This window comes from Pseudomonas sp. IT-P100, assembly GCF_949767185.1.
GTDB lineage: Bacteria > Pseudomonadota > Gammaproteobacteria > Pseudomonadales > Pseudomonadaceae > Aquipseudomonas > Aquipseudomonas fluorescens_B.
In genome coordinates this window covers 340,435-386,772 of the sequence record NZ_CATKQK010000033.1, presented here as the reverse complement: position 1 = coordinate 386,772, position 46,338 = coordinate 340,435, and the positions used below count along the sequence as shown (strand labels likewise).

The 46,338-nt window shown below is 59.0% G+C and carries 41 protein-coding genes and 2 pseudogenes (1 of these 43 only partly in view); 29 read left to right on the top strand and 14 right to left on the bottom strand.

Going from position 1 to position 46,338, the window contains the following annotated elements:
* Positions 1 to 352: 352 nt before the first annotated feature.
* Positions 353 to 561: pseudogene (locus ACM6IQ_RS22175) on the top strand (PLD nuclease N-terminal domain-containing protein).
* A gap of 111 nt (positions 562 to 672) precedes the next feature.
* Here the strand turns inward: ACM6IQ_RS22175 and ACM6IQ_RS22170 are convergent.
* On the bottom strand, positions 673 to 1,104 hold the full coding sequence (locus ACM6IQ_RS22170; RefSeq protein ID WP_414879859.1) for a nuclear transport factor 2 family protein: 432 nt from the start codon (positions 1,102 to 1,104) through the stop codon (positions 673 to 675).
* A 160-nt stretch (positions 1,105 to 1,264) separates the two neighbouring features.
* Between ACM6IQ_RS22170 and ACM6IQ_RS22165 the strand changes: the two genes are divergently transcribed.
* The 3 genes and pseudogenes from ACM6IQ_RS22165 to ACM6IQ_RS22155 all read left to right on the top strand — a co-directional run bounded on the left by ACM6IQ_RS22165 (position 1,265) and on the right by ACM6IQ_RS22155 (position 3,920).
* Positions 1,265 to 2,020, top strand: coding sequence for a DUF72 domain-containing protein (locus ACM6IQ_RS22165; RefSeq protein ID WP_414879858.1), 756 nt, complete (start codon positions 1,265 to 1,267; stop codon positions 2,018 to 2,020).
* 286 nt (positions 2,021 to 2,306) lie between these two features.
* Positions 2,307 to 3,062 (top strand): annotated as a pseudogene (locus ACM6IQ_RS22160) (MCP four helix bundle domain-containing protein); the annotation flags it as partial.
* Complete coding sequence (locus tag ACM6IQ_RS22155; RefSeq protein ID WP_414879873.1) at positions 3,057 to 3,920, top strand: methyl-accepting chemotaxis protein; 864 nt, start codon at positions 3,057 to 3,059, stop codon at positions 3,918 to 3,920. The pseudogene ACM6IQ_RS22160 and the gene ACM6IQ_RS22155, both read left to right, overlap by 6 nt.
* A 161-nt stretch (positions 3,921 to 4,081) precedes the next feature.
* Here ACM6IQ_RS22155 and ilvD read toward each other — a convergent pair whose 3' ends face one another.
* On the bottom strand, positions 4,082 to 5,764 hold the full coding sequence (gene ilvD, locus ACM6IQ_RS22150) for a dihydroxy-acid dehydratase (RefSeq protein ID WP_017338119.1): 1,683 nt from the start codon (positions 5,762 to 5,764) through the stop codon (positions 4,082 to 4,084).
* Between the two features lie 382 nt (positions 5,765 to 6,146).
* On the opposite strand from ilvD, the gene mqo reads away from it, so the two are divergent.
* The 5 genes from mqo to dapF all read left to right on the top strand — a co-directional run bounded on the left by mqo (position 6,147) and on the right by dapF (position 12,224).
* Positions 6,147 to 7,793, top strand: a complete 1,647-nt coding sequence (mqo, locus tag ACM6IQ_RS22145; RefSeq protein WP_414879857.1) for a malate dehydrogenase (quinone) — start codon at positions 6,147 to 6,149, stop codon at positions 7,791 to 7,793.
* A gap of 246 nt (positions 7,794 to 8,039) precedes the next feature.
* Positions 8,040 to 9,185, top strand: a complete 1,146-nt coding sequence (locus ACM6IQ_RS22140; protein ID WP_017338121.1) for a hypothetical protein — start codon at positions 8,040 to 8,042, stop codon at positions 9,183 to 9,185.
* A 40-nt stretch (positions 9,186 to 9,225) separates the two neighbouring features.
* Entirely contained in the window at positions 9,226 to 10,344 is a 1,119-nt protein-coding gene (locus ACM6IQ_RS22135) for a glycosyltransferase 61 family protein (RefSeq protein ID WP_414879856.1), read from the top strand.
* 106 nt (positions 10,345 to 10,450) lie between these two features.
* Entirely contained in the window at positions 10,451 to 11,350 is a 900-nt protein-coding gene (locus ACM6IQ_RS22130) for a hypothetical protein (RefSeq protein ID WP_414879855.1), read from the top strand.
* A 58-nt stretch (positions 11,351 to 11,408) separates the two neighbouring features.
* Positions 11,409 to 12,224 (top strand): diaminopimelate epimerase, encoded by an 816-nt coding sequence (gene dapF, locus ACM6IQ_RS22125; RefSeq protein WP_414879854.1) that lies wholly within the window; start codon positions 11,409 to 11,411, stop codon positions 12,222 to 12,224.
* A gap of 68 nt (positions 12,225 to 12,292) precedes the next feature.
* On the opposite strand, the gene ACM6IQ_RS22120 is transcribed toward dapF, so the two are convergent.
* The 3 genes from ACM6IQ_RS22120 to ACM6IQ_RS22110 all read right to left on the bottom strand — a co-directional run bounded on the left by ACM6IQ_RS22120 (position 12,293) and on the right by ACM6IQ_RS22110 (position 13,443).
* Positions 12,293 to 12,913 carry a hypothetical protein gene (locus ACM6IQ_RS22120; RefSeq protein WP_414879853.1) on the bottom strand — a complete coding sequence of 207 codons (621 nt, stop codon included), beginning with the start codon at positions 12,911 to 12,913 and terminating at the stop codon, positions 12,293 to 12,295.
* A gap of 111 nt (positions 12,914 to 13,024) precedes the next feature.
* Positions 13,025 to 13,225 (bottom strand): hypothetical protein, encoded by a 201-nt coding sequence (locus ACM6IQ_RS22115; RefSeq protein ID WP_414879852.1) that lies wholly within the window; start codon positions 13,223 to 13,225, stop codon positions 13,025 to 13,027.
* A complete protein-coding gene (locus tag ACM6IQ_RS22110; protein WP_414879851.1) occupies positions 13,222 to 13,443 on the bottom strand; it encodes a hypothetical protein in 222 nt (73 codons plus the stop codon). The genes ACM6IQ_RS22115 and ACM6IQ_RS22110 overlap by 4 nt, the downstream gene beginning before the upstream one ends.
* Before the next feature lie 371 nt (positions 13,444 to 13,814).
* Between ACM6IQ_RS22110 and ACM6IQ_RS22105 the strand changes: the two genes are divergently transcribed.
* The 4 genes from ACM6IQ_RS22105 (at position 13,815) to ACM6IQ_RS22090 (ending at position 18,527) form a co-directional block, all read left to right on the top strand.
* Positions 13,815 to 14,819 (top strand): PdxA family dehydrogenase, encoded by a 1,005-nt coding sequence (locus ACM6IQ_RS22105; RefSeq protein WP_414879850.1) that lies wholly within the window; start codon positions 13,815 to 13,817, stop codon positions 14,817 to 14,819.
* A 66-nt stretch (positions 14,820 to 14,885) separates the two neighbouring features.
* Complete coding sequence (locus ACM6IQ_RS22100) at positions 14,886 to 15,764, top strand: alpha/beta fold hydrolase (RefSeq protein ID WP_017338129.1); 879 nt, start codon at positions 14,886 to 14,888, stop codon at positions 15,762 to 15,764.
* Positions 15,765 to 15,826: 62 nt separating this feature from the next.
* The gene (locus ACM6IQ_RS22095) at positions 15,827 to 17,110 is read left to right on the top strand and encodes an MFS transporter (RefSeq protein ID WP_414879849.1); all 1,284 of its coding nucleotides are present in this window, start codon (positions 15,827 to 15,829) and stop codon (positions 17,108 to 17,110) included.
* A 142-nt stretch (positions 17,111 to 17,252) separates the two neighbouring features.
* Entirely contained in the window at positions 17,253 to 18,527 is a 1,275-nt protein-coding gene (locus ACM6IQ_RS22090; RefSeq protein WP_414879848.1) for an MFS transporter, read from the top strand.
* Here ACM6IQ_RS22090 and ACM6IQ_RS22085 read toward each other — a convergent pair.
* On the bottom strand, positions 18,452 to 19,339 hold the full coding sequence (locus tag ACM6IQ_RS22085; RefSeq protein ID WP_414879847.1) for a LysR family transcriptional regulator: 888 nt from the start codon (positions 19,337 to 19,339) through the stop codon (positions 18,452 to 18,454). The two genes, ACM6IQ_RS22090 and ACM6IQ_RS22085, sit on opposite strands and share 76 nt — an antisense overlap.
* A gap of 260 nt (positions 19,340 to 19,599) precedes the next feature.
* Here ACM6IQ_RS22085 and ACM6IQ_RS22080 point away from each other — a divergent pair, with 260 nt between their 5' ends.
* From ACM6IQ_RS22080 to ACM6IQ_RS22065, 4 genes are read left to right on the top strand one after another with little or no spacing between them, the layout of a single operon-like run.
* Positions 19,600 to 19,914: a DUF485 domain-containing protein gene (locus ACM6IQ_RS22080; protein ID WP_017338133.1), complete on the top strand. Its 315-nt coding sequence runs from the start codon at positions 19,600 to 19,602 to the stop codon at positions 19,912 to 19,914.
* Positions 19,911 to 21,584: a cation/acetate symporter ActP gene (actP, locus tag ACM6IQ_RS22075; protein WP_414879846.1), complete on the top strand. Its 1,674-nt coding sequence runs from the start codon at positions 19,911 to 19,913 to the stop codon at positions 21,582 to 21,584. Before ACM6IQ_RS22080 ends, actP begins: the two co-directional genes overlap by 4 nt.
* Positions 21,585 to 21,641: 57 nt before the next feature.
* Positions 21,642 to 22,196, top strand: a complete 555-nt coding sequence (locus tag ACM6IQ_RS22070; RefSeq protein ID WP_414879845.1) for a cytochrome b — start codon at positions 21,642 to 21,644, stop codon at positions 22,194 to 22,196.
* A 3-nt stretch (positions 22,197 to 22,199) separates the two neighbouring features.
* Complete coding sequence (locus tag ACM6IQ_RS22065) at positions 22,200 to 23,192, top strand: NAD(P)H-dependent flavin oxidoreductase (RefSeq protein ID WP_414879844.1); 993 nt, start codon at positions 22,200 to 22,202, stop codon at positions 23,190 to 23,192.
* A gap of 228 nt (positions 23,193 to 23,420) precedes the next feature.
* On the opposite strand, the gene ACM6IQ_RS22060 is transcribed toward ACM6IQ_RS22065, so the two are convergent.
* Positions 23,421 to 24,308, bottom strand: coding sequence for a LysR family transcriptional regulator (locus ACM6IQ_RS22060; protein WP_031318761.1), 888 nt, complete (start codon positions 24,306 to 24,308; stop codon positions 23,421 to 23,423).
* Between the two features lie 112 nt (positions 24,309 to 24,420).
* Between ACM6IQ_RS22060 and ACM6IQ_RS22055 the strand changes: the two genes are divergently transcribed.
* The 5 genes from ACM6IQ_RS22055 to ACM6IQ_RS22035 all read left to right on the top strand — a co-directional run bounded on the left by ACM6IQ_RS22055 (position 24,421) and on the right by ACM6IQ_RS22035 (position 29,681).
* Positions 24,421 to 25,095 (top strand): MOSC domain-containing protein, encoded by a 675-nt coding sequence (locus ACM6IQ_RS22055; protein ID WP_414879843.1) that lies wholly within the window; start codon positions 24,421 to 24,423, stop codon positions 25,093 to 25,095.
* Between the two features lie 199 nt (positions 25,096 to 25,294).
* Entirely contained in the window at positions 25,295 to 26,812 is a 1,518-nt protein-coding gene (locus ACM6IQ_RS22050; protein WP_414879842.1) for a CoA-acylating methylmalonate-semialdehyde dehydrogenase, read from the top strand.
* Between the two features lie 120 nt (positions 26,813 to 26,932).
* The gene (locus ACM6IQ_RS22045; protein WP_017338140.1) at positions 26,933 to 27,322 is read left to right on the top strand and encodes a tautomerase family protein; all 390 of its coding nucleotides are present in this window, start codon (positions 26,933 to 26,935) and stop codon (positions 27,320 to 27,322) included.
* 67 nt (positions 27,323 to 27,389) lie between these two features.
* Positions 27,390 to 28,439, top strand: coding sequence for an NAD(P)H-dependent flavin oxidoreductase (locus ACM6IQ_RS22040; protein WP_017338141.1), 1,050 nt, complete (start codon positions 27,390 to 27,392; stop codon positions 28,437 to 28,439).
* A gap of 114 nt (positions 28,440 to 28,553) precedes the next feature.
* Positions 28,554 to 29,681 carry a diguanylate cyclase gene (locus ACM6IQ_RS22035; protein WP_414879841.1) on the top strand — a complete coding sequence of 376 codons (1,128 nt, stop codon included), beginning with the start codon at positions 28,554 to 28,556 and terminating at the stop codon, positions 29,679 to 29,681.
* Between the two features lie 12 nt (positions 29,682 to 29,693).
* Here the strand turns inward: ACM6IQ_RS22035 and ACM6IQ_RS22030 are convergent, their stop codons facing one another.
* On the bottom strand, positions 29,694 to 30,698 hold the full coding sequence (locus ACM6IQ_RS22030) for an AraC family transcriptional regulator (RefSeq protein WP_017338143.1): 1,005 nt from the start codon (positions 30,696 to 30,698) through the stop codon (positions 29,694 to 29,696).
* Positions 30,699 to 30,946: 248 nt separating this feature from the next.
* Here ACM6IQ_RS22030 and ACM6IQ_RS22025 point away from each other — a divergent pair, with 248 nt between their 5' ends.
* The 7 genes from ACM6IQ_RS22025 (at position 30,947) to ACM6IQ_RS21995 (ending at position 38,551) form a co-directional block, all read left to right on the top strand.
* Complete coding sequence (locus ACM6IQ_RS22025) at positions 30,947 to 31,693, top strand: EAL domain-containing protein (protein WP_414879840.1); 747 nt, start codon at positions 30,947 to 30,949, stop codon at positions 31,691 to 31,693.
* A gap of 112 nt (positions 31,694 to 31,805) precedes the next feature.
* Positions 31,806 to 33,872, top strand: a complete 2,067-nt coding sequence (gene treS, locus ACM6IQ_RS22020; RefSeq protein ID WP_414879839.1) for a maltose alpha-D-glucosyltransferase — start codon at positions 31,806 to 31,808, stop codon at positions 33,870 to 33,872.
* A 26-nt stretch (positions 33,873 to 33,898) separates the two neighbouring features.
* Positions 33,899 to 35,059 carry a colicin E5-related ribonuclease gene (locus ACM6IQ_RS22015; RefSeq protein WP_414879838.1) on the top strand — a complete coding sequence of 387 codons (1,161 nt, stop codon included), beginning with the start codon at positions 33,899 to 33,901 and terminating at the stop codon, positions 35,057 to 35,059.
* A gap of 2 nt (positions 35,060 to 35,061) precedes the next feature.
* On the top strand, positions 35,062 to 35,391 hold the full coding sequence (locus ACM6IQ_RS22010) for a colicin immunity protein (RefSeq protein ID WP_017338147.1): 330 nt from the start codon (positions 35,062 to 35,064) through the stop codon (positions 35,389 to 35,391).
* A 247-nt stretch (positions 35,392 to 35,638) separates the two neighbouring features.
* Positions 35,639 to 35,929: a hypothetical protein gene (locus tag ACM6IQ_RS22005; protein WP_144425250.1), complete on the top strand. Its 291-nt coding sequence runs from the start codon at positions 35,639 to 35,641 to the stop codon at positions 35,927 to 35,929.
* 380 nt (positions 35,930 to 36,309) lie between these two features.
* Entirely contained in the window at positions 36,310 to 36,591 is a 282-nt protein-coding gene (locus tag ACM6IQ_RS22000) for a hypothetical protein (protein WP_414879837.1), read from the top strand.
* Positions 36,592 to 37,360: 769 nt separating this feature from the next.
* Positions 37,361 to 38,551 carry a carboxylate-amine ligase gene (locus tag ACM6IQ_RS21995; protein ID WP_414879872.1) on the top strand — a complete coding sequence of 397 codons (1,191 nt, stop codon included), beginning with the start codon at positions 37,361 to 37,363 and terminating at the stop codon, positions 38,549 to 38,551.
* A 267-nt stretch (positions 38,552 to 38,818) separates the two neighbouring features.
* Here the strand turns inward: ACM6IQ_RS21995 and katG are convergent, their stop codons facing one another.
* The 6 genes from katG to ACM6IQ_RS21965 all read right to left on the bottom strand — a co-directional run.
* On the bottom strand, positions 38,819 to 41,074 hold the full coding sequence (katG, locus tag ACM6IQ_RS21990; RefSeq protein WP_414879836.1) for a catalase/peroxidase HPI: 2,256 nt from the start codon (positions 41,072 to 41,074) through the stop codon (positions 38,819 to 38,821).
* A 449-nt stretch (positions 41,075 to 41,523) separates the two neighbouring features.
* Positions 41,524 to 42,831 carry an OprD family porin gene (locus ACM6IQ_RS21985; RefSeq protein ID WP_017339298.1) on the bottom strand — a complete coding sequence of 436 codons (1,308 nt, stop codon included), beginning with the start codon at positions 42,829 to 42,831 and terminating at the stop codon, positions 41,524 to 41,526.
* 80 nt (positions 42,832 to 42,911) lie between these two features.
* Entirely contained in the window at positions 42,912 to 43,484 is a 573-nt protein-coding gene (locus ACM6IQ_RS21980) for a PPC domain-containing DNA-binding protein (RefSeq protein ID WP_017339297.1), read from the bottom strand.
* A gap of 124 nt (positions 43,485 to 43,608) precedes the next feature.
* The gene (locus ACM6IQ_RS21975) at positions 43,609 to 45,186 is read right to left on the bottom strand and encodes an aldehyde dehydrogenase (NADP(+)) (protein ID WP_414879835.1); all 1,578 of its coding nucleotides are present in this window, start codon (positions 45,184 to 45,186) and stop codon (positions 43,609 to 43,611) included.
* Between the two features lie 31 nt (positions 45,187 to 45,217).
* Positions 45,218 to 46,177, bottom strand: a complete 960-nt coding sequence (locus tag ACM6IQ_RS21970; protein WP_017339295.1) for an amidohydrolase family protein — start codon at positions 46,175 to 46,177, stop codon at positions 45,218 to 45,220.
* On the bottom strand, positions 46,170 to 46,338 hold the 3' portion of the coding sequence (locus ACM6IQ_RS21965) for an amidohydrolase family protein (RefSeq protein WP_414879834.1). 791 nt of this gene lie beyond the right edge of the window; 169 of the gene's 960 nt are visible here — the last part of the coding sequence; its start codon lies off the right edge, out of view; it ends in the stop codon at positions 46,170 to 46,172. The genes ACM6IQ_RS21970 and ACM6IQ_RS21965 overlap by 8 nt, the downstream gene beginning before the upstream one ends.

Here is a 46,338-nt window from a genome sequence, read left to right as displayed (position 1 = left end):
GTTGATCCTGCTGATCCCGAAGTCGATGCTCTCCACAGAAAAGGCGTGACTTATCCGGCTAATAGCCGGATGCGCACCATCATGCCGACGACTTTGAGTCGCCGGTAGGATGGGTAATCTATTGGGCTGTAGCACCTTCGAATATAAATATTCTGTGACGCCGCGCTTCTACTGTTCGTTTTACTCAGCTCATTTTTTCTCTGGTGTTCAGGAGTGTGCGGTATCTGGTGAGAGATACCAGTCAGCATAGGGTGTATTGGCGACCTGGCATCTATTGAAGTCAGGACCCCCATCATTTTCCCTTAGGTGATCTATGGATTACATCATGTCTGAAGCTACCAGCTAATTCGCGATTGCTGTCGCTGTGATTAACCTGCTCGTCGATCTTTGGGCGATTGTCAGCGTGTTTCGCAGCAACAAAACGGGAGGTACAAAGGCGGCTTGGGTGCTCGCTCTAATCATCTTCCCCATCCTGGGTTTGATTGTTTGGGGAGTGGCGGGGCCACTAGGATAAAGGAAGGCCCATCGTCCCCTGAGCCCAGTAAAGGCTCACAAGGCTGAAAGTTATCGGGCTCGATGGCCTTGGCTGACGATTGTCAGCGCTGACGCTGTCCCTGATTGAAATAAAAGGGGACAGGGCTCGAATACCCCATCCCCGTCATCACATAACAATCAGAACTTGAACGCCTGGCGTCCAACCAGCAGCCAGCGGCCTTTCTGTTTCTGCCAGATCTGGAAGTTTTCGATCTCGGTTGGAATCACTTCAGTGCCTTTCAATGCCTGTGCCGAGAAATGGTTGCGAACCAGGGCGACGTCACCGGACAGGGTGATGGTCTGGTTTTGCATCTCCAGGGTTTTGAAGGCGCTTCGCCCGGTTTCGATGTCGGCGATGTATTCCTGTTTGTTCTGGATCTTCCCGCTGGAATGCCCGTAGGTCAGGTTCTCGGCGGTCAGTGCGTTCAGTTCGGGAATGTTCTTTTTCAGCATGGCTTGGGTCAGGTGGTCGACGGCCTGCGCCACGTCTTTCTCAGCGGAGGACGGGGTTGCCGCGACGTAGCCACTGAACAGGCACAGAAAACCAATCAGCACTTTCATTTTTTTCATGGGTGTTTCCTTGTTGTTGTGGGTGATCGAGTGATGGACCTTAAACGGCATTCATCAGTCGTCGTACAACCTAGCATGCACTGATGAAAAAACGAACTTGCGGGCCGGGGTTTTCTCGAAGTTATGGAGATGTTCATGCGCGAAGTCGCCGGGGGCTTGGTTGAACGAGCTGAATCAGACTTACATCGGTTGCGCCGGGTGGAGCCTGCCTCGTGACTGCTGGCCATCGTTTGCTGTCGATGGCACGCACTTGCAGCGGTATGCGTCGCAACTGACGGCCGTTGAAATCAACAGCTCGTTTTATCGCCCGCATCGGCCGCAGACCTATCTACGCTGGGCGCAGTCGGTCCCGGCCGCCTTTCGCTTTTCGGTGAAGATGCCCAAGCTCATCACCCATGTGCAGCGCCTGCAGGGCTGTGAGCTGTTGCTGGACGAATTTCTGGCCCAGTGCACCGCGCTGGGTGAGTCTTTAGGTTGCATTCTGGTGCAGTTACCGCCATCGCTGGCTTACGAGGAGGGCGTCGCTTCGGCGTTTTTCGCGGCGTTGCGCCTGCGTTATGCCGGGCCGGTGGTGATTGAACCCCGGCATGAAAGCTGGCGGGACGCGGAAGAATTGTTGAACGAGCAGAAAGTCGGCCGGGTGGCTGCCGACCCATCGCCCCTTGCCGATGGCGAGAGGCCGGGTGGCTGGCCGGGCATTCAATACTGGCGCTGGCACGGTTCGCCGCGCATCTATCACAGTAATTACGACCCGAGCCGACTGGAGGCGCTGGCGCAGCAGGTGCGGAACGCGGAGCAGGCGGGCGCCGTCAGCTGGTGCATCTTTGATAACACCGCCAGTGGTTTTGCGCTGGGCAATGCGTTGACCCTGCAAGCGCTTCTGGGCTGCAAGGTTCAAGCGGTTTCCAACCTGTGAGTCACTCAAATCATGCAGGCAAACCCACATCCCCCGATACGAACTGGCGCTGCTGATCCTGCTGCTATTGATCGTCGTGGCGTTCGGCCTCTCTCCCCGCAGTCGAGTTGTTACGGGTTACTGCTGGTTTCCCTTCGCGGCAAAACGCAAAAGGCGCCGATGACGACCGCATGTCGTAAAAGCGCGAGCGCATCGAAATAGCCTTCAATTCCCCTCTGCCGCAGTCGATAGCCTGTTCAGAAGCCATTTGCGAATGGCTGTAGCCAACTGACAGGGGACTCACAGAGTGTCGATAAAACTACGTTTGATCCTGCTGATAGGCACCGGTCTGCTCACGGCTTTGATCATGAGCCTGGTCAGTTACCTGGGAAACTCGCAAATGGCGACCGCGGTGAACGACAACGAGGTCAGCATGGCCGCGCTGCGCAATCACCTCGAAGCGGACATGATGCACGACGCGTTACGCGCCGACGTGCTGTCGGCGATGCTGGTCGGCCTGGGCAAAAGCACCAGCACCCCTGCCGAAGTGCGCAGTTCCATCGAGGAGCACGCGTCGCACTTTCGTGAAGTGCTGGGTGAAAACCTCAAACTGCCGGTCAACGACACCATCAAGGCCGGCTTGAACAAGATCAAACCCAGCCTTGATACCTACATCAGCGCCGCCGAGCGCATTGTCGGGCTGGCCCTGCAAAATCCGGATGCGGCACAAAAAGAGCTGGGCAACTTCAACACCGCCTTCAGCCAGCTGGAAGACCAGATGGCGGCCCTCAGCGAGCTGATCGAAACCAACACCCAGCAAACCAGCGCAGGCACTCAGCAGGCCATCAGTGACGCCAACCTCACGCTCGGTATTGTGCTCGTCGCCAGTCTGTTGCTGTTGCTCGTCCAGGGACGCTGGGTGATTTTGAGCATCATGGGGCCGTTGCAAACCGCCAGCCGCATTGCCGAGAGCATCGCCCACGGCAACCTGAGCGAACCGATTGCCGAGCCCACCCGCAAGGACGAAGCCAGCGCACTGATCCGCAGCCTGGCGACCATGCAGCGCGATTTGCGCGGCATGATCGAAGTGGTGCGCAGCAACGCCCATGGCGTCAGTGGTATGAGCGCGCAGTTGAGCAATGGTTGCCACGAAGTCGCCGACAGCAGCCAGCAGCAAAGCGCCGCCGCCACTACCATGGCCGCCGCCGCGAGTGAAATGACTGCGAGCATCGAGGACATCACTCGCCACGCCGAGCGTGCGCTGAACATGGCCAACCAGGCCGAGGCACTGGCCAAGAATGGCGGTCGGGTGATCCATCAGGTGGTCAACGACATGGACGGGATTGCGCGATCAGCCCAGCAGTCCGCTCAGGTCATCCGCACGCTGGACAAGGAATCCGAGGGCATTTTCAGCATCATTCAGGTGATCAAGGGCATCGCCGATCAAACCAACCTGCTGGCGTTGAATGCCGCCATCGAGGCCGCGCGGGCCGGGGAGCAGGGGCGCGGGTTTGCCGTCGTGGCCGACGAAGTCCGCAGCCTGGCGGGGCGCACCAGCGCTTCCACCCAGGAAATCGCCACGATGGTTGCGCGCATCCAGCAAAGCACCCGCGAGGCGGTCACCAGCATGGAGGCGGGCGTGGCCCAGGTCGACAAAGGCATGGCCGTGACTGCCGACGTCGAACGGGCCATCCGCGAAATCCTCGAAGCCACGCTGAACACCACGCAACTGGTGAACGACATCTCCCGCACGATCGGCGAGCAGAGCCTGGCCAGCAATGAAATCGCGCATCAGGTGGAGGTAATTGCGGGCATGTCGGAAGGCAACAGCAAGGTCATTGGCCAGACGGCTTCGACCACGGATGATTTGTCGGCGCTGGCGGGTAAGCTTTCGCAGTCGGTGGATCGGTTTCGGTTGTGAAGCCCATCCAACATTGATGTCGCCTGACCGGGCGCCATCGCGAGCAGGCTCGCTCGCACATTTTTATCGTTGTAGTACACGGTATTGATGTGCACAGGAGATCCAATGTGGGAGCGAGCCTGCTCGCGATGGCGTCAGATCAGTCAAAGCTGAACTACGGCTTAAAGATACTTATCCGTCACAGCCCCCTCCGAAGCACTCGACACCGTCTTCGCATACTTCGCCAACACCCCGCGTTTGTACTTCGATTCCGGCCGCACCCAGCGCGTCTTGCGCTCGGCCATTTCAGCATCGGAAACGTCCACTGTGATCTGCCGGCTTTCGGCATCGATGGTGATTTTGTCGCCGTCTTCGATCAACGCAATCGGCCCGCCATCAAAGGCTTCCGGCGTGATGTGCCCCACCACGAATCCGTGCGAACCACCGGAGAAACGGCCGTCGGTGATCAGCGCAACGTCCTTGCCCAGGCCTTTGCCCATGACCGCCGACGTCGGCGAGAGCATTTCGCGCATGCCGGGGCCGCCCTTGGGGCCTTCGTAACGGATCACGATCACGTCACCGGCTTTCACTTCACCGTTCAAAATGCCGGCCAGCGCACCTTCCTCACCGTGATAGACCCGCGCCGTGCCTTCAAAACGCAGGCCTTCCTTACCGGTGATCTTGGCCACCGCGCCGGAGGGCGAAAGGTTGCCGCGCAGCACGACCAGGTGGGAATCCTTTTTGACCGGCTGGTCGAAGGGCAGAATCACATCCTGACCTTCAGGGTAATCCGCCACGTTTTCGAGGTTCTCCGCGAGGGTCTTGCCGGTCACGGTCATGGCATCGCCATGCAACATGCCCGCCGCGAGCATGCGCTTCATCAGTGGTTGAATACCGCCGATGGCGACCAGTTCGCTCATCATGTATTGGCCGCTGGGGCGCAGATCGGCCACCACCGGCGACACCTTGCCCAGCTCGACAAAATCATCCAGCGTCAGCTCGACATCCACCGCGTGCGCCATGGCCAGCAGATGCAGCACCGCATTGGTCGAGCCGGCGAGGGCGATCACCACCCGAATCGCATTTTCGAAGGCTTTGCGGGTCATGATGTCCCGGGGTTTGAGGTCCAGCTTCAGCAGCTCCATGACCTGCTGGCCAGCGCGGAAACTGTCCGAGGCCTTGTCGCTGCCGACGGCGTCCTGGGAGCTGGAACCGGGCAGGCTCATGCCCAATGCTTCAATGGCCGAAGCCATGGTGTTGGCCGTGTACATCCCGCCGCAGGAACCGGCGCCGGGTATCGCCACTTCCTCGATCTGCTTGACCTGGATTTCGTTGATGTCACCGCGCGCATTCTGGCCCACGGCTTCGAACACGGAAATGATGTCGGTGTGGCCGGCGCCCGGGCGGATCGTACCGCCATAGACGAAGATGGAAGGGCGGTTCAGTCGCGCCATGCCGATCAGGCAGCCCGGCATGTTCTTGTCGCAGCCGCCCACCGTCACCAGTCCGTCAAATCCTTCACAACCGGCCACCACTTCGATTGAATCGGCGATGACCTCCCGTGACACCAGCGAATATTTCATGCCCTCCGTGCCGTTGGCGATGCCGTCGGAAATGGTGATGGTGTTGAAAATCACGCCCTTGGCCCCGGCGGCATTCGCGCCTTTTTCAGCCTCGATCGCCAGTTTGTCGATGTGCATGTTGCACGGCGTCACCATCGCCCAGGTCGAGGCGATGCCGATCTGCGGCTTCTTGAAGTCCTCGTCCGTGAAACCCACGGCGCGCAACATCGAGCGGCCGGGCGCGCGCTCCACGCCGTCGACCACTTGAGAGGAATATTTGCGCAGGTTGTCTTTATCGCTCATGACTGCTCCTCACCGGCTCGCCGAGAAAATCACGATGAGTATAGTGGCCTCGGCGTCTATGCTCGGACTATCAGGTCGGGAACAGACGCGCGGGTTTGCGATGTCGTGATATTCTTCGCCCCAACTTGGTTTGACCTATTCAGTTTGCGCGTCCACAGACGCGCCAACAGAATCACTGTCGCTCAAGTAGCTGAAGCCAATAAAGATAAAAAGTCAGTTCAGAAGGGACATATAAACTGAGGTCGATGGAACACGTCGGCCTTGTGTGCCCACCCTCCAGTCTTCATGTGCGAGTACCCACGACATCCTGCCTGAATGCCGTAAAACAAGGGCTTGCGAGTGAAGATGGAAGGGCGGATGGCGTTTATCAAAGGTGCTACAGATGTTTAAGAAAATGAACACGGCCCTGCTGGGGCTGGCTTTGTCGATGGGGATCACGTCCGTTCACGCGGAAGAGGCAAAGAAAGTCGATGTATTGCTCATCGGCGGCGGCATCATGAGCGCGACCCTCGGTGTCTGGCTCAACGAGCTGGAACCTGGCACTTCGATGGAAATGATCGAGCGCCTCGACGGCGTCGCCCTGGAAAGCTCCAACGGCTGGAACAATGCCGGTACCGGTCACTCTGCCCTGGCCGAGTTGAACTACACACCGGAAGACGAGAAAGGCAACGTCTCGATCCCGAAAGCCGTTGAAATCAACGAAGCGTTCCAGATTTCCCGTCAGTTCTGGGCCTGGCAGGTTCAGCAAGGCGTGCTGAAGAACCCGCGTTCGTTCATCAACTCCACACCGCACATGAGCTTTGTGTGGGGCGATGACAACATCAAGTTCCTGAAAAAGCGCTACGAAGCCCTGCAAGCGAGCCCGCTGTTCGCCGGCATGCAGTATTCGGAAGACCCGGCGCAGATCGCCAAGTGGGTCCCGCTGATGATGGAAGGGCGCGACCCGAACCAGAAAATCGCGGCCACCTGGTCCCCGATCGGCACCGACGTGAACTTCGGCGAGATCACCCGCCAGTTCGTTGCGCACCTGCAAACGACCCCGAAATTCGACTTGAAACTGTCTAGCGAAGTGCAAGACATCACCAAGAACGAAGACGGCACCTGGCGCGTCAGCTACAAGAACCTGAAAGACGGCACTAAATCCGAAACCGACGCCAAGTTCGTGTTCATCGGCGCGGGCGGCGGTGCCCTGCACCTGCTGCAGAAGTCCGGCATTCCTGAAGCCAAGGAATACGCAGGCTTCCCGGTCGGCGGCTCGTTCCTCGTGACCGAGAACCCGACCATCGCCGAGCAACATCTGGCCAAGGCGTACGGCAAGGCCTCCGTTGGCGCTCCGCCAATGTCGGTTCCGCACCTGGACACCCGTGTCCTGGACGGCAAGCGCGTCATCCTGTTTGGCCCATTCGCGACCTTCAGCACCAAGTTCCTCAAGGAAGGCTCGTACCTGGACCTGCTGACCACGACCACCACGCACAACGTGTGGCCAATGACCAAGGTCGGCATCAAGGAATATCCGCTGGTCGAGTACCTCGCCGGCCAACTGATGCTGTCGGATGAAGACCGCCTCAACGCCCTGAAAGAATACTTCCCGAACGCCAAGGCCGAAGACTGGCGCCTGTGGCAAGCCGGCCAGCGCGTGCAAATCATCAAGCGTGATGAAGCGGCCGGTGGCGTGCTGAAACTGGGCACCGAAATCGTGGCTTCCGCTGACGGCTCCATCGCCGGTCTGCTGGGCGCTTCGCCGGGTGCCTCGACTGCTGCGCCGATCATGCTGACCGTGCTGCAGAAAGTGTTCAAGGACAAGGTGGCTTCGCCTGCCTGGCAGGAAAAGCTGCACCAGATCGTGCCGAGCTACGGCACTCAGCTGAATGGCAGCCCTGAAAAAGTGGCTGAAGAGTGGGCCTACACCGCCAAGGTGTTGCAGCTGACTCCACCGCCTGCAATCGGTCAGGTGGCGGCTCCGGCTGCTGCTCCGGCCGAGGCGCCAAAGGCACCGAAAGCCAACGCTGCGAGCGATATGGCTCTGTAACCAGAGGCGTAATCGAAAAGCCCACTGAACCGATGACGGTCAGTGGGCTTTTTTGTGAACGGGAGTTTCAAACGGAAAGACCGGCATGTCGCTTGCAAACCCTCTACCTTGATCTTTACTAGTACTGAATCTGCGAGCGTTGCCTTACAAAATATGCCTTCAATATCAAGGTTTAAACACGCCTCTTGAAGTTCAGTCATGATCTTTTTCTGATCTGCACAGAAAACCCACAAGGATGACGAAGCAATGAAAGAGAACGTGGCGGCCGTTATCCGAAAACTCATCTCGCCTTCAATGCGGTATGAGATACGGAACGCTGCAAACTGGTGGCAAGACATCCTTGGACGGGCGTGTGTCTGGCGCTGGGAGGTTGCCAGGTTCAGGCTGCAGAAGGACAGCCCTTACGAGATTCTCTATATCGGAAGGAAACAGCAGCGGGAGATGGCCAAGCTGCTCATCGGCGGGAAAAATATCCCTGTGACTGACGGCGAGCCGGTAGCCGCTGCGTCGAATCATGTGGTGGTGGTCAGTGAAGTGCGGACCCCGGGGGCTTTGTCTGTTCCCTTGTACCTGAGTGCTGTCGTTCCGTTGGGGCGATCGATCGAAGACATCACCGCAAAGTACGACAGTGAATTGCGCCGAAACATCCGCAAGAACCGACCGCTCTATCACATGAGGCCGGCGCTGCTGGATGAAGAAATTGCACAGGCCGACAGGGACATGCTGCGGCCTTATGCCCTGGCGAGGCAAGGCATCCACGCTGCGCAATTTCCGACCGAGGAAGTGTTCAGGATAGCCAGGACTGTCGGGCGGCTTGACCTTATCGAGCGGGAGGGCGAGGTGATTGGCTGTCACCTTGGCTGCGTCGTGACGCGTGGTGGAAAACGCTACTGGAGCACGCTGCGCTTCGGATACACCGAGGCGATTTTTTCAGATGCCAAACGGCTGGGCGAAGTCAACGCGATTACCACGTTCATGGCGCTTGAATCGGCGATCAATGAAGGCTTCGATTATTACGACATCGGTCTTTGCGTGGCCCGACCAGATGATGGACTGCTGAGATGGAAAAGAAGGCGCGGCGGTGACGTTGATTCCCTGGGTAACCACGCTTACATGTTTCTGCATCTGCCCAAGACCGGTGTCGCCAGATTCCTGTGGGACACGCCGCTTTTCGCTGCCGAAGGAAAGGAATTGACCCTTCACCTTGGCTTGCCTGACGGGCCCAGCGATGAAGAAGCCGCCAGCCGCTATCATGAAATGGTATTCGGCGGGCTGCACAAGATTTATCTCTACTGCGCCCAGAATTCGGGCGAACAGTTCCTCGAAACCTTGCGCAGTCGCTACGCTAACTTGCAGACCCCACCCGTTATGGAAAGGATTCCATCCAGCTGAGTATTTTTCAGGACACTCTGTCCTGAAGGGAGGACTTTTCATGGAAAGCGATGTCTCGCCAATCACTGCTTCGCCCGCAGGCAATCGAAGGAAATGGACCCTTGCTGCCTACAGGCACATGGCGAGGAAAAGACTTGCGCGCAAGGCAGAGATCAACCTGAAAAGCCTGGCGGTCAAACGCTGGGACGTTGCGCCGGGTGGCGTATCGTATTCTCCACCCGCTTTCTTCCTGCCCGGTCAAATGGAACGGGTGACGGGATGGGAGGCAAAGCGCTTTTACCCGTTCGAGCATCCCGCGCGCACGATGGAAGGGCTGGGTGAAGTGGTCCAAGGCCCGACACGGGGTTACTTGCTCGAGAATGTCTGGCTGATCGATGGAGCGCTCTACAAGGACAACGCAAGTTTCTGGTTGTCTCTGAAACCTGGCAGGTTTCCGCGCATTGTCGTGGAGAACGAGATCGACCGCGGGGCCGTCTTCTGCACGCAAAATGGAAACACCTGGTTTGGCACGCGGTTGATGGAAGACTTCCCGACCTATCCATTGGCCTGCGACGAGGGCATCCCGGTGACCACCGCGCCCTCCGCGCGGTTTCCTCTGTCTGCCCAGACCCTCGCGTACGAAGACTGGCTGGGCATGAAGCCCGTCCGCTTGAACGGCGCGTTTTTTCATGAGCTCGTGCTGTTCGACGATTTCAGCAACAACCAAAGCAGGCACCTGCGTTACCGGGCCATGGGTGAAAAGCTGCTGTCGCACGTGAGCCACGAGGATCACCCTGGTGTGTTCATTCTTCGCGGTAGCGCCGGTGACTTGCGCCTTTTGCGCAACGAACTCGAGATCGCCGAACATCTGCGCAAGACTCGAGGGTTTCGCGTACTCGATCCTTTGAAAACCGACGTCCCGACCATCGTGGCCACCTGCGCCGGAGCGCGGACCGTGATCGGGGTCGAAGGCAGTCAGCTGGTACATGGCGTCAATGTGCTGCAGAAGGGAGGTTCGTTGCTGACGCTGCAGCCACCGAACCGCTTCGTCAGTTATTTCAAATACCTGACGGATCGTGACCAGCAGAACTTTGGTTTTGTGGTCGGAACGCCTGAGGGCGATGGCTTCAAAATCGATATTGAAGAGGTGGAGCGCACACTCGACCTGTTTCCTTCATGACGGCTGCCATGGCCTGCTGATCCGTATTTTTTTACCCGATCTGCCACTTTCGTAACGATGGGGGCAGATCTACAGTCGAGGACGCCTCTTCAGGGAACCTCTGGTCATGTACAGCCTGCTTGCTCGCCCGGGCACCGCTCGCCACTTCCACGACCGTGTCTACGCCGGCGACATCCTGCTTGCCGCGGATTTACCGGCAATGAACGCGCTGGTCGGGTTCACCCGTGCATTCGTCGAAGACGCGCTGCATCCCTGGCTGCCACAACATATCCATCGCCACTTGAACCACGAACAGCAGACAGTCCTGTTCGCCAAATGCCAGAACGAATTCGCTCGCTCGGCCGAGATCCAGCGTCTATGGCACGCCGTCATCGAACAGCTCGGGTTGACCCCGGATTCTCTGGCGTGTGACCGATTGCACTTGCGTTTCCAGCCCCATCGGGAACCCGAGCAGCTCACCCCACGCGCCCGCACCACGGCCACCATCGCCTTCCACCGCGACACATGGGGCTCGAACCTGTACGCGCAGACCAACTGGTGGGCGCCGGTTTATCCGGTCACGGCCGGGCGGACGTTCGCGTTATACCCCGGCCTGTGGCAACGGCCGCTGCTCAACTCGAGTGTCACCTTCGATATGCGTGCCATTCTGCAGCGCTCCCATCAGGATGGGCGCAATGCGGTGGACGCCGACGAGGCCATCCCGCACCTGCTGGAGGCGATTGATTCGGAGGAGGGGATTGCCGTCGAGATCGAGCCGGGCAGCCTCATCGCCTTTTCCGGGGCTCATGCCCATGCCGGCGTCGGCAACAGCACCGGCCTGACGCGGATCTCGTTCGAGACGCGCTCGGTCCTGATCGCCGACGTGATGGCCGGGTTGGGCGCCCCCAACATCGACGGTTATGCGCCGTGGCAGACGCCGGGGTTGTTTCGCCGGATGAGCGATGGAAAACGCCTGAGCGAAATTCTTGGCTGCGGGGTGATCGAGCGCTATTCGCGGCCAGCTTGAAAAAGCGTTGCGAATGGGGCTAGATCCATCCCACTTGCCGCCTCGCCAGGATCTGTTTATGCCGCTGAGTTTTCACAAGATGCACGCCAATGGCGATGACTTCGTGATTGTCGACGCACGAAACTCCGCCAACCCAGTGACCAGCGCCATCGCTCGGCGAATGGGCGATCGCAACCGAGGCATCGGATTCAATCAGCTCGCGGTGCTACTCGATTGCGATGACGCCGCCGCACGCCTGGAGTTCTGGAACGCCGACGGCTCGCCGCTGGATGTGTGTGGCAGCGCAACCCGCGGTGCCGCGGACAGGCTGATGCGTGAAGCCAATTCCACCTCGATAGCGCTCCGCACCAACCGTGGATTGCTGAGCTGTGAACGAACCTCCACCGGCGCCATTTCGGTCAGCATGGGAGCGCCGCTTTTTGCCTGGTCGGATGTTCCTTTGGCTCAGGAAATGGACACGCTCGTGTTGCCTCTGGAAGGTGGCCCGACCGCATGCAGCATGGGCAATCCGCATTGCACTTTTTTTGTGGATGATCTGACGGCGATTGATATCGCGGCAATTGGCCCCGTCATCGAAACCGATCCGTTGTTTCCGCTCAAAACGAACGTGCATTTCGTTCAGATCATTGACCGCCAACACATTCGATTGCGCATCTGGGAGCGTGGGGGTGGGATTCCGCTTGGTTCGGGTTCTTGCTGTTGTGGGGCTGTTGTTAATGGGATTCGTCGGGGCTTGTTGGATGAATCCGTTGAGGTTGAATGTGATGGCGGGACTGTAATCGTTCAATGGGATGGCGCGGGGGCGGCGTTGCTCGTTGGGCCGGTGGAGGCGAGTTTTTCGGGCACAATTGCGGACGGCTTATTGCAAATTTGATTACTGCTTTTTCGTGATAACCAGAGGAGCTCCCCGTTGGGCTTCGAAGCAGACCTGAATGGAATAATTCATTCAACGTCATACATTAGGTCCAAGGCTTTGATCCACTCATCCGTTGCTTCAAATCTTGCGTAATACGCCAGTCTTTCTAAGTCACTCAGTTCAGTGAAAAAGGGAAGGAAATAGTTGTCGTTGTAGTAAGCCTGGGCGCCTTGCATATGACCTCCCCACCAGGAAGGGTTGTAGCCTTCGAACGCAACCCATGGAGGAGGCACGGAAAATTTCTCGTCAACGATGGCAGCCAAAAATTCAGTGCTATTGGTGACCAGTCGTACGGTTACGGAGTTGAATTCTCTGGAAGATGTGAAAAAAATCAAATGTTCATTTTTATGGGTGTTTGAATATTTTTTGACGCATAGATCGTTGAAGGCTCTTTCGGTTGCGTAGTTGAAATTTGATTCAATGAGTGCAAAAAAATCAAGAGTGTCTCGTTGGTCAATTATGAGTGAAGTGTAATAGGCTGCAATGCCTATTCCTTTTAAAGAGTTAGTTCCAGGGGGGAGCAGAAAACTATTACGGGGTAATGAAGCTTTAGCGAAAACTGATTTCAGTTCTGGTACTGAATATCCGACAAACTGCTCTTCTGGCTCTTGCTTTAGGAAGGTCTTGATACGACTGAAAATGTTCATTATCGGCCTCATTCCTGAAGAAATTCGGTGAGCCAACCAGCTCCAAAATAACCAGCGGTACCGAATTTAATCCCTCCAACCGCACCACTGACGACTGCTCCAGGACCTGTTTCAATGCCAACCGCGGCGATTTTTGGCAATTAAGTGAGGGTTGTCTGGAGAGGCATAAATTCTTCTCACCAGAAAGCCATCTTTACCGATCTCATCGACGACAACAAACATGTGAATGTTGGCAGGCATTGGGTAGCCAGAGACATTGCTCACCGAGCCGGCTTGTTGATTTGTCGGAATTTTGCAGGAGAACTCAGTCATGCGTCACCCCACTTTTCCAGTGCCGCCACGCCGGTCGTAATCTCCAGTGTTTCCTGTTTTTTTGTTGCAATACGTGGCGTATGCCCTGATTCGTCGGAAAATCCGGTGTAAACCTGACCGGCCTCATCCCTGATGTAATAGGGCACAAAAGCGAGAGGCTGACCGTCGCTTCCGATAATACGGAATTGTTCATTGAACGGTTGCAACCATAGCGGCATTGGCCACCAGCGCAATCATCCGGATTTGCAGGCTCAGGCCCGACTCGGCTGCAGTACGTGAATCGGGTGTGGCGGGTGACTTCACCGAGGCGGTCCTTTTCGAGGCGCTTCAAACAAAGCGCTGCGCCATGAGTTTTACCATCCGGCGTCCCTTCACAGAAGACGATCCCTCAGAAAATAAGGTCTGGGTGACCCCGCTCAAACCACAGTCTGTGAACGCCCACCCCACGTTTTGCACCTTGAAGGCACACCCCGTCGGCCTAGGATGACCACAGCGGTTGCACCCAGGCGTCGGCCCGCAAACCCGGGCTTACTCCCAGGCGCTCCCGATAACAAGAAAGACACATCTTGACCGGACTGGAGAGAATCTGATGAAACCCCTGATTGGACTTATGCTCGGCGATGTAACCGGCATTGGCCCTGAGTTGGTCGTCAAGCTGTTGTCGACACCTGAGGCACGTGAGCGGGCGGATGTGGTGATCATTGGTGACGAGCGGGTGCTCGAACTGGGCATGCGCGATGCTGATCGGCGCATTCCCTACCGGAAAATCACCCACCTGAGCGAGGCCGACCACACCCAGGCGGCCGTGCCGCTGATCGATCTGCACAACGTTGACCCGGCCTTGTATGAACGTGGTGTGGTCAACGCAGAATCGGGTCGGCTGACCGGCGAAACCCTGAAGATCATGACCGACATGGCCCTGGCCGGTGAGCTGGACGGCATCTGCTTCGCGCCGCTGAACAAGGCCGGCCTGCATCGCGGTGGCTGGCATTATCACGACGAGCACCAGATGTTTGCGGCCTGGACCGAGCACGTCGGTTACTTCGGTGAGGTCAACATCATCCCGCAGTTCTCGACCTTCCGCGTGACCTCCCATGTGGCCCTGCGCAAGGCCGTCGACATGGTGCAGCCGGATCGCATCGAAGGCGCATTGCAACTGGCCCACGACACCTTGCGCGCACTGGGCAACGACGCCCCGCGAATCGGTGTCGCCGCGCTCAATCCCCATGGCGGCGAGAACGGTCTGTTCGGTGACGAAGAGATCACGATCATTCGCCCGACCCTTGAAGCCTTGCGTTTGAAAGGCCTGGCCTGCGAAGGGCCGTTTCCTTCCGACACGGTATTCATCAAGGCGCGCAACGGCGATTTTGACGCGGTGGTGATCATGTATCACGACCAGGGCCAGATCGCGACCAAGCTGCTGGGCTTTTCGTCCGGCGTGACCCTGACCGGTGGCCTCAAGACCGTCTATGCCACCCCGGCCCATGGCGTGGCGTACGACATCGTCGGCAAAGGCATCGCCGACGTCGGTGCCATGGCTGCTGCGTTCCGCGTGGCCAGCGATAACGCTGCCGCGCGCAAGCTCAAACGCTGAGCCCTCCACGAACAACAAGAGCAGGGCGTAACGCCCAGGCCAGGCATACCGATAGAGGCTGAGACCATGTTCGAGAATTTCACCAAAACCATCACCAAAACCAGCGGCGCTGACATCGTTACTGTCGTGGGTGGCGAAGGCCCGCCCTTGCTGCTGATGCACGGCAACCCGTTCAATCACCTGTCCTGGCACAAGATCGCACCACGCCTGGCCAGGGACTTCACCGTGGTCTGCACCGACTTGCGCGGCTATGGCGACAGCTCCAAACCGGAGGGCGGCGGTGATCATTCGGCGTATTCGTTCCGTGCCATGGCCCAGGATCAGGTCGAAGTCATGCAGTCGCTGGGCTTCGAGCAGTTCTATGCCGCCGGCCATGACCGAGGTGCGCGGGTGCTGCATCGCATGTGCCTGGACCACGGCGACAAGGTGTTGAAAGCGGGTTTCGTCGACATGCTGCCGCAGCATTACTTGCTCAACAACGTCACGCGTCAGTGGGGCAAATTCTCCTGGCACTGGTTCTTCATGACCCAGGACGCGCCGACGCCGGAGCGCATGATGAACGCCGACCCGGAGTTCTTCATCCTGCGCAAACTGTCGAAGACCGACCAGGGCACCAGCTTCTTCGGGCCCGAAGCACTAGCCGATTACATCCGCTGCATCAAGAACCCGGCCACCACCCACGCCATGTGCGAAGACTATCGCGCCACGTTCGGCATCGACCTGGACATGGACACCGCTGACTTCGACGCCGGCCGGCGTATCGATAACCCGGCGCTGATCCTCTGGGGCGAGAAGGGCGGTGTTGGCCGCAACCACAACGCCGCGCAAATCTGGAGCCGCTACGCCACCAACATTGTGCAGACCGCCACGGTGCCTTCGGGGCACTACTTGCAGGAAGAGTGCCCGGACGAGACCTACGAGGTGCTCAGCGGCTTCTTCAAGTAACGCCATGACAGGCGGTCCGGGATGACCGCCTGCCCACTACAACTATAAAAAAGGTGGAAAAAATGATTCCGACTACGCTTGCGCAAAAACGCAGGGCAACGCTGACCTTCGTGTTGCTGTGCGTCATGGCCTTCATCATGTACGTGGACCGCACCAACCTCGCGGTCGCCGCACCGACGATCAGTAAAGAGCTGGGTTTCAGCAACACTAATCTGGGCATGATGTTTTCCGCGTTTGCCATCGCCTACAGCTGCTTCATGATTCCCGGCGGCTGGTTCAGCGACCGGATCGGTTCGCGCAAGGCGATGTTGCTCTACGGCATTATCTGGTCGGTCGCGACCATTGCCACGGGCCTGGTCAGCGGTCTGGTGGTGCTGGTGATTGCCCGTTTCGTGGTCGGCATCGGCGAAGCGCCGATCTACCCGACCGCGGCGCGCATGATCGCTCGCGCCATCCCCATCACTCAGCGCGGCACGGCCCAGGGCATGATGCATGCGTCCGGACGCCTGGCCAACGCACTGGCACCGTTGATCGTGACGTTCATGATCATCCAGTTTTCCTGGCGCATGACCTTTGTCATCCTCGGCGTGGTGACACTGATCTACATGTTCGTGATGTATTTCAGCCTCAGCGAGTCGAAGAAACTGGTCGAGGCCACGGCCGCTGCACCGGTGGCGCCTGTGGTCGCCGCTCCGGTCAACTGGCCGCAGATGCTGCGCAGGGTCTGGCCGGCGGCCGCCACCTGTTTTTGCCACGGCTGGGTGTTGTGGTTCTTCCTCAACTGGATTCCGTCGTTCTTCACCCAGCGTTACGGCATGGACCTGACCCACACCGCCATGTTTTCGACCTTCGTGCTGCTCGGCGGAACGGTCGGCACCGCGGTCGGCGGCATGCTCTCGGACTGGCGTTTCAAGGTCACCGGCAACCGCCTGCGCTCACGTCGCGACCTGATCATCTTCGGCTTCCTGGCCTCGATCATTGGCCTGATTCCGCTGATGTTCACCCACGACCTGATGATCTGCGCCTGCGGCCTGAGCTTCTCGTTCTTCTGCTCGGAACTGGCCGACTCGCCGCTCTGGGTGATTGGCACCGAGGTGTCCCACGCCCACTCCGCGACTTCCAGCGCCTGCACCTTCACCGGCATGGCCTTGGCCGGTGCGGTGTCGCCGGTGGTGATCGGCTGGTTGCTGGACATCACCGGCAATAACTGGTCAGTGGCATTCGGCGCGTCGATCGCCGTGGTGCTGATGGGGCCGATATTGGCCATGTTCATCAAGCTGGACGACGAGCCGGCGCCGGAGCCCGTTTCATTGGTGCATTCGAGCGCGCCTGCGACCCAGAGCTGAAGTCCGGGCGTTTTCGGATGGTTATCTTTAATTGAGATAACCCTGATCGAATTAATTCGCTTCTTAAGATATCTGCGCCTGCGTAGGGTTTACCTGTCTTGAGAGCAACTTTCCATTCGATCAAAGCGGAACGCCATTGCACGTGAATTATTCCGATCGTAACCAGAAGTATTGGCGCCGAAACCTGGCCGTGTGTGTTTTCGGCTCGTTCACTACGCTGGTCAGCCTGAGCATGTTGTTGCCCTTCTTGCCGCTGTACGTCCAGCAACTGGGCGTTACGGCGCAGGCTGACGTGGTGCAATGGTCGGCGGTGGCCTTCGGCGCGACGTTCCTGGGGACCGCTGTGACGGCCCCGATCTGGGGGCGCCTGGCTGACCGCTATGGCCGCAAACCCATGCTGGTCAGAGCGGCCATCGGCATGGCCGTTGTGATGTCGCTGATCGGGCTGGCGCACAACGTGACCGAACTGGTCGCACTGCGCCTCTTCGCTGGCCTCATCGGTGGCTACGCGTCCGCCTCGATTGTCATGATCGGCTCCCAGGTTCCACGGGAACGGGCCGGTTGGGCCTTGGGGGTTTTGTCCACGGGCGCCTTGTCCGGCAACCTGATCGGGCCGTTGGTGGGCGGTTTCCTGCCGGAGTTCGTGGGTATCCGCGGCACGTTTTTCGTCGGCGGCGGGATGATCGCGGTCGCTGCCTTTGCGACCCTCCTGCTGGTGCGCGAGGACTTCGATCGTGTGGCGGATGCGAGACAACGGGGCAAGAAAAACCAGCCTGAGGAGACGGGTTCGAAATGGCCGGTCATCGGCGCACTGCTCGTGACCGCAATGATGGTGCTCCTGGCCAATATGTCGATCGAGCCGATCATCACCGTCTACATTGGCGACCTCGGCGTGCCGTTGGATCGTCAGGCCCGTGTCGCGGGTTTTGTCATGGCCGCTTCAGCGCTGGGCAGTATTTTGACCGCCGCCAAGCTGGGGGCGCTGGCAGACCGGGTCGGCAGCTGGAACGTGATCATCGGCTGTCTGCTATTGACGGGGTTGGTCATGGTGCCCCAGGCCTTCGTCACGCAATGGTGGCAACTGGCGGTTTTGCGCGGTGTCATGGGGATGACCCTTGCAGGCCTGCTGCCGGCGATTGCCAAGCTGATCCGGCATTCGGTCGAAGAGCACAACACCGGGAAAATCCTCGGTTATCTGCAATCGGCGCAGTTTTCCGGGCAGGTGATCGGGCCACTGATCGGTGGGCAGATTGGCGCTCACTTCGGCTTGCATCATGTGTTCCTGGTGACGGCCGCGCTGTTACTGCTCTGCGCCGGAATGAACGGCTGGATGAGCTATCGCTACATGGGCTCGAGTGCCGGCACCCCGTCCAGTCGCACGCTGTCCAGAAAGGTCGATAGCGCGCTGGAAAAGTAGCCATCGATGCGCCGGACAAATACCGTCTCTACGTCGGCGATATCCGGTGTCAGCTTATGCACGTTGACCAACCCGTCGCGCAACGCACTGGCGACAACGCCTCTGGGTAACAATGTGACGCCGACGCCGGCGGAAACGCAGGCAACGATGGCTTCGATCGATCCGAACTCAAGTGGCTCGGGCGCCGGGACGCCCAACCGGGTCAGCAGGGAATCCAGGCGTTGGCGATAGGAACAACCGATTCGAAAGACGACGGTCTTCAGATTGTCGACGGAGGCGACTTCGTCCAGGCGATTGATCGCGGTAGACGTTACTAAAACCAGCTCTTCGCGGAAGGCTGGTTCACTCAGTAACTCCGGGTGATTGACCGGTCCCACCACAAACGCGCCTTCAAGCTTACAGTCGATGACCCCCTGGATCAGGCTGCACGTGGTGCCGGTGCGAATCAGCGGGCGAACGTCAGGGTAGGCCTTGGCGAACCTGGCGATCAGTCGTGGCAGACGCAGCGCCAGCGTCGTCTCCAGCGTACCGATCTCGAATACGCCCCTTGGGTGTCCATCGTCGCGCGCGGCGCTGGAGGCATCGAAGAGCAGCTTCGACAGGCGCGCGGCGAAGGGCAGGATCCGCCGCCCGGCCGGCGTGATCTGGACACCTCGGGCGCTGCGTTGAAACAGCGCCACCCCCAGCTCCTCTTCCAGCGCTCGAATCCTTGCCGACACGTTCGACTGCACGGTATTCAGTTCGCTGGCCGCCTTGTTCATGCTGCCGTGCCGCGCGACCGCGTCAACCACCTTGAGGTCCGTCATATCCATCAAATTCACCTATCTCTAAAAGCAATAACTGACTCAAATAATACACGTTGAGGAGATTGGGTTTCGCAAATCGCAATGGCAAGAATAGGCAATGGCTGGTTCATCAAAACAGATCACAAGCATCATTAATGATCGTTTTACATGATTCGGTGCCAGGCATAGGTTGAGGGTGCAAATACCCCGCAGCCAGTGGCAAATCGAGTCTTCGAATTGAGGCTGTGGAACAACAATAAACGCTTCCACTGCTACACGGAGTCAACGTGAACCATGCAATCGAATCAGCCAGAATTCGCAACCATCCCCGGTATCAGGAATTGGTCTCAAGGCAGCGAAGGTTCGTCGCTTGTCTTGTCGCCGCCACCCTCGTTCCTTACTTCACGTTCATCCTCATCGCCGCGTTCGCGCCGCACCTGCTGGCGCAGAAGCTTTCTGCGACCAGCGTCATCAACATAGGCTGGCCGCTTGGCGTTGCCTTCATCGTCGGGGCCTGGTTGTTTACGGGCCTGTACATCCTTCGGGCCAATGGTGAGTTCGACGCCCTCACCACAGAAATTCGCGAAGGAGCCATCGTATGAAAACCCTTCTTCGCTACCTCATTGTTCCTGCTCTCCTGAGCGCGGCAGCCACGTGCGCCTCGGCGGCCGACACCTTGCAGGCGGTTGAAAAACAACCCCTCAACATCACCGCCATTGCGATGTTCCTCGTCTTCGTGCTGACGACGTTGGGCATTACTTACTGGGCGGCCAACAAGACCAAGTCGATGGACGATTTCTACAACGCCGGCGGCGGCATCACAGGCTTCCAGAACGGCCTGGCGCTGGCCGGGGACTACATGTCGGCGGCTGCGTTACTGGGTGTCACCAGCATGATTTTCTTCAACGGCTTCGATGGGGTGCTGTACTCGATCAGCTTCTTCGTTGCCTGGCCATTGCTGTTGTTCCTGTTTGCCGAGCGCATCCGCAATCTGGGGCGTATTACGCTCTCGGACATTGCGTCTTTTCGACTCGATCAAAACCGGATTCGCACCCTGACCGCGTTCGGTTCGTTGACCGTGGTGTGCTTCTATCTGGTGGTGCAGATGGTGGGCGCAGGGCAGTTGATCCAGCTGCTGTTCGGTCTGCCCTACAACTATGCGGTGATCGCGGTCGGGTTGTTGATGGCGGTCTACGTCACGTTTGGCGGGATGGTCGCCACCACGTGGGTGCAGATCATCAAGGCCGGGCTGTTGCTGGTGGGCGGAACCTTGCTGGCGGTATTGGCGCTGAGCAAGTTCGGGTTTTCCTTCGAACAGTTGTTCACGCAGGCGGTGGCCGCTCATCACGATGGTGAACTGATCCTGCTGCCCAGCAAACTGGTGGCCGATCCGTTGGCGCTGATCTCGCTGTCCCTTGGCCTGGTGTTCGGCACGGCCGGATTGCCGCATATCCTCATGCGTTTTTTCACCGTGCCGGATGCGCGGCAAGCGCGCAAATCGGTGTTCATCGCGACGGGTTTCATCGGCTTCTTCTACCTGATCGTAGCGGTGCTCGGGCTGGCGGCGATCGTGATCGTCGGGCGCGATCCGGCGTTCTACGAGTCCGGCATTCTGGGTGGCAAGCTCATTGGCGGTGGCAACATGCCGGTGATGCACCTGGCCAAAGCGGTGGGGGGCGACCTGTTACTGGGCTTCATCTCCGCGGTTGCGTTTGCCACGATCCTGGCGGTGGTCTCCGGACTGACGATGGCGGGGACCTCGGCGATTTCCCATGACCTCTACGTCATGGTCTTCAAGAAAGGCCGGGCCGAAGCGAAAGACGAGCGCCGTGTTTCGCGGATCGCTTCGGTCGGCATCGGTATCGTTGCGGTGGTGCTGGGCATCCTGTTCAAGGACCAGAACATCGCCTTCCTGGTGGCGCTGACGTTTGGCGTGGCAGCCTCGGTCAACTTCCCGATTCTCGCGCTTTCGATGTACTGGAAAGGGCTGACGACGCGAGGGGCATTGATCGGTGGCATCGCCGGACTGGTGAGCTCGGTCAGCCTGGTGATTCTCTCGCCGGCGGTGTGGGTCAAGGTGCTGGGCAACCCCGAGGCTATTTTCCCCTTCGACTACCCGGCGATCATCTCGATGAACGTGGCGTTCTTCTTTACCTGGCTTGGCTCGGTCACCGATCGCAGCAGCGAGGCCGCGCTGGAGCGGGAGCGTTTCGATGACCAGCTCATCCGTGCCCAGACCGGCCTCGGGGCCTCGCAGGCTGTCAATCATTAAGACACAGCCCGTCATTTTCCTATCCTGATTTGCGCACTCTGCCAAAAGGAGTCTGCCATGCAACTTCGAGACAATGGCTTAAGGTTTTCACCCATCACCGTGGCGCTGCACTGGGTTGTGGCGCTGTCGCTGCTGGCGATCGTCGGCTTGCAGCTGATGATCGACCAGGCCTCCAGCGACACCGCGCGGATGCCGCTTGCCCACATGCAAAACCTGGTGGGGCTGATTCTGTTTCTGGTGTCGGTCTATCGATTCTGGGCCAGGATCACCTCTTACCATCCGCTGCCCGTGGGCACGCCGAATCCCATCGAGGTCATCATCAGCCGTTCGGTTGCGGTGGCGCTCGCCCTGGCGATGGTGCTGCTGCCGATAGCCGTCTGGGCTTCCCGTTCGGCGGGCGGCGAGGCCGTGGTTTTGCCTGGAGGATTCTCCATTCCAACGCTCTTGCCCACTCACGCCGGACTCAAACATGTCGTTGATGTGCTGTTCGATATTGGCGCTTCGGCGTTTCTCGCGGGGCTGGCCTTGCATGTCTTCGGTGCGGTCAAGAATCACTTTCTCCTGAAGAACAACACGCTCAAGCGGATGCTTGGAAAACATGTGGAGCTGTGAGTCATGAACGAAGCCAGATCCGATTTCGCAGGAAACGCCATCACTCGACTGTGCGGCGTGAAGTACCCGATCTTTCTCGGTGGCATGGCAGCCATTTCCGGCCCGCAGCTCGTGGGGGCGGTGGCCAATGCCGGGGGGATGGGGGTGCTGGGCGGTTTGCGTCTGCCGCCGCTGACCTTGCGCCGGTGGATACAGGAAACCCGTGCACTGACCGATAAGCCTTTTGGTGTGAACCTTGTTCCACAGTTCGGCGGCCCGGACGTTTTCGAAGCGCAGTTTCAGGTGGTGCTGGAAGAAAAACCGCGACTGCTTTCACTGTTTTACGCCGAGGCCTATTCCGCCGACATGATTCCCCGCGCGAAGGACGCGGGGCTGACGGTCATGGTGCAGGTGGGGTCGGTTGAACTTGCCAGGATTGCCATTGCACAAGGCGCCGACATTCTCGTGGCGCAAGGCAGTGAAAGTGGCGGTCATTTGAACCGAGGCACCATCGGCATCATGCCGCTGTTGTCCTCAATCCTGGGTGTTTCGGAGGGGCGACCGGTCCTGGCCGCGGGCGGTATCGTGGCGGGCGATGATGTCCGGGCGCTGATGTCGCTCGGTGCGTCAGGTGTGGTGGTGGGCACGGCGTTTATCGCCACCGACGAGTCGAATGCGCACCCGCTCTACAAACAAAAGATCGTGGAAGCGACGACGGATGACACCGAGTACCGGACCGGTTATTCGTTCGGCTGGACCTACGGTACGCCTCACCGGGTGATCCCCAATCGGGACAAGTGGAACCTGCTGCGCTTCATCGGCGGCGGCGCCCGGGCGATCGACAAACCGCGGATGGCGAAAAAGCTGTCGCTGTACGCGGGGCAGGGGGTGGGCAAGATTCACAGTGTCGTCCCGGCGGCCGAGCGCGTGGTTGAGCTGGTCTCGGGGCTGCCGATGACAACAAGCCGGTTGCCAATGGAGGAGGGTGAAGCCGTCAACTTTGCCGCTCAAGCCTAATGCTGATCACTTAAGTGCGGGCTCCACACAATTGTGGCGAGGGGATTTATCCCCGTTCGGCTGCGAAGCAGTCGCCAATCCGGACAATTCAATCTATTTGGCCGGACGCTGGGGCCGCTTCGCGACCCAACGGGGCGGTGCGACGTTTCGCTAAATCCCTTCACCACAGATTTCTTGCCTGCCTGAAGATTTTCTTAAGTGAACAACATTCTGGTCATTGCCGGCTATTCACGCCACCGCCGGCCGGGCGATCTGGTTTTGTGCCAGGCCGATGAACGCGCTCATGGCCGAGGTGATCATCGTGTCGTTTCGGCGGATGAAGACGGTCGAGACGTTGGCGAATTCCGGCGGGAGCGTGTGGCAACGAATGGCATGCCGTACGCTGCAATTTTCCGCGATGGCCTTGGGCAGCAAGGTCACGCCCATGCCGGCGGCGACGCACGACAGGATACCGTCGAGGGTGCCCAGTTCCATGATCTGGTTGGGCACCAGCCCGACCTGATAAAACCAGTTTTCCAGGGTGGAGCGGTAGAAGCAGCCGGTGCGGAAGACCAGTACGGTTTGCTGCGGGATTTTCTCGATCAGCGCGGGCAGTGACGGGAACTGATTGCTGCTGACCAGCACCAGTTCCTCCTGGAAAACCTCTTCCTGGGTCAGCGCCGAATTCTGGTGGAATCCGCCGACGAATGCGCCGTCGAGTCGATGCGCTTCAATCGCCTTGATCAGTTCGGAAGTGGTCCCGGTCAACAGCGACAACTGAACCTCGGGGTATTTCTCGCGGTACTTCGTCAGCACTTGCGGCAAGCGGATGGCGGCGGTGGTTTCCATTGAGCCCAACCGCAGCAGGCCCGCCGGAATGCCGGTATCCATCAGGGCGTTGCGACTCTCTTCTGTCAGTTGCAGGATGCGCCGCGCATACCCGAGGAAGGTCTGGCCCGCCGAGGTGAGCACCACCCCGGACTTTTTGCGGATGAACAGTTCCCGGTTCAGTTCGGCTTCCAGCTCCTTCACCCGCATGGTGACATTGGACTGCACCGTATTCACATTGACGGCGGCCGCAGTGAAGCTGCCAAGCTCGGCAACCGCGCAGAAAATCTTCAGTTGGCGCATTTCCATGATCTTGCCACCTATCATAAAAAGTGATGAATAGCATCACGAGTCATCATTTTACGATCATTGTCGACGGTTAGTAAAGTCAACAAAACAGACGAATGAGCGCTGCCGGACGATGAACCTGACTTCAAGAATTGACCATGTCTTTGCCGGCGGCATGGGCGTCCTGATGCCTGAAGGGCAACGTTCAGGCATCTTCAAACAGCGACGTGCCGGCCCCGCTCGCGTGGAGGTCCAGGGGATTGTCGGAGATGAGCACGCCGATCGCCGGGTTCACGGCGGTCCGGAAAAAGCAGTTCATCACTATGCGGCAGAAAACTATCAGCGCCTGGCGCAGGCCTTTGCACAGTGCGCCCCGGAACTGATCCCGGGCAGCCTCGGGGAAAACCTCTCAGCGCTCGGGCTCTCTGAGCGAAACGTGCACATCGGCGACGTGTTCCAGGTGGGCAGTACGGTGTTGCAAGTCTCTCAGCCACGCAGCCCGTGCTGGAAAATCAACCATCGTTTTGACGCCGAACGCATGTCGATGCATGTCGCCAAAGAGCGCATCACCGGTTGGTATTACCGGGTGCTTCAGCCGGGATTTATCGAGGCCGGGGACACGATTGAACTGCTGGAACGGCAGACGCAGCGCTTTTCCATCGATGAGTTCTGGCAGGTGCAGCTGTCGCACCGGCCGGTGATCGACGACCTGCTCGCGCTGGCCGCCATCCGTGGCCTGGCCGAGGACTGGAAGCGGCGCCTGTCGGAGCGGGCGAAATGGCTGCAAAAAGCTGTTCAAGACAAATAACTGCCCGCCCGTGGCGAGGGCGCTTGCTCCCTCGCCATCAAAACAGCTTCACCATTTGTGATCACCAGAATCATTAATCATCATTTTACATGATCCAAAGGCTGGCCTACTTTGACGCTGAGGCGCGCCGACAGGACCGCCTGGCAATCCCGAACAACAAAAAGAGATGGTCCTTATCCACCACCAGGGGACACCCGCCATGAGCACCCAGCCAGCAGACATCGCACATTACATTCACGGCCGCGTGACGCACGGTTCTTCGGGCCGCACGCAGAACGTCACCAACCCCGCCCTCGGCTCCGTCATCGGCAAAGTGGCGCTCGCCAATGCCGCTGAAGTCGACGCAGCGGTGAAGTCGGCGGCACAGGCTTTTCCGGCCTGGTCGGCGCTGCCGCCACTGCGTCGGGCACGCATCATGTTCAAGTTCCTGGCGCTGCTCAACGAGCACCGCGACACCCTGGCGCGAATGATCACCGCCGAGCATGGCAAGGTCTTCACCGATGCCCAGGGTGAAGTGACGCGCGGCATCGAGGTCGTCGAGTTCGCCTGCGGCATCCCGCAATTGCTCAAGGGTGACTACACCGAGCAGGTCTCGACCAACATCGACAACTGGACCATGCGCCAGCCGCTGGGCGTGGTGGCCGGCATCACCCCGTTCAACTTCCCGGTAATGGTGCCGATGTGGATGTTCCCGGTGGCCATCGCCTGCGGCAACACCTTCGTGCTCAAGCCAAGCCCGATCGACCCGTCGCCCTCGTTGCTGATCGCCGAACTGTTCAAGGAAGCCGGGCTGCCCGACGGCGTGTTTAACGTCGTGCAGGGCGACAAGGAAGCGGTGGATGCGCTGATCGATCACCCGGACGTCAAAGCCGTGAGTTTTGTCGGCTCAACGCCGATTGCCAATTACATCTATGAAACGGGCGCCCGCCACGGCAAGCGTGTGCAGGCGCTCGGGGGCGCGAAAAACCACATGGTAGTGATGCCGGACGCCGACATCGATCAAGTGGTGGACGCGCTGATCGGCGCGGCATTCGGCTCTGCCGGCGAGCGTTGCATGGCGATCTCGGTGGCGGTTTTTGTCGGGGATGTCGCGGACAAGGTGATGCCCAAACTGGTGGAACGCACCCGCGCGCTCAAAGTCCTCGAGGGCATGAACCTGGCCGCGGAGATGGGCCCGATCGTGTCGCAAGTCGCGTTGCAGCGCATCACCGGGTACATCGAACAAGGTATTGAAGAAGGCGCAGAACTGCTGGTCGACGGCCGTGGTTTTGACGGTGCTCAGGCTGGCGCGAACTGTTCCGAAGGGTTCTGGCTCGGTGGCACGGTGTTCGACCATGTCACGCCCGAAATGAAAATCTACAAAGAGGAGATCTTCGGCCCGGTGCTCGCGTGCATGCGCGTCAAGGATTTTGCCGAGGCGGTCAATCTGGTCAACGCCCACGAGTTCGGCAATGGCACCGCCTGCTACACCCGTGACGGCCACATCGCCCGTGAATTCGCCAGCCGCATTCAGGTGGGCATGGTTGGCATCAACGTGCCGATTCCAGTGCCGATGGCGTGGCATGGCTTCGGCGGCTGGAAGCGTTCGCTGTTCGGTGACACACACGCCTATGGCGAAGAGGGCGTGCGCTTCTACACCAAGCAGAAGTCGATCATGCAACGCTGGCCGAACAGCATCGCCAAGGGCGCTGAGTTCGCCATGCCGACGTCCAAGTAATACGGTTTCTGCTCCACAGGTTTGGGGTTGGGTGACGTGTTGGCACGGGCTGGCACGGCATCTTTTTTCCCAGGGGGGGCGAATTCCTCGCCCCCGGTTTTTTCGCACAGGTGAATCGCTATGCCGTTGCTCAAGTTCGACATCCTCCAGGGGCGCAATGACGAGCAGCTCAAGACGCTTCTGGACGCGACCCATCAGGCGATGGTCGAGGCCTTTGAAGTGCCCGCCAGTGATCGCTATCAATGCGTCACCCAACACCGTCCCGGTGAGTTGGTGCTGCACGACACGGGATTGGGCTACACGCGCTCGGCCAATGTGGTGTTGCTGACGGTGATTTCGCGACCGCGCTCACAAGCGCAGAAGGCCGCGTTTTACCGCTTGCTGGCCGAGAGACTACGTGCCGATTGCGGCTTGTCGCCCGATGACCTGATTGTTTCGCTGGTGGAAAATGCCGATTCGGACTGGTCCTTCGGCCGGGGACGGGCGCAATTCCTGACCGGCGAACTGTAGCGCCGGGCAGCGCCGAGTGCTCAGGCACCATCGGTTTTACTCACACTCATCACGTACAGGTGCTGTCATGTCCAGTCCACTGCTGTCCCTTTTGAACATTCAACTGCCGATCCTTCAATCCCCCATGGTGGGCGTTTCCACACCCAGGCTCGCGGCTGCGGTGTCGAGTGCCGGCGGTCTGGGCTCCATCGGCATCGGGGCGAGCAGCGTCGAGCAGGCGCGGGCCATGATTCGAGAGACGGCGGCACTGACGGATAAACCCTTCAATGTGAACCTGTTCTGCCACCAGCCTGCCGTGCATGACAGCGCCCGAGAGGCGCAATGGCTGAGTTTCCTGACACCGTTTTTTGCCGAGTTCGGCGCCGCCGCGCCGTCGTCGCTGCGCGAGATCTACACCTCGTTCGTCGAAGACCCGGACATGCTGCAGATGCTGCTGGAAGAAAAACCGGCGGTGGTCAGCTTCCATTTTGGATTGCCCCCACAATCCGCCGTCGATGCGCTCAAGGACGCCGGCATCGTGCTCTTGTGCTCCGTAACGAGCCTGGCCGAAGCGCAGTTGGCGGAGCACGCCGGCGTGCATGCGCTGGTGGCTCAAGGTTACGAAGCCGGGGGCCATCGCGGTGTATTCGACCCGCAGCAGGACACGGAAATGGGCACGTTTGCGCTGGTGCGTGTGTTGACCCGCGCTTGCAGACTGCCGGTGATCGCGGCGGGTGGCATCATGGACGGCGCAGGCATCAAGGCGGTCATGCAACTGGGCGCCAGTGCAGCGCAGCTGGGCACGGCATTTATCCTCTGTCCTGAATCCTCCGCCAACAGCGCTTACCGTGAGGCCTTGAAGGGGCCGCGCGCACACCAAACCAAAGTCACCAGTGTGATTTCCGGCCGTCCTGCCCGTGGCATGGTCAATCGCAACTTCACCCTCCTTGCGACGGCTGCCACGGCACTCCCCGACTATCCGCTGACCTATGACGCCAACAAGGCGCTCAACGCCGCCGCGACCGCGCAGGCAAACACTGATTTTGCCGTGCAGTGGGCCGGGCAGGGCGCACCGCTGGCGCGTGAATTGCCGGCCGCAGCGCTGGTGAATCTGCTGGCGGCGGAAATGAAAGCCTGACTTGAGACATTGCTGCCTGCAGCGATTCAGAGGATCCGTCCGATCACCGAGTGAGTAGCCCTAAGCAATGTGCCACAATCGCATTCGTCGCAGCATCACGATCAGGCGGATGAAATGGATGGCCTTGGATTGCGGTTCGAAACGGAAGATTTAATCGTCAGTCAGGTGCGCACGGACCGATTGCACCAGCTGTTCCGCCAGTCGGTCTCGGCGGTTTTCGGCAGCTTTCTCGCGGTTTTGATGCTGTGCTGGCTGTGCTGGGAGCGTTTTGATCACACGGTCATCGCGTGGTGGATCGCGATACTGGCAGCGTCGTCGCTGTTGCGGATCTTGATGTTCATCGCCTATTTGCGCAGCCCCCCCAGTGAGCGCACCCCTGAGCGCTGGGAGCGCACGTATTGGGTCACGCTCGTGTTGTCCGCCGGTATCTGGGGCGGGGGCGCGCTGACGGTCATGCCAGCCGATGACCTGTTGGCCCAGGCGCTGGTCATGCTGTTTTGCGTCGGGATGTCGGTCAGTGCGGTGTCCTGTTACTCGGCCTATCGCTACATGACGATCGTGTCCATTTCCCTGGTGTTGCTTCCTTGTACGATCTGGCTGTTGTTTCAAGCCTCGTCCTTGCAGGTCGGCATGGGAGTGGCGGTGCTGGTGTTCGCCTCCTTTGTATTCAGCGCGACGCGCAACCTGTCCGACGCACTGGAAACCGCCTTCCGTCTAACCCGTGAAATGGAGCAGGCACACAGTGTTTCCACGCGTGCCGCCCAGACCGATGAACTCACGGGCCTGATGAATCGCCGGGCTTTTTTCGAGCACGCGCAGCATCTATATGGCCACTGCAAGAACAACCAGTTGCCGCTGTGTGCCGTCATGCTGGACATGGATCACTTCAAGCACATCAATGACACCTACGGGCATCAGGTCGGGGATCAGGTGCTGCGGCAAATGGGGGCCGTCATCAGCCGTTCGTTTCGCGAAACCGACGTGTACGGGCGGTTGGGCGGGGAGGAGTTTGCCGTTTTGCTGCCGGACACGTCGATTGAAGTCGCACAGCACATTGCCGAGGAGCTCATCCAGTCGATCGCCGGCCTGATGACCGGGCCGGTCCATCGTATCTCGGCCAGCGGCGGTGTCGCCTCGATGAATGCCGACGATAACGATCTGCACAGTTTGATGAACAACGCGGACAAGGCGCTGTATCGAGCCAAGGCGCGCGGGCGCAATCAGGTCGCAGTGTCTGAATAGGCCGGCAGGTGGTCAGGACACTTCCCTGTAGCGTCCAGGCGTCATGCCGAACCAGCGTATGCAGGCTTTATGAAAGCTGCTCTGATCGCGAAAACCCAGCAGCGCGCCGATGTACTTCACACTGCGCGCTGAATTGCGCAGGAAGTTATGCGCGAGCATCAGTCGCGCTTCATCCTGCAGTGCCGAGAAGTGCATGTCTTCATTGCTCAAGCGCCGTTGCAGGCTGCGTGCACTCACGCCGACCGCCTGGGCGATCCGGTTCAGGTCGCTGGGCACGCCTTGGGCCAGCCGCTCGGAAAGCACCTGTCGAACACGTTCGGTCATTGAGCCGTTGAGCAGCAGGTTCAAGCGTGTGCGGGCGTATTCGACATGCAGGACATCCAGTGCAGGATCGGCCGTCGGCAATGCAATCGAGCAGTCGTCGAGGCTGAACGTCAGGCTGTTGTAAGACGCGCCGAATGACAGGTTGCTCCCGAGCAAGTGTTCCAGCCGGGTGGTATCCGCTGGTTTGGGGTAAGTAAAGGTCGCCGCCACGGGTTGCGGCTTGCGCTTGGGCAACAGCCAGTGCACCAGTCCCACGGTTTGCGCGGCACCGGCATCGATGAAGGCCCGGGGTGTCAGCGACGGCTGGGCGCTGATGTCGAAGCCGATCAGCTTCAGCGCTGTCGGTTCCTGGTCCAGGCACATGTAGAAGCCATTACAGATCAGCGATTGATAATCCACCAGCCGATGCAGCGCGGAGCCCAGCGTGGCGCAAGACATCACGGCGTAGCCCAGCACCTCCAGGTTCGCCGGATGCGCGCGGGCATAAGCCAGCAAACCAATGTCCGGGTTACCGGTACGTTTTTCCGCTTCAGCCATCACCTTATAGACCAGCTCTAGCCTGACGCCGTTGGGGTTTGCCCAGACCTCCTCGTTGCTGCTGCCGAACTCTTCGAGCAAGGTTTCCACGTTGGCGCCGGCGTCGGTCAAGACGTCGGCGAGCACCCGAAAACCGGTGCTGGTCATTCTGTGCATGATTCTTCCCGGCGTAATGGCTAATTGATGTCGCGCAAGCCGGCGCATGATCGCAATAAACAAATGGTCACAGTCGATTAACACAACCGACACGTTTCCAAGGACAAGCGAAAGGTATCCGGGAACACTTCCTGACCGGTCGGCGAGCGTCGATTATGGCCGGCAGTCAACGCTGCAGTTGCAGGAGCGCCGCGTGGCGTCGCCATATTCACCCGGCGGCAGGACGCCGCTTTGTCTACGGATGTGACATGCACAGAGTGAAGAATTTTTACAATGAACTGGCACAGGGCAAGTTGGTGTTGGCGTTTCAGCCGGTCGTCTGGTTGCCCGACAGTCGCCGGGTGCTGTACCAGGAAGGGCTGTTGCGGCATATCGATGCACAGGGCGAGGGGGTTTATCCTTTCGCCATGCTGGAAAAGCATCAGTTGATGCGTGAGCTTGACCGCAGCGTGGTGAGCTGCGTGATTGAACGTCTGCTGCAAAACGAACACCTGCGGCTGGGCTGCAACATCTCCGCGCAAAGCGCCATCGTTGACCACTACTGGCAACCGATTCTCATGCAATTGCGCGACACCCCTTCGGTGGCCGCGCGACTGGTGATTGAAGTGACCGAAAGCGCCACGCCGCCAAGCACCTCGGCGGCGATCGAATTCGTGTTGTGCCTGCGGGAGATGGGTTGCCGGGTGGCCATCGATGATTTTGGCTCGGGCCTGGGTACGCTGGAATTCATCCGGCAGACCCGGCCGGATATCGTCAAGATCGATCAGGGCTACCTCCAGCGCGCACGCCTGGAGACCAACAGCGCCCAGACCCTCGGTCATCTGGTGCAGCTGTGCAAGACGCTGGCGCCGTGCGTGATCATCGAGGGGATTGAATCCGAAGCCGATCGCGCCCTTGCCACTGCCTGCGGTAGCGAGTGGGGTCAGGGTTATCTCTTCGGCCGTCCGCAGATCGATGCGCTGGGAGCTCGGTGCCAACTGCAACCCGGAGCGTGATCACGCAGCACGATGCAACGAATGCCACGTCATGGCCTCATATGAAAACGAGCAGTGCCTTTGGTGCAGAAGGGCGGATGCCATTTTTTCATGACGAGAGGTGATTGTTTCCATGACGGCAGCTGAGAAAAACCATGTGGACTGGCTGGTCGAACAATCGATGCTGCATGCCGCAAGACAACGGGCCAGGCTCTACTCGGGGCAAGGCCGGTTGTGGCAACAGCCCTATGCGCATACCCGGCCCCGTGACGCCTCGGCCCTCGCTTCGGTGTGGTTCACCGCGTACCCGGCGTCGATTGTCACCCGGGAAAACGGTACGGTGCTCGAAGCCCTGGGGGACGAAACCTTATGGCACGCCTTGTCGAGAATCGGTATCCAGGGCATTCACAACGGCCCGCTGAAAAGGTCTGGCGGCCTGTCGGGCACCCAACACACGCCCACCATTGACGGCAACTTCGACCGCATCAGTTTCGACATCGATCCACAGTTGGGCACCGAGGCGCAGCTGCAAGCGTTGGTGCGCATGGCCGCTGCGCACAATGCGGTGATCATCGACGACGTCATCCCGTCGCACACCGGCAAAGGCGCGGACTTTCGCCTGGCCGAGATGGCGTATGAAGACTATCCGGGGCTCTACCACATGGTGGAAATCCGCGAGGAAGACTGGCCGCTGCTGCCCGATGTTCTCGAGGGCCGCGACGCGCAGAACCTCAGTCCGCAGCAGGTCGATGTGCTGCGCGACAAGCATTACATCGTCGGCCAGTTGCAGCGGGTGATTTTCTTCGAGCCCGGAGTCAAGGAAACCGACTGGAGTGCGACACCGGTCGTGATCGGGGTCGATGGCAAACCGCGACGCTGGGTTTACCTGCATTACTTCAAGGAAGGGCAACCGTCGCTGAACTGGCTGGACCCGACCTTCGCCGCGCAGCAGATGATCATCGGCGACGCGCTGCACGCCATCGACGTGATGGGGGCGAAAATCCTGCGTCTGGACGCCAACGGTTTTCTCGGCGTTGAACGCAAGCTCGATGGCACCGCCTGGTCGGAAAGTCATCCCTTGTCGATCACCGGCAACCAGTTGCTGGCCGGGGCAATTCGCAAGGCGGGCGGTTTCAGTTTTCAGGAACTGAACCTGACCGTTGACGATATCGCCGCCATGTCCCACGGCGGGGCCGATCTTTCCTATGACTTCATCACCCGACCCGCTTACCAGCATGCGTTGCTGATGGGCGATACCGAATTCCTGCGCTTGATGCTGCGCCAGATGCACACCCTGGGCATCGACCCGGGCTCGCTGATCCACGCCTTGCAGAACCATGACGAACTGACCCTCGAACTGGTGCATTTCTGGACGCTGCACGCCCATGACACTTTCCTCTATCAGGGCCAGACCTTCCCCGGCAACATCTTGCGCGAGCACATTCGCGAGCAGATGTACGAACGCCTGGCCGGCGAACACGCGCCGTATAACCTGAAATTCGTCACCAACGGCGTGTCCTGCACCACCGCCAGCATCATCACGGCAGCGCTGGGGATTCGTGACCTCGATGCCATTACCGCAGCGGATATCCAGCAGATCCGCCAGATTCATGTGCTGCTGGTGATGTACAACGCGATGCAGCCCGGCGTGTTCGCGTTATCGGGTTGGGACCTCGTCGGCGCACTGCCGTTGCCGGCAGAGCTGGTCGCACATTTGATGCTCGACGGCGACACACGCTGGATTCATCGCGGCGCCTACGATCTGGTTGATCTCAATCCGGAAGCGGAGCTGTCGGAAGGTCAGATGCCGCGCCCGAAAACGCTGTATGGCAGCCTGACCAGTCAACTGAAAGACCATGACTCCTTTGCCTCGCAGCTGAAGCGAATCCTGGCGGCGCGCCGTTCCTATGATATTGCCGCGAGCCGTCAGATCCTGATCCCGGATGTCGAGCATCCGGGGTTGCTGATCATGGTCCACGAACTGCCGGCCGGCAAAGGCACCCAGATCACCGCGCTGAACTTCGGCTCGACAGCGATCACCGAGACCCTGCACCTGCCCAATATTGCGCCGGGGCCGGTGGTCGACATCATCAATGAACGGGTCGAGGGTGATCTGACGCCTGAAGGGGAGTTCACGATTACGCTGGATGCTTATGAAGGGTTGGCACTGCGTGTGGTCAGCAGTTCGCCGATGATTTAGCCCTCCCAAGGCGATGTGGCGCGGGAATGATCGACGCGCCATATCGACGGTTTTGCTCTGATCCGCTTCACCTTTCGCTTCGAAACGGTAAACCCTCTTATGGGGAGAACAGCGAAGAAGCGCTGCACAAGCTTGCCGATTTGTTCCGTGTCGGGAGAGCATTGGGTAGCGGAACCGATACCGAAAAAGTGCGAGGTCAGCAGCTTGATCGCGAGCTGATGCGTCGGCTGGGCAACCGCAACGAACAAACCCGCGCCAACACCGTCAAGGCACTTCTTGGCGTAGTCGCACCGGGCGGGCAAGACAAGAATGTCGAGCTTGTCGCCCAGCGTTTGACGGATATGGCGGGGCAGGATCCCGACAAGGCAATGCAGGTTCTTGCGGTGATGTACCGGATGAATTTGCTACAACAGACCCAGCAAAACTTCGTACCGGTGGTGGTGGCGGGTACTGTGCTGTTGGGGGCGTTGGCTACTTCGCTCGCGGCCACGCAACTGCCTCCTGAACGGCAAGCAGAGATGCAGGCGGCAGTGTCGAGCGCGATAGACTCTATTGAGACGAACGTGCGCGATGTCAATCAGCGTGCTGAGATGATCAAGCTGATCGTAGATGTCGCGCTTACCAACCTTGGGCTTCCGATTCATGTGCTTGACCCGAGGTTGAAGAAGTACGAAGGTCTGTTGGTTGAGGCGGGCAAGCAAAACCCGAGTAGCGGCGGTTATGCGGAGGGCGGGCAGGCCTCCACAACGCCCCATACCGGTGGAAGCCAATTGGATGGTCAGCAAGGCGGTAATGTTTATGTGACGCCGGGGCATCAGCTGAATCCGGGGGCGGTCTATAACGAAAGTACCAATGCTGACGGTGCAAAAGAGGCCGCTTCGGAAGGATTAGAAGCCACAAAGACGGGCAAAATTACTATTGACGGCAAAATTGGCGGTCAACTTGAAGCTCGAGGGTGGACTCAGCAAGAGGTCCAGGACGTCATTGATGAAGGGCCAGTGGGAACTACTGCTGACAACCGATCTGCGTCGAAGACGCCAGATGGATTGGCGAGAAGTGATCCGGCATCCGTGTATGGCTCAAAGAACGGGTATGTTGTAGTTAACGACCGGACTGGCGAAGTCGTGCAGATAAGCGGCAAAAATGACCCAGGGTGGATTCCGGATAGTCGAATTAAGTGGAAGTGAAAATGATCATTGATCTTCAGCAGCGCTACGACTCATCCGATGACTTCTTCAATCTTGGTGGAAGCGTTGTGATGAAGGTCTCAGCCGATGCAGCAGTTGCTATTTGTGAACGCGCTGCACAGCGCGGGTTAGTGGTCGCTCGAATCGAAGGAGGCATTTGGCATGCCCCTGGATTTGAGGCGCGGTTGGATTGTATTTGGGACGGAGTTGATCCCCCAGTCGATCAGAGAACGGCCGAACAAAACAATCGAGTAGCGGCTGAATTCGTGCGCACGGAACAGGCCGTGCATGATGTCTACGTGATTACGGCGCCTCGTATGTTGGGATGGTAAGCACGTCGCGTTTGCTGGCAGCAAGGAACACTTGAAGGTCCGGTAGTAGTGTTGGTGCAAAAGCGACAGGTGGTGCAGTAGAGCTAACATTTGACAAAGCTACCCGGACTTGGACAACCCCAGCAGGTCTAGACTATGGACAAGGATCGGTTCAAGGAAACAGAGTTTTGCATGTTTTAGAGCATGCGGAGCCGAATCCGGCCAAGACAACGCATAGCGTCTTTAAGTTGGCCCTGAGAACTCGTTTGTGTTTCCGAAAAGCTATTTGGATGAGCTTTACAAGTCGACAGGTGGGAATATTCGCGCCGTGGAAACGAAACTTAGCTTGCCTGCTGGTTATCTGGATAAGGCTCAGGCAGAGGTAATTGCTAAGCCAAATGTTCGCATGCCGTCAGGGAATGAAGTTGGTGCATTTCCTGGTTATTGGGTTCCTGGGGGGTATACTTCTGGTGGCGTGCCAGAGGCTGTCATTCCCGGGCAGTTGCGAATTGATCAAGTCGCTGTAAAGGCTGTGAGGGAGTTGTTCAATGGAAATTGATTTGCCACTTGGTTATTGGTTGAAGAACACTAGTGAAGGGCATTTTTGCATCGGCTTTCAATATGGAGGGCACATGGGGGGAATGTGAAATATTTCTTCCAAGGTCCAAGTTGCAAAAGTTTTGCTCTGATGACGAATGGCGTAATCAGACTATAAATCGATTTTACAAAATTGTTTTTCTAGCCATCCCAGAACTGAATGTGCCGATCCCTGAGACTGAAGCAAAAAAGGACGGCGTAGTTCCTGATGACTGGGCTTGAAATAAAAGTCGCAATAGAGTCGCAATAGAAAACAATAGGGTGTAAAAGCGACAGGTGGTGCAGTAGAGCTAACATTTGACAAAGCTACCCGGACTTGGACAACCCCAGCAGGTCTAGACTATGGACAAGGATCGGTTCAAGGAAACAGAGTTTTGCATGTTTTTAGAGCATGCGGAGCCGAATCCGGCCAAGACAACGCATAGCGTCTTTAATATGGACAGAAAAGAAATTTTAGGAACTGTCGATGAGGCATGGCTCAAGAAAGGTAGTCCCGTGGTAGGTGATCCGGGTGCATATGTTGTCCCGATGGGCCGAGCGATTGGTACTTCGGGAGAAACGAGTATTAAAATTATTGTTCGGCCTGGGACCAATCAGGTCATTATCGCCTATCCTGTTAAATAGAGAAGTTTTATATGCTGTGTCCAAGGTGTGAGCAGGGAGATGTTGTCAAGGCTAGAATTGTAGCTAACGACACTTGCTTGTTCGTATGTCAAGAGTGCGAGGCCTCATGGTTTTTATACGAAAACATTGGGGTTAAGGCCTTTGTCGACTATGGGACTTATATGGAAAGTCTAGGACTGAAACCACTATGGAGTGAGTTGCAAATCATTCCTGAGTAGGTGCAAAATGGTCGATCAAGAATAAAATCATAGTAGGTAATAATGATCTGGCACCACTTCGAGTGGTGTGCGGGTCGAAGGGTATTTGACTCCCAATAAAATTGGCCATCCAAAGCGTTATGGGGCTTAGTGAAAATATGTTTCTCATGGGAAGACTCAGGTGGTGGGCTTTCCCCATATTGCAGGTCTAGCATCCTCAATGAAGATGGAGTCAGCCCGCTCGCTTGCTTGTTAAATGATGATGGCGGAATTTATTTTCTGGATACCAACGTATTTCCGTGACGAGCGTACCTGCGGTGTGAAAGGGATTCATCTATTTCTCCCGCGACAAAATGGGCTACCCAAAAGGTCGCCCGTTTTCATTCGCTCCACAGCCTGCGCCCGCAATACAGGTGTCGTGGGCCGCATTGCGAAAAAAACAAGAACTCCTGCGCCCAAATGCAGCCATAGCCTTAAGAACGCTAATTCTTGAATCCGGCAATGGCGCAGGTCTTCAGCCACTCGCCCAATCACGGATTCCAGACCGCAAGGCAGACCCCGTGAGGGCAATGATGAACCCCCATCTGAACTTCGGCATTGAAGAGGAATACTTCATCACCGACCTGCGCACCCGGCGCATGTCGGAGGATCCGCCCGGCGCAGCGATTGAGGCGTGCAAGGCCGCGTTAGGCCCGTGCTTTGCCTATGAGATGTTTAAAGGGCAGGTCGAAGTCGCGTCGCCAATATTTACTGACATTGCGCAAGCGGCGGAGTACCTGGCCAACGTTCGCCAAACCTTGCGGAAAGCGCTTGATCCTTATGGCCTGGGACTACTCAGTGTCGGCAGCCATCCGTTGGCGGACTGGCGTCTGCAACAGGCCACGGAGCAGGATCATTTTCTTCAACTGTTCGAAGACTTTCAGCGCGTAGCCCGGCGCAGTTTGCTGTCCGGTCTGCACGTGCATGTTGAGGTGCCGAGGCATCTGGACCGTATCCACGTGATGAACGAAGTCTTGCCATGGCTGCCGTTTTTGCTGGCCTTGAGCAGTTCTTCACCGTTTTGGGACGGCGCCGACAGCGGCTTTGCGAGCTACCGGCAAACGGCTTGTGATGAATGGCCGCGGATGGGCGTTCCGGAGTTTCTTGAGGATCAAACTGCCTATGACGCTTACGTTGCACTGCTGATCCTTACCGGGACGATTCGGCAGGCTGGCGATGTCTGGTGGGGTTTGCGGCCGGCGGCGAAGTATCCAACCCTGGAATTGCGCATGACGGATGCGTGTCCACGGCTGGATGATGCGTTGTGCATTGCTTCGTTTTTTCGGCTGGTGGTGGCGTATGCCATTGACCAACCGCGCCCCGGATCTGCCTATTCACAAGCATCCCAGTGGGTTCTCAAGGAAAACCGCTGGCGGGCGAAACGCTACGGAACTCGGGCGTCGTTCATTATTGAAGGCTACGACCGGCCGTTCTCCATGGAGCAGTGGCTGTTCATGGCTGAACAGATATTGGGCGATGCGGCGCGAACACTGGGTGCAGAGTCGGTTTTTGCTCACATCAGGCAGATGCTTCGTGAAGGTAACAGTGCGCAACGACAACTTGGCGTCTACCAGCGAGCCTTGGTCAGTGGGGACGATGTCCAGGCTGCACTTTCGCAAGTGGTGGACCAACTGCTGATGGAAACGTCGCAAGCGCCATCTTTCGATCAAAGGATCCCCGGCAGCGGCTATCCCGGCAGGGCGTTGACAGGACAGGTGATCTGATCCGTATTTTTCTGCGAGATCTGCATCTGTTACGCATCAGGTCTGCGCCTCACAATGACAGCACGGTCCGCATTCGCAGTAGCCCTTGCACCGCATTCTCATTCCGTAGGAGGCTCCATGGCCAAGATGTCCCTTTTCCTGGGTGGTTTTCTGCTTTTAACCCTTTTGATCGGTGCCCTGGCGACGATCTCTCCCACTTAGTCCGTTTTGCCAGTCGGCAAAAAGCACAACGCCTCCACTTGGGAGGCGTTGCAGTTTTCAGCCGTGTTACTTCAGATCAAACCGATCCAGATTCATCACCTTCGTCCAAGCCGCCACAAAGTCCTTCACAAACTTCTCCTTCGAATCGCCGCTGGCATAGACCTCAGCCAGCGCGCGCAACTGAGCATTCGAGCCAAAGACCAGATCGACCCGGGTGCCGGTCCATTTCACTTCGCCGGTTTTGCGATCGCGTCCTTCAAACTCCTCGCTAGCCTCAGAGGTCGGTTTCCATTCCACGCCCATGTCGAGCAGGTTCTTGAAGAAGTCGTTGGTCAGCGCCTCTTTCTGCTGGGTGAATACGCCGTGCTTCGTTTGTCCGACGTTGGTATTCAATACTCGCAGGCCGCCGATCAGCGCGGTCATTTCCGGCGCAGTGAGGGTCAGTTGTTGCGCCTTGTCGATCAACAGATGCTCGGCCGGAACGCGGTAGCGGGTTTTGAGGTAGTTGCGGAAGCCGTCGGCGATGGGTTCGAGGAAGCCGAAGGATTCCACATCGGTCTGTTCTTGCGAGGCGTCCGCACGCCCCGGTGTGAACGGCACCGTGACGCTGTGACCGGCATTTTTTGCGGCTTGTTCGACACCGGCGTTGCCGGCCAGCACGATCAGGTCCGCCAGCGAGATTTTCTTGCCGCCGTTGTTGAACTCGTTCTTGATGCTTTCGAGTTTCGCCAGCACGTTCGCCAGTTGCTCAGGCTGGTTGGCTTGCCAGGACTTCTGCGGCTCCAGGCGCAGACGACCGCCGTTGGCGCCGCCGCGTTTGTCGGAGCCACGGAAGGTCGAAGCCGCCGCCCAGGCCGTGGATACCAGTTGTGAAACGCTCAGGCCCGAGGCGAGGATTTTGCTCTTGAGCGCGGCGACGTCGCTGTCGTTGACCAGTTCGTGGTCGACGTCCGGGATCGGGTCTTGCCACAGCAGTTCTTCGCTGGGCATTTCCGGGCCGAGGTAGCGGGAGAGAGGACCCATGTCGCGGTGGATCAGCTTGAACCAGGCGCGGGCGAAGGCGTCGCTCAATTGATCCGGGTTCTGCAGAAAGCGTCGCGCAATCGGCTCATAGATCGGGTCGAAGCGCAGGGCCAGGTCCGAGGTCAGCATGGTTGGGTTGCGCCGTTTCGACGGGTCGTGTGCATCCGGAATAGTCCCGGCGCCCGCGCCGTTTTTGGCGACCCACTGGTTTGCGCCGGCCGGGCTTTTGCTCAGTTCCCACTCGAAGCCGAACAGGTTTTCCAGGTAGTTGTTGCTCCACCGGGTGGGCGTGGTGGTCCAGGTCACTTCCAGTCCGCTGGTGATGGTGTCCGGGCCCTTGCCGGTGCCGAAGTTGTTTTTCCAGCCCAGGCCTTGTTGTTCAAGACCGGCCGCTTCGGGCTCGGCGCCCACGTTGTCGGCAGGCCCGGCGCCGTGGGTTTTGCCGAAGGCATGGCCGCCGGCGATCAGCGCCACGGTTTCTTCGTCGTTCATGGCCATGCGGCCGAAGGTTTCACGGATGTCCAGGGCCGAAGCGACGGGGTCGGGATTGCCCTCCGGACCTTCCGGGTTCACGTAGATCAGGCCCATCTGCACGGCAGCCAGTGGGTTTTCCAGATTGCGTCCTTCATCCGTGCGGCTGTCTTCGTTTCTCCCGGGTTCGGCCACGAGTGGCACATCGCCGGGTGTCTGTACGGGTTTTTGCCCTTTGTCGTAGCGGGTGTCGCCACCCAGCCATTTGTTTTCCGAACCCCAGTAAACGTCCTCGTCCGGTTCCCAGACGTCGGCACGGCCACCGGAAAAACCAAAGGTCTTGAAGCCCATGGATTCCAGCGCAACGTTGCCGGTCAGCACGATCAGGTCGGCCCAGGAAATGTTGTTGCCATACTTTTGCTTGATCGGCCACAGCAGCCGGCGTGCCTTGTCGAGGCTGACGTTGTCCGGCCAGCTGTTGAGCGGGGCGAAGCGTTGTTGACCGGAGCCGGCACCGCCACGCCCGTCACCGGTGCGGTAGGTGCCCGCGGCGTGCCAGGCCATGCGAACGAACAGCGGACCATAGTGACCGAAGTCTGCCGGCCACCAGTCTTGCGAATCGGTCATCAATGCGGTCAGGTCTCGCTTGACCGCCGCAAAGTCGAGCTTTTTGAACGCTTCGGCATAGTCGAAGCCCTCGTCCATGGGGTCAGACAGGGACGAGTGCTGGTGCAGGATCTTCAGATTCAGTTGGTTCGGCCACCAGTCGCGGTTGGTCGTGCCACCGCCGGCGGCGTGATTGAACGGGCATTTCGATTCATTTGCCATGTGCGAGCTACCTTTTGGTCGTGTTCTTCCGGCTATCGGGCCCGGAGCGGGCGTTAAATAGCGACGAGCGAGATCAAGACACAGGCTGCAGGGCCAGCAGTTGGATCAACTGATTGTGGTGACCACACGGAATTCTGAACAGCGGCAATCAGGTTGCCTGCGCGGTGACCCACGGGCGGCCTAGTCAAGCTTCGGGCTCATTCCTGTCTCCTTTCCAGCGCTAATCCGGCCGGCTTATGACGCCAGCGCAGACTAAGGTTAGACCCGAGTCGGGAAGTCAGCTAATAGGTGGAGTGTTGTGGCCCGATAGGCAGAATCTTTCACTGAAACCCTCTGGTGGAAACGGTCGTCAGGGACAGTTGAACCAGCCGCTGACGCAATTGCGGGATTGAGATCAACCCTCGGAGGCTACGTCGGGATCGTCCGGCATAGCCTCCGAACACCCATCGTCAAAGCAGTGGAATGCTGTAGCTGACGATCAGGCGGTTCTGGTCCTGGTTTCGGCTCGCTTCACTGTTGGACTTGCCGTTGCGCCAGCCAAACCCGACGCCTTTGAACGCGCCGGACTGAATCGCGTAATCCAGGCCGATATCCCGTTCCCATTCCTTTTGCGTGTCGCCAGTGACGGTCTTGATGTTGTCGCCGCTGAGGTAGATGACCGACGCCTTCAAACCGGGCACGCCCAACCCCGCAAAGTCATACGCATACTGGCCGAAAGCGGTGCGTTCACCTGCGCGGGTGAAGGTCTGGATCAGGCGGTCGGTGTACAGGTAAAGACTGGCGCCACCGGCACCTTTGTCCGGCAGGTTGCCTTGGCTGAGCTGGGTGAAGTTGCTGCCGCTGGAAACGCTTTGGTAGCCGGCGGTGATGGCATGGGCGCCGGCGGTGTAAATCAGTGCGGCGCTCCAGGTCCGGTTGTCGATTTCGCCATCGGCGCCTTCGGTGTATCCGCTGATCCGGTAGCCTGAAGTGCCCGAACTGTTTTTGCCGGACGAATCGGTCTTGAAGTAACGCAGGTCGGTTTTCAGCGATTGATTGTCCGAGATCGTCAGCGTGTGCATCAGGCCGAAAAACTGCTGGGTGTAGTAGTCGTCGAGGTTGGCATAGTAATACTGGGCGGTCAGGTCCTTGGTGATTTTCCAGTCGCCACCGGCGAAGTCGAACGCGTTGCTTTCACGGGTGCCACCCGTTACCGCGAGCCCGGTCTGATCGCTTGAACCCCGGCCAGTCGCGTGTTCGATGCGGCCACCGGTGAGGGTCAGGTCTTTGAACTCGCCCGAAGTGATCTGCCCGCCTTCGAAGGTCTGCGGCAGCAGGCGGCCGTCGTTGGCCACCAGGATCGGCAGCTTTGGCATCAGCGTGCCCAGGCGTAGTTCGGTTTTCGAGACTTTGACCTTGCCGGTCAACCCGAGCCGGCTCCACTCGTCGACCGCGCTGTTGTCGCTGTCCGAAGGAATCATGCTGCTGCCGACGTGGCGTCCTTTGCCGCTGTCCAGGGTAATCCCCATCAGGCCCAGTGCGTCGACACCGAAACCGACGGCGCCGTCGGTGTAGCCCGACTTGTAGTCGAGCATGAAACCCTGCGCCCATTCTTCGGTTTTCGACGGGGCGGCCGGGCCATCGCGGTTGTCGTTGTTGAAGTAGAAATTCCTCATCCCCAACGTAGCTTTGCTGTCACTCAGGAAGTCGGCGTGCGCCTGGGTGCTGAGTGCAATGGCGCCCAGCGCCAGGGTTACAACCGTGTTCTTGTTGCTCATGTAAGACGCCCCTAATTATTTTTGTAATATGAATCGGGAGGGTGGCTCCCGCCGCGGCAGGCGGGAGCGTGAGGCTTGATTCAGATACCCAGCACGTTGGCGCCGATGCAGGGATCGATGCCGCGTTCCAGGCGACGCTGATGGACGATCACGGTGATTTCCATCGAACCGGTGGTGACCTCGAAATCGAGGATGTGGCCGCCATAGGCCTGGAAGGTGGCATCACCAGCAACGCCGTGCATATGGATCGAAGGCTGACCGTTCTTCCACGCCACCGAGCCGGTGATGCTGGCCATCTCGACGCTGTTCAGGATCTTGGCGTCGAAGTCCTTCTTGTCCTTGTTCCAGAAACCGAACTTGACGTTGCCGAAGCCGATACCCGTGATGGACGCGCTGGGAATCTTCTCGGCGATGGCCAGTTTGGTCAGTTCCTTGAACGCGTTGTCGCCCATGCGCAGCACCATGAGGTAACCGGTGGGTGTTTTGGTGTAGCGCGGTGTGGCTTCAGTGGCACATTGCATGGGGGCTGTCGTCGCGGCGGGCGTGGTTTCGGCAATGGCCAGTTGAGTGCCTGCGGTGGTGATCATCACGGCAGCGGCCACGGCCAGCATCAATTTGCACAAGCGGTGTTTCGGGTGACGTTGAGCTTGCATGAGACTTCCTCTGTTTTTGTTGTTGTGTGGGTACAGCGGTTTTCGGGACGAGCGAATCCGACGCCTGTGTTCAACAGGCGCGGAAGGTGTGGCTGTCAGTGGGTGTCAGTTGAAGCGCGTTGACCTACAGCGCATCGCGGTGGCTGATGCCGTCCACCAGTCGGGCGATGCTCAACGGGTTGCTGTTTTTCAGGGCGTCCGGCAGCAGGCTGTCGGGGCAGTTCTGGAAACACACCGGTCGCAGGAAACGATCGATCGCCGACGTCCCGACCGAGGTGCCGCGCGCATCCGATGTCGCCGGGTACGGCCCGCCGTGCACCATGGCGTCGCAGACTTCCACGCCGGTTGGGTAACCGTTGAAAAGGACGCGTCCGACTTTCTGTTCCAGCAGGGCCAGAACGTCGCCCTGGGTACCGACTTCCGAATCTTCGACCATCAGCGTTGCGGTCAACTGACCGCGCAAACCGTGCAATGCCTGGATCAATTCGGCGCGGTCAGCGACTTCCACCACGAGGGTGGTCGGGCCGAACACTTCTTCCTGAAGCAACTCATCGCCATTGATCAACAGGCTGGCGTCGGCCTTGAACAGTTGCGGCCGTGCCTGGTTACCCTGTTGCTCGGTGCCGGCCAGGTGTGTGATGCCGGGGTGGGCGCGCAGGTGATCCAGACCCTGGCAGTAGCTTTTCAGTGCGCCGGCGTTGAGCATGGTTTGCGCTGGTTGCTCGTTCATCAAACCGGCGAAGCGCTCCAAGAAAGCCGTGAACTCCGGCGAGCGAATGCCCAGCACCAAACCGGGATTGGTGCAGAACTGGCCCGCGCCCAACACCACGGAAGCGCTCAGGTCAGCGGCGATCTTTTCGCCCCGTGCCTTGAGGGCTTCGGGCATCAGCAACACTGGGTTGATGCTGCTCATCTCGGCAAACACCGGGATCGGTTGAGGGCGCGCCGCGGCCATGTCACACAAGGCGCGGCCGCCGCGCAGCGAACCGGTGAAGCCGACCGCCTGAATGGCCGGGTGTTTGACCAGCGCTTCACCGACGCTGCCGTAAAGCAGGCTGAACACACCCTCGGGCATGCCGGTTTTCCGGGCAGCGCGGGTGATCGCATCCGCAACGTAATCGGCGGTCGCCATGTGGCCGCTGTGTGCCTTGAACACCACCGGGCATCCGGCGGCGAGGGCGGACGCGGTGTCGCCGCCGGCGGTGGAGAAGGCCAGCGGAAAGTTGCTGGCGCCGAACACCGCGACCGGACCGAGCCCTGTGCGGTACTGGCGCAGGTCGGGACGGGGCAACGGTTGGCGGTCCGGCAGCGCACGGTCGATGCGTGCGCCATAGAAATCGCCCCGGCGCAGCATCGTGGCGAACAGGCGCATCTGACCGCTGGTGCGTGCCCGCTCACCTTGGATGCGCCCGGCGGGCAGGGCGGTTTCCCGGCACACGAGGGCGATGAATGATTCATCCAGCGCGTCGAGCTCGGTGGCGATGGCATCGAGAAACCCGGCGCGGCGGGCGGCCGACAGGTTGCGAAAGGTCGGGTACGCCGTGGCTGCCGCTTGTGCCGCCGCATTTACTTCATCGGCGGTCGCCTGGTGGAAGCGGTATGGCAGCGCTTCGCCAGTGCTGGCGTCGCGGCTTTGCAGGGTGGTCGTACCTTTTGCCGAACGTGCGCCGGCGATGTAGTTGTGGCCTGAAACTTCAAACATGTTGGACTCCTGATGAGCAGTTCAAATCGGGTCAAGCGAGGCGGTAGAGACGCCGGGCGTTGTCATGAAACAGGGCCAGCCGATCAGCAGGGGAACGCTCCCTGACGATGGTTTTGAAACCGTCGAACACTTCGCTGAGGCTGTTCACCACGCCATCGACCGGGTAATTGCTGGCAAACGCGCAGCGACTGATGTCGAAGATCGAAATCGCGTCGTTCACCACCCCACGGTTCGCCTCGACCGGCCATGCCTCGCCCGGGATGCAGATGCCGGAAATCTTCAGCGCGACGTTAGGTTCCTGTGCCAGCAGCGCGAGGTTTTTACGCCAACCGGCCAAGCCTTCTTCCGAACGATCTGCGGGCAGTGCGGTGTGATTGACCACGATGGTTACGTCGGGGAAATCCCGGGCCAGTTCGGCGGCTTCCGGCAGATGCCACCACGGCGCCTGCAACTCGAAGTGCAGGCCGTTTTCGGCCAGTCGGGCATAACCGTCGCGCCAGCGCGGATCGCGCATGGAGCCGGGTTCGGCGAAATCTTCACTCCAGGCCTCGAGGCTGGTCACCGTTGGCTTGTGGCGTATGCCGCGCACCAGCGGGTGATCGCCGTACAGGCGCAGCAGATCAAAAGCGTCTTCGCGATCCAGCCAGGCCTGCGCAACCATGGCGCCCAGGGTGGATTCGGTTTTCGCCAGCGACTCGACAAACCTCACTTCTTCAAACGGCGTCTCCGGGTCCCATTCACCCTCGATCACGACCGTCTGCACGACATGATGGCTGCCGGTGAGCCGGTGATAGTCTGCCGGCAGGAAATTGCGGCAGATGGACGAATAATCGCCATATCGAAACGGTCGCAACGGGCGGTCGTTCAACCACGGGTAGTAATGGGTTTCGATGTCGAAATAGTGTTGATGCGCATCGACGATGGGCAAGTCCGCGTCATCGCCGCTGGCGAGAAAACGCGCGCGCCAATCGATGGCGGACAAGTTATCCATGCGGCTCCTCCAGACGATAAAAGCGCCGAGCGTTGCCGGCGAACACCGCTTCCTGCAAGGCTCGCCCCATAGGCGCGAGCATTGCGGCCATGCCATCGGCAATCGTGTCGTAGGAGGCGCGCAGACCGGCAACCGGAAAGTTGCTGGCGAACATGCAGCGC

What these genes read in the sequence shown, in the direction of transcription:
- ACM6IQ_RS22025 (WP_414879840.1), top strand. Translation starts at nt 30,947, where the DNA reads ATGCACAGAGTGAAGAATTTTTACAATGAACTGGCACAGGGCAAGTTG.
- ACM6IQ_RS22170 (WP_414879859.1), bottom strand. Translation starts at nt 1,104, where the DNA reads ATGAAAAAAATGAAAGTGCTGATTGGTTTTCTGTGCCTGTTCAGTGGC.
- mqo (WP_414879857.1), top strand. Translation starts at nt 6,147, where the DNA reads ATGTTTAAGAAAATGAACACGGCCCTGCTGGGGCTGGCTTTGTCGATG.
- ACM6IQ_RS22130 (WP_414879855.1), top strand. Translation starts at nt 10,451, where the DNA reads ATGTACAGCCTGCTTGCTCGCCCGGGCACCGCTCGCCACTTCCACGAC.
- ACM6IQ_RS22030 (WP_017338143.1), bottom strand. Translation starts at nt 30,698, where the DNA reads ATGCACAGAATGACCAGCACCGGTTTTCGGGTGCTCGCCGACGTCTTG.
- ACM6IQ_RS22060 (WP_031318761.1), bottom strand. Translation starts at nt 24,308, where the DNA reads ATGGAAATGCGCCAACTGAAGATTTTCTGCGCGGTTGCCGAGCTTGGC.
- ACM6IQ_RS21985 (WP_017339298.1), bottom strand. Translation starts at nt 42,831, where the DNA reads ATGAGCAACAAGAACACGGTTGTAACCCTGGCGCTGGGCGCCATTGCA.
- ACM6IQ_RS22045 (WP_017338140.1), top strand. Translation starts at nt 26,933, where the DNA reads ATGCCGTTGCTCAAGTTCGACATCCTCCAGGGGCGCAATGACGAGCAG.
- ACM6IQ_RS21975 (WP_414879835.1), bottom strand. Translation starts at nt 45,186, where the DNA reads ATGTTTGAAGTTTCAGGCCACAACTACATCGCCGGCGCACGTTCGGCA.
- ACM6IQ_RS22095 (WP_414879849.1), top strand. Translation starts at nt 15,827, where the DNA reads ATGATTCCGACTACGCTTGCGCAAAAACGCAGGGCAACGCTGACCTTC.
- ACM6IQ_RS22040 (WP_017338141.1), top strand. Translation starts at nt 27,390, where the DNA reads ATGTCCAGTCCACTGCTGTCCCTTTTGAACATTCAACTGCCGATCCTT.
- ilvD (WP_017338119.1), bottom strand. Translation starts at nt 5,764, where the DNA reads ATGAGCGATAAAGACAACCTGCGCAAATATTCCTCTCAAGTGGTCGAC.
- ACM6IQ_RS21980 (WP_017339297.1), bottom strand. Translation starts at nt 43,484, where the DNA reads ATGCAAGCTCAACGTCACCCGAAACACCGCTTGTGCAAATTGATGCTG.
- ACM6IQ_RS22015 (WP_414879838.1), top strand. Translation starts at nt 33,899, where the DNA reads ATGATCGACGCGCCATATCGACGGTTTTGCTCTGATCCGCTTCACCTT.
- treS (WP_414879839.1), top strand. Translation starts at nt 31,806, where the DNA reads ATGACGGCAGCTGAGAAAAACCATGTGGACTGGCTGGTCGAACAATCG.
- ACM6IQ_RS22085 (WP_414879847.1), bottom strand. Translation starts at nt 19,339, where the DNA reads ATGGATATGACGGACCTCAAGGTGGTTGACGCGGTCGCGCGGCACGGC.
- ACM6IQ_RS22110 (WP_414879851.1), bottom strand. Translation starts at nt 13,443, where the DNA reads ATGCCGCTATGGTTGCAACCGTTCAATGAACAATTCCGTATTATCGGA.
- ACM6IQ_RS22055 (WP_414879843.1), top strand. Translation starts at nt 24,421, where the DNA reads ATGAACCTGACTTCAAGAATTGACCATGTCTTTGCCGGCGGCATGGGC.
- ACM6IQ_RS22000 (WP_414879837.1), top strand. Translation starts at nt 36,310, where the DNA reads ATGGACAAGGATCGGTTCAAGGAAACAGAGTTTTGCATGTTTTTAGAG.
- dapF (WP_414879854.1), top strand. Translation starts at nt 11,409, where the DNA reads ATGCCGCTGAGTTTTCACAAGATGCACGCCAATGGCGATGACTTCGTG.
- ACM6IQ_RS22115 (WP_414879852.1), bottom strand. Translation starts at nt 13,225, where the DNA reads ATGACTGAGTTCTCCTGCAAAATTCCGACAAATCAACAAGCCGGCTCG.
- ACM6IQ_RS22070 (WP_414879845.1), top strand. Translation starts at nt 21,642, where the DNA reads ATGCAACTTCGAGACAATGGCTTAAGGTTTTCACCCATCACCGTGGCG.
- ACM6IQ_RS21970 (WP_017339295.1), bottom strand. Translation starts at nt 46,177, where the DNA reads ATGGATAACTTGTCCGCCATCGATTGGCGCGCGCGTTTTCTCGCCAGC.
- actP (WP_414879846.1), top strand. Translation starts at nt 19,911, where the DNA reads ATGAAAACCCTTCTTCGCTACCTCATTGTTCCTGCTCTCCTGAGCGCG.
- ACM6IQ_RS22135 (WP_414879856.1), top strand. Translation starts at nt 9,226, where the DNA reads ATGGAAAGCGATGTCTCGCCAATCACTGCTTCGCCCGCAGGCAATCGA.
- ACM6IQ_RS22065 (WP_414879844.1), top strand. Translation starts at nt 22,200, where the DNA reads ATGAACGAAGCCAGATCCGATTTCGCAGGAAACGCCATCACTCGACTG.
- katG (WP_414879836.1), bottom strand. Translation starts at nt 41,074, where the DNA reads ATGGCAAATGAATCGAAATGCCCGTTCAATCACGCCGCCGGCGGTGGC.
- ACM6IQ_RS22105 (WP_414879850.1), top strand. Translation starts at nt 13,815, where the DNA reads ATGAAACCCCTGATTGGACTTATGCTCGGCGATGTAACCGGCATTGGC.
- ACM6IQ_RS22010 (WP_017338147.1), top strand. Translation starts at nt 35,062, where the DNA reads ATGATCATTGATCTTCAGCAGCGCTACGACTCATCCGATGACTTCTTC.
- ACM6IQ_RS22140 (WP_017338121.1), top strand. Translation starts at nt 8,040, where the DNA reads ATGAAAGAGAACGTGGCGGCCGTTATCCGAAAACTCATCTCGCCTTCA.
- ACM6IQ_RS22035 (WP_414879841.1), top strand. Translation starts at nt 28,554, where the DNA reads ATGGATGGCCTTGGATTGCGGTTCGAAACGGAAGATTTAATCGTCAGT.
- ACM6IQ_RS22100 (WP_017338129.1), top strand. Translation starts at nt 14,886, where the DNA reads ATGTTCGAGAATTTCACCAAAACCATCACCAAAACCAGCGGCGCTGAC.
- ACM6IQ_RS22050 (WP_414879842.1), top strand. Translation starts at nt 25,295, where the DNA reads ATGAGCACCCAGCCAGCAGACATCGCACATTACATTCACGGCCGCGTG.
- ACM6IQ_RS22155 (WP_414879873.1), top strand. Translation starts at nt 3,057, where the DNA reads ATGCAGCGCGATTTGCGCGGCATGATCGAAGTGGTGCGCAGCAACGCC.
- ACM6IQ_RS21995 (WP_414879872.1), top strand. Translation starts at nt 37,361, where the DNA reads ATGAACCCCCATCTGAACTTCGGCATTGAAGAGGAATACTTCATCACC.
- ACM6IQ_RS22120 (WP_414879853.1), bottom strand. Translation starts at nt 12,913, where the DNA reads ATGAACATTTTCAGTCGTATCAAGACCTTCCTAAAGCAAGAGCCAGAA.